Below are 52,007 nucleotides of genomic sequence, written 5' to 3' on the forward strand. Positions count from 1 at the left end.
GAGGGCGGCGAGGCCGGCGGAGCGGCCGGGGCCGCCGGGCCGAACGGGGCGGCCGGGGCGGGCGGCGCCGGGGGGTTCGGCGGATCGGGCGGGGCCATGTCGCCGAACTTGCCGTCCGGGCGGCGCGGCGCCTCGATCGGCGGAGGGTCCCGGCGGGCGAGCCCGAGGAAGCCTCCGACGAACAGCAGGATCAGCCCGAAGAGGATCGAGCCGGCCGGGATGTAGCCGCGCACCAGGTCGATCTTCAGGGCGTTGCCGTCGGCCAGTTCGACCAGGCTCTTCTGGTCCTTGTCGACGGTGATGAGGTCGGCCTGGGCGACGATCATGCTGCCCTTGCCGTCCGGTGTCCGGACGGTGCTGCGGATGTTCTGGCGGTGCTTGACCGGGATGCCGGTGCGCGGGTCCACCCAGACGGTGTTGTACGCCTCGGTGTAGCGGTCCACCTTCTGGTTGCCGGCGTCGTCGGGCAGGCCCAGCATCCGCGGGGGCAGCTTGGTGTCGAGCGCGGCCGTCTTGGTCAACGGGATCGTCTGGGTGAACCGGTACGCGGTGAGCCCCTGGACCTTCTCGACGGCGTTGAACTGCATCGGCGCCGCCTGCTTGGTCGTCATGTCGAAGAACGGATAGTCGCGCTTCCGCACGTTCGCGAGCGGGAACAGCAGCCCGTACCCGGACATCCGGACGCTGTTGTCACCGTCCACGTTGGCACCGCAGCAGTTGACCAGCGCGCTCGTCCGCCGGTCGAACGCGATGCGGTAGCCCTGGATCTGGACGGGCTTGTCCGGCTTGGCCTCGTCGTAGATGTTGGTCGTGGAGTCCCAGACCGCGATGTCGTCGTTGCCCTCGTTGGCGCGGACGTCACCGCGGACGGTGTTCTTGGCGAGCAGGGTCACGCCGGTCTTGAACTTCAGGTCGGCCTGGTCGAAGTAGGTGGAGTCCTTCGATTCCAGCAGGGTCACCTGGTAGCGGTTCAGCGGTGCGACGACCACCTGGTCGGCCACGTAGAAGCGGACCAGCGGCGCGAGTGTCAGGAAGAAGGCACCCAGGCCGATCAGGACCAGGCCGACCGGTCGCCGCATGAACACCTCCGGGGGCTGCCGTCGCACTCAACGGCCGAGGGGCCGGGTCCGGCATGTCCGGGTTACCCTACAGTACCCGTGAAACCGACCGTCCAATAAGACTAGCGATCCCGCGGTGAGCGCCGTGGAAGGCGCTCCGGACACCGGCCGTGTCCGGCCGCCCGGCCGAATGCCTCCCCCCGTGCGCGCGTACCGGCCGGTAAGCTCCCCGTTACCCCGGCGTCCCGACACAGTGAGGTGGCCCTTGGCCTCGGCTGCACGCGGTCAGGACGGGCTGTCTCCCGTCCCCCGGCACTGTGCGACGCTGGCGCGGTCGGTGCGGCTGCTGGCCGCGTTCCGGCGCGAGCGGAGCGAGCCGGAGTACTTCTACAGCCTGATGGCCCGTGACACCGTCGCGCTGCTCGGCTCGTACACCGGCCTGCGGGGCGCGGCCGTCATCGACGTGGGGACGGGGTTCGGGTTCTTTGCGCGCGCGCTGACCGCGGCCGGGGCGCGCTGCACCGGCATCGACCACGACCTCGGTGAGTTGACGGCGCACAACGTCCGTGAACCGAACCGGCTTGTCGCAAGCGCGCTCGCCCTTCCGTTCCGGACGGGGTCCGCGGACGTGTGCTTCTCGTCCAACGTGCTGGAGCACGTGCCCGACCCGTGGCGGATGGCCGACGAGATGGTCCGCGTGACGAGACCCGGCGGGACGGTCTTCCTGTCGTTCACCAACTGGCTGTCCCCGTGGGGCGGCCACGAGACCTCGCCGTGGCACTACCTCGGCGGTGACCGGGCCGCCCGGCTCTACGAGCGCCGGAACGGACGCCCGCCGAAGAACCGGTACGGCCACAACCTGCACCCCGTCTCGGTGTCGTCGGCGCTGGCATGGGCCAGAGGGCACAAGGACGTGCAGGTCCTGGACGCTTTGCCCCGCTACCATCCGCGCTGGGCGGAGGGCATCGTCCGCGTTCCGGGCCTACGGGAGATCGCCACCTGGAACCTCGTTCTCGTCCTGCGGAAGAACGGCTCGTGAGGCCCGCCACGCGGACCGCCCGGCCGGCACCGCCACCGATCTCCGGCCATCAGGACACGATCGACGGCCTGCGGGCGGTGGCCGCGCTCGCCGTCCTCGTCTTCCACGTCGCCAGCGCGGCCGGGTCCATCGTCAACCCGGACGGCCCGCGATGGCTGTTCAACGGCGGCCAGGTGGGCGTGCCCATCTTCTTCACGCTGTCGGGGCTGCTGCTCTACCGTCCGTGGGCCGCGACCGTCCTGGACGGGCGACCCGCCCCGCGCACCGTCGAATACCTGCGCAAGAGGGCGTTCCGCATCGTGCCCGCCTACTGGGCCGTGATCGTCGTCTACATGGCCACGGCGGGGCGAGACCACATCGGCGACCCCGTCACGTGGGTCTCCCTGCTCACGCTCACCCAGACCTATCTGCCCGACCCGTGGTGGAACGGCCCCCTGGGGCCCGCGGAACTCGGGCAGTTCTGGAGCCTCGTGGTGGAGGTCTCCTGGTACGTCACGCTGCCGTTCACCGCGGCCGTCCTCGCCTGGTACGCGCGCCGGGCGCAGACCCACGACGCCGGTGTCCGCGCCAAACGGCTGCTGACCGGCATCGGCGTGTACGCGTCACTGTCGTTCCTCTGGACGGCCACCATGTTCGTCCCGGACCGGCACTCCCATCTGGGGCTGTGGCTTCCGCGGTACTTCGTCTGGTTCGCGATCGGGATGGCGCTCGCGGTCGTGACGGTGTGGGCGCGGCTGGACGAGCGGCGCCCGGTGGCGGCGCTGTGCCGGGCCGTGTCGGACTCGTGGGCGGCGTGCTGGGTCGCGGCGGCGGCGCTGTACGTCGTCGCGGCGACACCCGCCGCGGGCCCGCTCAGCCTGCAGACGCCGGACGCGTTCTGGACGTCCGCCCTGCACCTCGTCGTATTCGGCCTGTGCGCGGCGGCGCTGGTCGCGCCGGTCGCGCTCGCCCCGGCCGGGCAGCCCGCGCTCGGCGCGATCCTCGGCAACCGGGTGATGCGGTTCCTCGGCCGGATCTCCTACGGCGTGTTCCTGTGGCAGTTGCTGATCATCGTCTCCTGGTACGACGCGACGGGCCGGGGTTTCCAGGGGGACGTGGCGACGGATCTGCCGCTGATGGCCGCGGCGTCCATCGCAGCGGGGACCCTGACCCACTACCTGGTGGAGTGGCCGGTGGGGCGGCTGACCCGGCGCCGGGACCGGTCCCGGCCGGCCCCTGCCCGGGCGCCGTCCAGCTGAGCGGGATCCGCCCGCCGGACTCGCCGCCGCCGGGCGGTTTCGGCCGCCACAGTTCGACGGCGATGCGCCCGACGGCGACGAGCCCGAGCAGTTGGGGCGCGATGTCGCCGAGCGGGCCGGACGGTTCGGCGGGGTTGTCGAGCAGGTCGAGCCACATCGCGGCGGCGAGGCAGCCGGTACCGGCGAGCAGCGCGATCGCCGCCGGCCACGGGGAGGCGAGCGCGCGCGGGACGGCGGAGCGGCGGGTGCGCGCCCAGCCGCACAGGGCCGCGACGGCGAGCGTGACGGCGACGCCGGGAAGGCCGGCGATCCAGCCGCCGAGCGCGGCGGCGAGCCCGATGGCCGCCCACGCCGGCCAGCCCGTCCCGGCGGTCAGCGCGCGCGGGGCCGGGCGCCGCCCGCCGGACCGGGCCGGCCAGAGCGCGGCGAGCAGCAGGACGAGGAGCAGGAGGAGGCCGGTGACGACGGCGATCCGCTGGGCCCGGTCGGGCGTGTAGGTCAGCTCGACGGCGCCGCTCGTGCCCGCGGGGACGAGCCAGCCCTGCTTCCATCCGTCCAGCCGGACGGGCCGCAGAACGGTGCCGCCGGCGGTCGCGCGCCACCCGGTGTTGAAGTTCTCGTTCACGGTGAGGAATGAGGCGGTGGCGGCGTCCACCTCCAGCCTGCGGGAGCCGGACCCCCAGTCGATGACCCTGACCTGCCGCGGCGGCGGCCGTCCGGTGGCGTCCGCCCCGAGCTTGGTCCCGACCGTCACCGTGTCGATCCGGTAGGCGTCGAGCGGGACGGAGGTCAGGTGGTTCTGCCCCTCGGTGAGCACGGCCTGCTTGCAGGCGGCGAACCGCAGGGGGCGACCGGCGAGCAGGTCGCCGAGGGTGCCGGTCACCTTGGTCTGGATCGTCCCGCCCTGCCCGCTCCCTGTCCGCACGGCATCTGCCTGACCGGTGCCGGTCAGGTCACCGCCGGACGGGTTCGCGGACGCCGCGACCCGGAGCTTCGGCCCGAAGCCGCACGGCAGTTCCAGCGGGTACGCCCGCACGTCCGGGAACGGTTTCACGCCGGGGACGGTCAGCTCGGCGAGCTGCACCGGCTGGGGCCGGCCGTCCCGGAGGAAGGTGATCGTCAGCCGGTCGGTCGTCATCAGGGCGAACGACAGCCTGCCCTCGCCGTCCGTCAGCCCCTCGCGGGTCCGGCCGTTCCCGCCCCGGACGCGCAGCCGGATCGGGCCGGACGCGCCGGGCGGACGCGTGACCGTCACCGTGGACACCCGCTTGCGGCCCTTCCAGCGGACGGTGTACGCGGGCGCCTCGTCCTTCTCCGCCGCGATCCAGGACGTCGCCGGGTCGCCGTCGAAGCCGGATCTGGGCTGGTCCGCCGGGTGGCCGGACAGCGTGGAGCTGGCGGCGACGAGCGGCTGGCGGCGGGCGGCGGTGTACCGGTCGATGAGCCGCCGGTCGGTGAGGACGGCCGTCCCGGTGACGGGCGCCTTGCCGGTCACCGCCGAGGTGAACGTCCGGTCGAAGCCCGTACCCTCCTCGTCGCCGGAGCCGAGGGACGGCGAGCACACCCACCGCCGGCTGCCCTTCATGCATTCGTCCGCCGCGCCCGGCGCCCGGCTCATCACGTACGTGGCCGGCCCGCCGATTCCCGGCGGCGCGGGCATCGTGTAGGTGCGTGCCGGTTTCACGCCGCCGATGGACACCTCCGCGATCGCCGCGCGCGCGAACGCGGGAACGACCGGCTCGGCGGAGAGCCCGGTGATGCGCAGCCGCAGCCAGCGCGCCGGCCCGTCCGGTGCCCGCAGCGCCTGCGGGTTCGCGCTCTGCCGGACGTCCTGCTCCACCCTCCCGTTCTCGGTCTCGACGGCGACACGCGACACCGGCGGCCCGAGGGCGGGGTCCGGCGCGAACGTGGCGGTCAGGTTCCGGACGTCGCGGGCCCGGTCGAAGTCGACGCGGAGCCACTGCCCGACCGGCCCGCTCCAGCCGCCCGTCTGCCACGCGGTCAGCCGGTCGCCGTCGAGCGCGGCCCACGGGACCGCCTCCGGTTCGCGGGCCTGCGGGATCGCGTCGTCACCGGCCGCCGACGCGGACGCCGTGACGTCCCGGACCCCGCCGCCGTAGGTCACGTGCGTGGTGTACCGCTTCCAGCCCTTGTCCAGGACGTCGGTGGCCTCGCCCCGGTGGGCGGCGGACATCGTCGGCGACGTCTGGTGCAGCTCACCGAAGTTGCGGCGCAGCAGCCGGGGCGAGTCGGTCACGACCGGGGTGCCCTTGAGGTCGGCGGCGTCGTCGTCGAGCAGGACGGGACCGTCCGGCAGCGCCTTGTCGTCGGCCATGGCGAGCAGCGACTCCGGCCCCCCGTACACGCGGACGGGGTTCGACGCGCCGGCGAGGTTCACGACGTCGGCGGCGCCCTCGACCTCGTAGACCTCCAGTGGCGGGTACTTCTGGTCGACCGCCGACACGGCGTCGTCGTTGTCGCCGCCGACGGGCCCGCCGAACGATGCGACCCTGCGCAGGCCGGGTGAGGCGTCCATGGCCTGGTGGAGGCGGGCGGGCCAGGCGCCGCGCAGCGTCTCCCGCCGCAGGTCATTGCGGACCAGGACGTACCGGACGCCCATCCGGCCGAGGAAGCCGCCCAGCCCCGGCGATCCCTGCCCGGAGCGCACCTGCTGGTCGATCGCGTCCAGCGCCCGCGTGTAGCCGGGCGACCCGGCCGGGACGAGCTGCCGGACCCCCCACCGCGCCACCAGCAGCGGCTGGACGATGTCGTCCATCGGACGGCCCCACAGGTACTCGCCGAACGGCGCCCCCGGAATGGCGAGCACGCCCTGCCGGCCCGCGCGGGCGTTGAGCCAGGACGCCGCGTCCCGCCAGTACTTCGGCACCTGCGTGAAGTCGCCGGGCCCGGTGAGGCCGTGCGAGACGGCGGTGAGCCCGATGCCGCCGAGCGCGACGGCGGCGGCGACCGGCAGGCTGAGCAGCGCCCTCGGGGTGAGCTTGAACGCCGGCCCGGCTCCGTCGCCCAGCCCGCGCACCCGGGCGTCCTGGGCGTGCCGGGCGGCGGCGACGAGCACGTGGGCGAGGCCGAGCGCGAGCGGCAGCCGGACGACCGCGTCGAACTTGTGCAGGTTGCGCAGCGGCGCGAGCGGGCCGTCCAGCAGGTCGCGGAGCTGGGCCGCGAACGGGCCCGGGATGTCGCTGATATGGCCCATCGACAGGATCGTCACCCCGGCCAGCAGCGTGAGCAGCAGGAACGTCCGTTCCGGCAGCAGCCGGCTCAGCAGCCCGGCGAGGCCGAGGGCCGCGACGACACCGGTGCAGATGATCGGGACGGGGCTGAGCGAGAGGCCGTGCCCGACCGGCCACCAGACCTGCCCGTCCACGATCAGGTAGTTGACCCAGCGCTCGGCGCCGCGCAGCACGTTGATCAGGCCGGTCGGCCCGGTCGTCGTGTCGGCCTTCTCGGTGTAGGTCAGCCAGGAGAACCCGTACGTGCCGGTGAGCAGCAGCGGGACCAGCCACCAGGCCGTCGCCGCGCCCGCGCCCGCCGACCACCACGCGAGCATCCGGGCGCGGAACGACCCGCGCGGCCTCGTCACGATGTACAGCAGCGGGACGACGAGGACGGCGGCGGTGGCGGTCGCGTTGATGCCGCCGCAGCAGGCGATCGCGAGCCCCGACCGGGCCGCGGCCCGCAGCCGTCCGCCCTCCCCGGACGCCGCGGCGACCAGCGGCAGCACGATCCACGGCAGCATCGCGACCGGCAGGTACTCCGCGGAGATCTGCCCGAGCGTGGCCAGCCCGTTCGGGGCGAGCGCGTACGCCATCGCGGCGAACAGCCGCGGGCCCGGGCCGCCGATGCCGAGCCGCCCGGCCAGCCGCCACATGCCGGTGCACGCCAGGCACATCAGCAGCGCCAGCCAGAACCGCTGGGTGATCCAGGCGGGCATCCCGAGGACGTCGCCGAGCGCGAAGAACGGGCCCATCGGGAACAGGTAGCCGACGGCCTGGTTCTGCAGCTGGCCGAACTGCTCGGGGTCCCACAGGTGGAGGGCGCGGCCGAGGAACCCGAGCGGGTTCACCGCCATGTCGATCTTGGTGTCGGCGAGGATGGCGCCGGGCCGGGTGCCGAACGCGAGCGCGGTCAGCGCCAGGCAGCCCGCGAGGACGCGCAGCCTCTCCCGCAGCCGCTCGGCGGCGTCCGGGCCGTCCGGCCCCTGGACGGGCGGACGGGACGCGCCGGCGCGGGGCGGATCCGCCTCTCCCACGGCCATGCTCGCCCTCTGCCCCTCTCTGTGCTCCCCCGGCGTCAGCCTGGGTGCTCGTCACCGTACCCGCGTCCGCCGGGGGCCCGGACGCCGGTGTTCCCGGCGCCCGCGCCCCGGACGGCGGCGGTCACGAGGCCGCGCATCCGGCCTGCGGTGCGCGCCCAGTCGAAGCCTGCCGCCCACCTCTGACATTCCGTGGCGAACCGATCGCGCACCGTGCGGTCGGCCAGCTCCTTGAGGGCGCGTTCGACCACGCCGGCCTGGTCATCGCCCTCATGGACGAGCCATCCGGTGGTCCCGTCGCGGACGGCGTCGCGCAGGCCGTCCACGTCGTGGGCGACGGTCGGGACGCCGAGCGCGGCGGCCTCGATCACGCTGAGGCCCCACCCCTCCCCCTGCGACGTGCTGAGATGCAGGTCGGCGCGGGCGACCAGCGCGGCCTTGACGTTTTCGGGGACATAGCCGTGCGCGATGACGACGCCGTCCAGGCCCCGCGCGCCGATCGCGGTTTTCAGCGCGGGCGCCTCCGGCCCGTCCCCGATGATGTGGAGCTTGAGCCCAGGGCGGGTCGCGGTGAGGCTCTGCGCGAGGTCGAGGAGCAGGTGGAGACGCTTGTGCGGGACGAGACGGGTCACGCACACCAGGTCGGGGTCTCCGCGAGGCTCCGCGACCACGCCATCGGGTTCGGCGACGGACGATCCGTTGTGAACGACATGGGCGGGCCCCGTCCACCCCAGCCGTTCCCTGACGGCGCGCAACGTGGACGGCGAGACGACCACGAACGCGTGCCGCCGATACGTCCAGCGGCTCACCGGCCCCTCCAGGACTTGCCCGACCCAAGCCAGCCACCTGGGAAAGTACAAGTCGAACTGGGCGTCGTGCACATGGTGGACGACGCAGAACACCGGTACTCGCCGGGGCAGCACCCAAGGCGTGAAGAACGGGATGCCGTTCTGGCAGTCGATGACGGCATCGAACCGCAGGCGGCGCCCCAGCATCCACAGCAGCACCAACGGGTAGACGGTGAACCGGCCACCGAGACGGACGAATTCCACGTCCTCGACCCGTTCCCTGCGCTTCTGCCCGGGGGCCCTGCACGTCACGTAGTGGACGCGGGCCCCCTCACCAGCGAACCTGCGCGCCAGCTCCCAGGCGTAGCGTTCGGCACCTCCGGCGGCGGGATGCCAGGGATCCCGCCAGTTGACTACCGCCAGCCGCAGATCCGCGCTCATCCCGACTTGGCGCTCGGCGCCCGCTCCGGGAGAGCGACGGGCACCGGGCGCGGCTCACGCAGCATCGTCCGGACGGGCACGACGGGGGTGATCGGCGTCGCCGGCACGCGGAAACCGGCGCGCGCGCGGATCCGAGCGAGGTCCAGCATGCATTCCAATGAATGACGCGTCACGGAGAACGTCGAGCCCGGACGGTCGCGCCAGACCACCGGGATGGCCGTCACGGACGCCCCTCGCCGTACGCAGTGGGCCAGAAGCTCGACGTCGAACGAGAAACCGGCGGTGCGCAGTTCCCCGGCGGCGGCCCGTCCGAGCGGCCCGTCGAAGAACTTGAATCCGCACTGGGTGTCCTGGATGCCGCCTACGAGGTCGCGGACGATCCGGTTGAACGTGATGGCCCCGAGCCGCCTGACCGGCAGCGCGTACCCCTGGACCACCGACCGGCGGTGGCGCCTTGACCCGACCACGACCGGGCGGCCCTCGCTCAGCAGGGCGATGGCTTCGTCCAGCGCGGCAAGGTCCGTTGCCATATCGGCGTCCATGAATCCGACATACGGGGCGCGCGTCTCCAGCAGTCCGGCCCGGACCGCCGCCCCCTTGCCCCTGCGTTCGCAGTGCACCAGCCGCACCGGCACCGGACCGCCCCAGGAGCGGACGATGCCGGCCGTCCCGTCGGTGCTGGCGTTGTCGACGACGATGATCTCCGCCCGCAGCGGGAGGCCGGCCAGCTTCGCACACAGCAGATGCAGTCCCGCCGGAAGCCGGTCGGCCTCGTTGTGGGCGGGAACGATGATCTCCAGGAGGGCGGTGCCGTCATGCCAGGTCCCCATCAGGGCCTACACGTCACCGGGAGCCGTAGTTGTACAGCGGCTTGATGACGGGGTCCTTCTGGGAGGCGTTCGCGAGCTGGACCGCGCCGAACGACGCTCCGGTGGCCAGCAGGGCGCCGACCAGTGCGGCGATGGCGATGCGCATCAGGGGGTCCTTCGTCGGTCATCGGGGCGGCGGGGTTTGATACTGCCGAGTAATGAAAGGCTCAGAGTAGTACCTGGGGCCGGGATTGACCAGAAAACGAGCAGGCTCGCAATGCCCCACCCGACCACCACGGGCGCCACCGGCACGCCGTCCCCGGCGGCGGACGCGGCTCCGCCGATCCGGTAGACGACGAGGTCGGGTCCTCTCAGCATCTCCGCCACCTCGCCCTCCGGCCGAATCGAACCGGTATCCGCGTCGACCACGACATACCGGATGCCCTCGGCACGGAGCATCGCGGCCGGCGGTGCCCCGGTCTTCGCGGCCGGCGCGAGCCTGACGGACCTCGGATCCTCGGGCGGGACGGTCGTCTCCCCCACCGTGACCGCGTCGTCCACGATGACGCGCCGATGCAGATAGCGCGGCAGCGGATCGAGCACCCGCCGCCCGTGGTTCCACGGGTAGCTCCGGTACGAGGCCCACGGCAGAACCAGCACGTCACCCTGCTCAGGGTCACCGTTGATGATCTGCCGCGCGCGCGCCCAGTCGTCCGGGTAGCGGACGGCCCGCAGTTCACCCGCCGCCCCCCAGGCCAGCGTCGGCAGCAGGAGCACCGGCGCGGCCATCGCTCCCGCGGCCACGCCCGGCCACCGCGCCTCGGCGGCCCGGTCGGCGGCCAAGCCGAGCCCGGCGGCGACCACGACGGCCAGCGGCGCCACATACTGCTGCCCGTCCCGCACCACGGCGAACCCGCCCCACAGGCCGATGGCCCCTTCGAGGACGGGAGCGGCCACCGCCCCCAGGCCCGCGATCGCGAACCCGGCGATCCCGGCGACCGCCGCGCCCCGCCACCAGGGGAGCCCCCGCCCCCACTTCCCATAGGCAACGAGCGCACCCACCACGACGATCAGCCAGATGGCCGCGGTGACCGGCGCCCCATATCCGCTGGGCACCGTCTCCCCGTTCCACACCCCGCCGAGCAGAAGCAGGCTCCCCGCCGCCCCGAACGGTGTATCCGCCCGAGCCGCGAACAGCCCGACGGCCGTCCCCTCCCCGGGCACCCCGCCCGCCCGCGACACCCCCGGCACCAGCCAGGGGAGGCTCAACGCCCCCACGACCCCGGCAACGCGAAGGCCACCGCGGGGACGGCCGCTCACCAGGGCGACCGTCAGGGCCGCTATGGCGGTGACCGTCAAGGCCGCGAAGCCGCCGATGGCGGCGGGGAGGAGGGTCCGGGTCAGGCGGCGGGTGCCGCCGGGTTCGTCCGTGCGAGCGGCGGCAGCCACGACCCAGGGCAGGGCCGCGTAGCCGAGGAGGAGCGCCCATTGGCCCAGAAGGAGCCGTTCGGCGACGAAGGGGTTCCAGGCGTAGCAGACGCCGGCGGCGAGGCGGGGCAGGAGGCGGCGGGACGGCACCAGGGACGCCGCCGATGTGCACGCCATGACGAATATCGCCAGAAGGACGAGCTTCTGCACGATGTCCGCCGGGACGGCGGCGGCGAGGGCGGTGACGAACGCGTCGCTCGGGACGTGCCGGGGGACGACCCCCGTCAGCCCGAACGTCATGGACGTGAACGCGGGGTCCGGCACGAACACCATGTCGTACGACAGGACGAACCCGGGCGCGAGCCCCGGCCCGAGTGCCGCAAGCCCGAGCCCCAGCCCGGTCAGTGCGGCCACCAGGTGCCGCGTCCGCTCCCCCATGTGAGCCTGGACGCTACCCCACCGGCTCTGGGTCGCGCGGCAGCCCGAGGATGCGCTCACCGATCACATTGAGGTTGACCTCCGTGGTGCCTCCGCCGATGGTCATGGCGCGGGACGCCAGGAGGTAGCGGGTCCAGCGGGCGCGCAGGTCGTCCCGCCGGCCGCCGGTCAGCGCGCCGTCCTCGCCGAGGAGCGTGAACCCGAACTCGGTGACCTGCTGGCCGTGCTCCATCGCCACCAGTTTCCGGACGTTGGCGGTGGCGCCCGGGTCCGTGCCGGAGAGCTGCTTGAGCGTGGCGCGGAGGCCGAGGAGGTTGAACGAGTGCTCGTCGCAGGCGAGGCGCCCGAGTCCGTCGCGGACGACCGGGTCGCCGTCCAGGCCCAGTGCGGCGGCGAGGTCGAGCAGCTTGGGCAGGTCGCCGCCGAGCTGGAAGGTGCTGGTCAGGCCGACGCGCTCGTTGGCGAGCGTGGTGCGGGCGACGCGCCAGCCGGCGCCCACGGGGCCGACGACGAGGTCGTCCGGGACGAACACCCCGTCCAGGAACACCTCGTTGAAGACGGCGTCACCGGTGCATTCGCGCAGCGGGCGGATCTCGATGCCGGGCGCGGCCATGTCCACGAGGAAGTAGCTGATCCCGTCGTGTTTGGGCCGGTCGGGGTCGGTGCGGGCGATGCAGATGCCCCACTGGGCCTCGCGGGCGAGGGACGTCCAGATCTTCTGCCCGGTGAGCGTCCAACCGCCCTCGGCGCGTTCGGCGCGCGTCCGCAGCCCGGCGAGGTCGGAGCCCGCGCCCGGCTCGGAGAACAGCTGGCACCAGATGATCTCGCCGCGCAGCGTCGGCGGCAGGAACCGCTCCCGCTGCTCCGGCGTCCCGTACTGGACCAGCGACGGGACGACCCATCCGGCGATCATCAGCGGCACCGGGCGCACCTTCGCCGCCGCCAGTTCCTGCTGGATGACGAGCTGCTCCAGCGGCCCGGCGCCGCGTCCCCACGGCTTCGGCAGGTGCGGCGTCACCCAGCCGCCCTCCGCCATCGCCGCCCGCTGGTCGAGGGGCTCCATCGCGGCCAGTTCGGCGACGCGGGCGCGGATCTCCGCGCGGATCGGCGCGGCGTCTTCGGCCAGTTCGACGCTCATCGGCCGCCGGACGCCGCGCACCGCCAGCGCGGCGACGTCGGCCAGGTGCTTGCCGGCTCGCCCTAGAAGCGCCCGGAGCGTCAGCGCCCGCCGGTAGATGAGGTGGGCATCGTGCTCATAGGTGTAGCCGATTCCCCCATGGATCTGGATGTTGCCCTCAGCGCAGGCGACCGCGGCGTCCGCTGCCAGTACCGCGGCGACTCCCACCGCGTAGGCACGCTGTTCTTCTGGTTCGGCCAGCGCGCGCGCCGCGTCCCATACGGCGGCCCTGGCGCGCTCGACGGCGATGAGCATCCGGGCGCACTTGTGCTTGACGCCTTGGAACTGGCCGATCGGGCGTCCGAACTGCTCCCGCAGCTTGGCATAGGCCACGGCGTCGTCCAGGGCACGTCCCGCGACACCACATGCCTCGGCACCGAGCAGGACGGTGGCGAGGGCCTGCGCGTCCGCTCCGCTCAGGAAGCGGTCGACGGTCACGCCCTCGACGGTGACCGATCCCACCGGACGCGTGATGTCGAGCGACTCCAGCGGCCCCACGGTGACGTCATCCCGGTCAAGGACGACCCAGCGGTCACCGGCCGGGAGCACGAACAGATCGGCCAGCGGGGCGCCCAGCACAGGTCGAAGCGTGCCGGAGACCGCCGAGCCGTCCACCTCCAGGCTGCCCGACAGCGCCACCGCCGCGGTCCGCGAACCGTCGGCCAGGCCGGTCACCTCGGCCCCGCACGCGTGCAGGACCGCGGACGCCAGGACGGTCGGCGTGTACGGGCCGGGGGCGAGCACCCGGCCGAGTTCCTCCAGCGCGACGGCCTGCTCCAAAAGCCCGAAGCCCTGCCCGCCCGCGTCCTCGGGCAGGTGCAGGCCGGGCAGTCCCTGGGCGGCGAGCGCGGGCCAGAAACCGGCGTCCGCCGCACGTGCGACCCGCGGCGCGATGTTCCGCTCCGCGAACCCGCGTACCGACGCCGCCAGCGCCTCGTGCTCCTCGGTCAGCCCGATCGCCATGGCCACCCCTCTCCTCGGACGTGGCCACACCCTATTAGAACGTCGTTCGGTCTGTCAGGGGGCGACCTTCAGCCCGCCGAGAAACTCGTTCACATCCGGCAGCCGCTGCTTGTGCGTGTTCGGCATCGACGCGAACACCACCGCCGGCGTCTTGCGGCCGGTGTCGATCACGGCGGTCGCGACGACCTCGCCCGTGGCCCGCACGCCGCTGCGCTGGTAAGTCAGGTACGAGGCGATCACCCAGCCCTCGTGCCCGTCCACGCGCAGCTCCTGCGACGCCAGCGGCGCCGTCTTGTGCGGGAACGCGTAGTACTGGGCCTCATATCCCTGCGCGACCAGGCCCGCGACGTTCTTCACGCTCTTCGGCCCCTGGTAGGCGCTCATCATGCCCGGGTGCAGCGTCCCGGTGAGCAACTGGCCGTACCAGAGCTGCCCGGCGTGCCGCTCCGTCACCAGGATCTGCTGCCCGGACCATCCCGGCGTGCCGAGCCTGTTCTTCTTCGTCGGCACCTGCCAGGGAGCCGCCAGCCGCGGATATGACAGCCCGGAGTGCGCGTCGTTCACCCGTCCGAGCACCTTGCTCGGCTTCCCGGCGAACTTCGCGAGCGGCTTGTCCGGCGGCAGGTCCGCCTGCGCCGCCTCCGACTGCTCCGCCGCGGCCCGCTTGTCGGCGTTGCCGACCGGCTCCGCGGGCTCGTCGCCGCCCTTCAGCAGGTAGACGGCACCGGCCGCGATCAGCGCGGCCACCAGCAGCCCGATCCCGCCGAACAGCACGAGCCCGGACCGGCCGCCGCCCTCGTCCAGCATGTCCCGCGACGGCCTCGGCGACCCGCCGAGCTTGGCGTCGGCGGACGCCTCGTCCGCCATCCACTCCGGCATCTGCCAGTTGCCGCTGCTCGGCTTGCCCGGCTTGGCGGGCTGCCCCGCCCCGGTCGGGACGGCCGGCACGTAGTTGTCCTGGTCACCCGAGTCCTGGTCGCCCGGCCCCTCCTCGAAGAGCGACCCCTCCCACTGAGGTGCCTCCTCCTCCGGGACGGGCGCGACCTTGACGTCGTCGGAGTCGCGCCCCGCGGGCTCCGCCGCCTCGCCCCGCGCACCGCGCGGCCCCTCGTCCGCATCGGGGTCCGCGGGCATGAAGCCCTCCGGCGCCTGGGGCTCGCGGAAGGCCGCCTGCGGTCCGGTCGCGCTCTCTGCGCCGGATTCCTGCCGGGGCTCGTCCCACGGCTCGCTCTCGCTCATCTCGGTCCAGCGCACACCGCGCTCCCCCTGATCGGACATGCGGCACACGTTACGCGAAGATCAGGAGTGGGAATCCGACCCACAATCACGCTCAGGACACATCTTTCTCACACCTCAATGACGCTTTGCCGCACCATCGTCACCATGCGCCACCAATGGGTCGTCTGCCAGGCGTTCTCTGGCCAGGAGCGTGGCTCCCGCCACCGCACCCGGCATGGCGAGCACCGCGCCCAGCGGAATGAGGAACACCACAAAAGTCGCGGCGCCGAACCCGACGACGAGCGGCCGGTCGGCCTTCAGCCGCGTGAACCGCTCCCTGCGCAGGATCCCGCGCCGCTCCAGCGCGATCGAGGTCAGCTCGCCCGCGAGGAAGTAGCCCGACACCAGCGCCGCGATCACCGGGACGACCGTCTGCCCCACCACGGGCAGGAACCCGCACGCGAAGAACACGACCGCGAACACCAGCGCGACGGCTCCGACGATCAGCGTGTCCTTGACCGCCCGCCCGATCTGGACGAGCAGCGGGACGTCCGGCTCCGCCGGCGCACCCCCCTGCGACTCCTCCACCCGGACCGCGATCGCCTCGTAGAACGGGTCCCCGACCAGCAGCGTCACCGCGGTGAACGTGATCACGGCCAGGAACAGCGCGGACCCGTAGAGCGCGAGACCCGCGACGACCCGCGCGGACGTCCGGGCCGCGTCCGGCCAGCCGTCGGCGAACCCCGTCACCCACCCGGCCAGGTCGTCGAGCTGGAACGCGAGGAAGATCAGCGCCGCCGTGTACCCGGCCAGCACGACCAGCGCCGGGATCAGCCCGAACAGCCACTGGGCCGGATGCCGCGCCATCCAGCCGATGCCGCGCATCAGATAGCCGGCGCCGCCGAACAGGTCCTTGAGCGCGGAGGGTTTCGGGGGCGGCTGCGGCGGGTTCCCCGTACCGGGCGGGATGTGCTGTGGGTTCACGCGCCCAGACCCTATAGGGCAGGCAGCCCCACAAGGCGGGCGGAACAGTCCCAAACCGCCCGCTGTAGCTCGGGATTCTTCAGCGCCCCCGCCGTCGGCAGCAGCCCGGCGCCCGGCGTCGAACTGTAGAAGCCGCCGCTTCGTCCCTCGAACTCCTCGTCCAGGGCAAGCCGCAGCGCCATGCGCGCCCCTTGCGCCGGCGTCCGCAGCACCGGGGTGCGGGCCAGCAGCGCCGCGGCCCGTCCGCTCCCCGGCACGTCCCTGAACAACCCCGTCGCGACGGCGCCCGGGCACATCGCGTTGACCGTGACCCCGCTGCCCTCCATCCGCCTCGCCAGTTCCTGCGCGAACAGAATGTTGAGCAGCTTGGACCGCCCGTACACGCGCAGCGACCCCGCCGGGCCGTAGGACCCCGGCTCGGCCAGCCGTTCCACCTCGAACCGGTCCGCCTGCCGGTGCGCCTCGGACGCCACGACCACCACCCGCGACGGCGCGCCCTTCTCCAGCAGCCCCAGCAGCAGGTTCGTCAGCAGGAACGGCCCCAGATGGTTCGTCGCGATCATGCGGTCATAGCCGTCCGCGCTGACCTTGGCCCGCAGCAGATGCACGCCCGCGTTGTCGACGAGCACGTCCAGCTGGTCGAACCGCTCCTCCAGCGAGGCCGCGACCCGGCGGACGTCCATCAGCACCGACAGGTCCCCGATGAACGTCTCGACCCGCGCGCCGGGCACGTCCCGCGTGAGTTCCTCGACGGTGGCGGCGCCCCGCATCTCGTTCCGGCAGACGATCCCCACCAGGAACCCCGCCCGCGCCAGCCCCCGCGCGATCTCCTTGCCGATCCCGGACGTCCCCCCGGTGACAATCGCGATCTTCCCCATCCCTCCACCGAACCACCCCCCACCCCTCCGGGCAAGGCGCCCCCGCGCTCACCCGCCCCCCGCGAGCATCCGCCGGAGCGACACCCACAGCACCAGCAGCAGCCGCCGCCACTCGGGCATGAGCAGTTCCATCAGGACGTCGTCGCGGACGTCCCGGCGATCCCGGCGGGCGTCCGCCCACCCGCGGACCAGGTCCACCAGCAGGGACCGGTGCGCCGGATCGCCGCCGGCCGCCGTCGCGAACAGCCGGACGATCCCCGGCCGCAGCCCCGGTCGCGCGACGGCCGTGTCCAGCCACAGCCCGGCCACATCGAGGAATGCGTCGCCGACGGTCGCCTTCCCGGTCTCGGCCGCGACCGCGACGCACCACGCGGGCGCGCACACCGCGGGCCGGACCGCGGCGGGGCCGGTCAGCGTCACCGCGAGCCCGTCGGCGTCCCGTTCGGCGGCCAGGCGCAGGAACAGCGACGTCGCCAGTTCCGCCCGGGGCATCGCCTCACCGTACGGACGGCCGTCGGCGTTGCCCGCCCAGGCCAGCGCCGCGCCGAGCACCGCGCCGCGATGGTGGCGCGCCATCTCCAGCGCGGCCTCCAGCGCCACCGGGCGCAGCCGCTCGCCGCCACCTCGCGCGAAGTAGCCGATCCAGTCCAGCACGTCCCGCGGATACGGCCCGCCGTGCGCGGGCCCGCCCGGCAGCAGGTCGAGCAGCAGCCACAGCCCCGCCTGCGCCCGCCGGAGCCCGTCCTGCTCCGCTCTCAGCCGCGGGGCCGTCCGGCACCACTCCGCGGCGGCGGCGGCGACCTCCCGCGGATGGATCCCGGCCAGTGCGCGCGCGACGTCCAGCACCTCGTCCCGCACCTGCTCGTTGCCGTGGGTCACCAGGTGCTTCAGCCGGGTCAGCGCGATCGTCACGTGGGTCTCGCCGAGCACCTCGCAGACCCGCGCCACCGTCAGCTTCAGCGTCTGCGGCGCATACCGGAGCCTGGACCACTCGTAGAGCATTCTGCGCACCCGGCCCCCGACCAGCGGGTGCAGGCAGGTTCGCGCCAGTGCGACGTAGGCCAGGTCGGCCTCCCCGTTCCCGGCCCACGCCTCGGCCATCCGCACGATCTTCTCCACCGCCCCGTGCTCGGCGGCGAGGTCGGCGAACACCTCGACGAGCTTGCGCCGCAGCCCCGGATCGAGGACCACGACGCCGTCGGTGGGCAGCGACGACAGCCACGACAGCAGATCGCCCCGGGCGAGCGGGTAGTCGTCCCAGACGTGCCGCAGCACCGAGGCCGCGTACCCGGGCCGGCGGAACACGAGCCGGCCGTCCTCCCGCTCCGCGCCCAGCAGGCCGAGCAGCCCCGGGGACGGGCACCACACCAGGCCGCCGCCCTCGATCCTGATCCCCAGCTCCCGGGCCAGCGAGAGCGCGGCGCCGTAGACGCTGGTCTCATCGGCCGGCGCGATCGTCGCGGCCGCGATGAACAGGCTCTGATCCCGCAGTTCCCGGTGCTCGGTGAACCAGCCGCGCAGTTCCTCCTTCCAGCCGAGGTAGGCCCGCTCGACCTCGCGCGGGATACCGATCTCCGTGACGAGGTCGGCGAGGCGGCGGGCGTCTCCCGGCGACGCCTCCTTCAGCAGCTCCACGGCACGCGGCCAGTCCGGCCAGTGCGTACCGCCGAGACCGAGCCGCTCCAGCCGGCGCCGGTAGACGGCGTCCGCGGGCGGCGGCTGCACCCGGATCGCCGGGAGGAACCCGGCGAACCGGCGCTGCTCCGCCTCGGTGCCCACGACCAGGAGGAAGCCCCCGGACGTGCGGACCGCCTCCAGGCAGGACCGCAGCCGCGACTCCTCCTCGTCGGCCGCGCGGATCAGGTAACCGTGCTCCGCTCCCGAGATCTCCTCCACATCGTCCTCGCCGGTGGAGAACAGGCGGATCGGCAGGCGCGGCCGCAGCTCCCGCAGTGCCGCGATCGCCGTGGTCGTGACACCGGCGCCCGCGGGCCCGGCGAGCGCCACGATACGGTCGCGCTGGAGGACGTTCATGATCACGTCGTGGTTGCGGGCGGGCACGTAGCCCGCCGCGCGGTCGTCGATCTCACCGCGGGACAGGACCATCGACGGACGGGCGCGCACGAAGCTGAGCTGGTTGAGGACCAGGTCGCGGGAGACCGTGTTGCCGAACGCGTTCTGGGAGCCGTCCCCGGTGATCGTGACGTCGTCGATCGCCGTCATCACCCCTCCTGCCGGAAGTCGCCGCCGACGGTGTTGCCGAACGCGTTCCGGGAGCCGTCTCCGCTGATCGTGATGCCGCTGATGGACGTCCCGGGCACCGGAGGCGGAGGCCCCTCGCCGTCTTTCGCCACCACCCCGGCACCGTCCCCCCGCCCCTTCCCGGAGGGAACCGGCACGTAGAGGTAGGCGGGCTTGTCGTAGCTCTTCACCTGGACCTTCACCTCGGTGAACTGGCTCTCCCTGAGACCGCTCCGCCCGCCCGCCACATAGGCGGTGAACAGCTCCGAGGACAGCAGCAGGGCCGCGAAGGTCACCTCGGGATCGCTCTGCTCAAGGGCGTCGCGCAGCGGCCGGCTGTCGAGAAGCCGGCAGGCGTCGATGACGGCCGTGGAGATGCCGGGCGCGTCGGGGCGTTCGTCGTCCACCAGCCCCACGTGCAGCGCGACCCGCAGCCGGAGCCGCAGCCCCCGCGCCCGCAGCCGCGGGGCGCTCTCGGCCAGCGCGTCCTGGAGGCACCGTGGGAAGGGGTCGATGAGCGCGGGCACCGCCTTGTGCGGGAGGACGGCGAGGACACCGTCCCCGGTGCTCTCCATGAATCGGACGTTCTCCCAGGTGTCACCGAGACCGCCGGCCGCGCAGGCCGCCGCGAGGACGCGCCGGATCTCCAGGTGGACGTCGGTCAAGTCGGCATCACGGTGGGCGCTGAACTTCTCGGCATCGACGACGAGAACGGCGCGGAACTCTTCCATGGGCCACAACCCTGGAGGATGACCGCGCCACGGCACTGTCAGATATCAGACAGATCCGCGGCCCGATGCGGCCAATGCGCGCAGCCGGGGAGGGTCGGTGATCACCGTACGCCCGCGCTCCGTCGAGACGACGCCCAGCTCACGAAGGTGCGCCAGCTCGGCCGCGACGACACCGCGGGACAGGCCGACGGCCTGGCCGATCTCCAGCTGACCGAGCCCCACGTCCAGCGGGCCGTCTCCGCCCGGCACGGCGAGCCGCAGCAGCGCCCGGACGACGCGGGGCCCGGCGGGCAGCGCCGCCGTCTCGGCTCGCCACGCCTCCCCCTCACGCAGCCGCCGCATCGCGCGCCGCAGCAGTTCCGTCTCCGCCCCGGACGAACGCAGCAGCGCGCGGAAACGGTCCGCGGCCAGCACCCGGGTGACGCACGCATCGACCGCGATGACCGTCGCGGACCGGTCCTCGCCGCCCAGCACCGCGATCTCGCCGAGAAGTTCCCCCGGCCCGCGCACGGCGAGGAGCAGCACCTCACCGTCCGGAAGAGTGAGCAGCGCCTTCACCCTGCCCGCCATCAGGAGAAGGACGTACTGCGGCGGATCGCCCTGGCGCAGCAGGACGTCGCCCGCGCGGAACCGCCGCTCCACACCTGCCGCGACGAGCGGCTCCCACGTCCGCACCGAGACACCGACGGGATCCGGGATCACCCGCCCATCATGCTCCCCACCCACCGCCTGGCACAAAACTGAAACGCGTTCTACCATCTCGGCCATGAGGTTCACCTACGCCGAGGCCATGACCGACCCGTCGTTCTACGCGCCGCTGGCCAGGGCCGCCGAGGACGCCGGGTACGCGAGCATGTCCATCGCCGACTCGCTCGTCTACCCGAAGGAGTCGGACTCGGCCTACCCCTACACCCAGGACGGCGGCCGGGAGTTCCTTGAGGACAAGCCCTTCATCGAGCCCTTCACCCTGATCGCGGCCCTGGGCGCGGTGACCGCCAGGATCCGCTTCACGCCGTTCGTCCTCAAACTCCCCGTACGCCCGCCCGTCCTGGTCGCAAAGCAGGCGACCTCCGTCGCGGCCCTGACCAACGGCAGGCTCGGCCTCGGCGTCGGCATCAGCCCCTGGCCCGAGGACTTCCAGGTGATGGGCGTCCCGTGGGAACGGCGCGGCAAGCGCATGGACGAGGCGATCGACATCGTCCGCGGCCTCAGCACCGGCGAGTACTTCGAGTTCCACGGCGAGTTCTTCGACGTCCCGGCCATCAAGATGACCCCGGCACACCCCTTCCCGATCCTCGTCGGCGGGCACAGCGAGCCGGCCCTGCGCCGCGCCGTCGTCCGCGGGGACGGCTGGATGCACGCCGGCGGCGGCGATCTGGACGCACTCCTGACCAGGCTGAACAACATCCGGGAGCAGGAAGGCAAGGCCGCCGCCCCCTTCGAGGTCCACGTGATCTCCATGGACGCCTACACACCCGACGGCGTGAAGCGCCTGGCGGACAAAGGCGTCACCGACGTGATCGTCGGCTTCCGGACGCCCTACGCCAAGGGCCCCGACACCGAACCCCTCGCCAAGAAAATCGAGCACCTGGAGCGCTTCGCCGAGACGGTGATCGCCAAGGCCCAGTAAACGAGAACACGTTACAATTTGCCTCATGGACGCGATCAGCTGGAACGCTCCCGACGCGGACCATCCGGCCCGCCGTGCCGCCCGAGCCTCCATGACCGCCGTGGCCGAAGGCCGCAAGGACGACTGGCTGAACCTCTTCACCGAGGACGCCCTGGTGGAGGACCCTGTGGGCCCGTCCTTCCTGGACCCCTCCGGCAACGGTCACCGGGGCCCGGAAGCCATCGGGGCCTTCTGGGACGGCTTCATCTCCACCATCGCCGGCTTCCACTTCACGATCGCCGGCTCCTTCGCCAACGGCCCCTGCTGCGCGAACGTAACGACGATCACCACGACCACCCCCGACGGCTCCACCATGACGATCGACTGCGTCCTGATCTACACGGTGAACGAAGAGGGCCGAATCACCTCCCTGAGAGCCCACTGGGAACCCGACCGGGCCCTGAAGACCCTCACACCCCCACCGCACGGTGAACCACAGGCCCAGCCGGGAGGGAATGCGGCGAACACGACGAAAGAGTGACGGCCCGCGCTCCCCGCCGAGTGCGATGCCGGCCACCGAGAGGCGCCGTTTTTGTGATCACAAGAACACATAACGCGATCATCCCCGGGTACGGTCCGCCCTCTTGGGAGGAGATGAGGTGATCAGAACAGCCGAGGTCCTGGCGGTGCTCGCCGCAGCCCTCGGGTGCCTCACCGTCCTCGCGATCCCGCACGTCCACCGCCCCGCAGACGCCTCGCCGACCATCCCGGCCGTCTCCTTTCCCGCGGGACGGCCCGCCTGAGAGCGTCTGCGTCGCAGGACCCACGGAAGGAAGCGACTCATGAGTTCTCTCGGCCTGCAAGGCAAGTCGGCCATCGTCACCGGGGGCGCCAGCGGCATCGGCGGCGCCATCACGAAACTGTTCGTCGCACGCGGCGCCCGGGTCGTCGTCGTCGACCTGCAGCAGGAGGCCGGGGAGGCGCTCGCCCGCGAACTGGGCGACGCCGTGGTCTTCCTGCCCGGCGACGTCTCGGACCGGGCCATCGCCGACCTCGCCGTCGCGACGGCCGTCGAACACTTCGGGACGCTCGACGTCCTGGTGAACAACGCGAGCGCGTCGCGCCAGAAGCCGTTCGAGGAGCAGACGGACGACGACTGGAGCCTCGCCATGGACACCAGCCTGTACGCCACCCGCAACTTCATGCTCGCCGCTCTCCCGGAACTGAGGAAGACGGGCAACGCGTCGGTCATCAACTTCGGCTCCGGCGCCGGGCTCGACGGCCAGCCCAACCAGGCGTCCTACGCGGCGGCGAAGGAGGCCATCCGCGGCCTGAGCCGAGTCGTGGCCAACGAGTGGGCACCGCTCAACATCCGCGTCAACGTGGTCTGCCCCATGGCCCTGACGGCCGGCGTGGTCCAGTGGGCCGAGGCACGCCCCGAACAGTACGCGCAGTCCGCCGCCAAGGTACCCCTGGGCCGCTTCGGCGACCCCGATCGGGACGTCGCCCCGATCGTCGCCTTCCTCGCGAGTGACGACGCCCAGTACATGACCGGACAGACCCTCATGGCCGACGGCGGAGCAATCAAGCTTCGCTAACGCATCCCTCCGGGATCGGCCACCCATCCACACATGAAAAAGGAGCGACCACCCGCACATCTCGCGGACAGCCACTCCTAGACGTTCCTCACAACCGCACCCCGCACCAACCCGCACGGTGACGACAAGCCCAGCCGGGAGGGGGCGTGGGGGCGGAGCCCCCACACCGGGGGTCTGGGGGTCGCCCCCCAGGCAAGCACGGCGAAGGAGTGGTGTGCCCACGCTTTCCGTGGGCACACCACTCCCAACTCCGAGTGGAGGTGGCGGGAATCGAACCCGCGTCCTTCGGTGATGGGTCAGGGCTTCTCCGGGTGCAGCCTGCTTGGCGTTTTCTCAGTCCCGGCGCTCACGCAGGCGTGTCGCCGACGGGCTCAGTCGCTGTTCGGTTTCCCTACAGGCCCCGCGACCGGGCTTGCAGGTGGAGTCTCCTTACGATGCCAGGCCCCGGGTCGGAGACGCTCCCGGGCTGACAGAGTTCGCTCCTCGCTCAGGCGGCGAGGGCGAACTCGGACTGCTTCTTGTTGGCAGTTATTGGTTTGCTGTCACAGGATTTACGAGGTCACGACAGCAACCCTCGACCCGCTTCCCCTGGCTCGAACGACCGAAGTCGAAGCCGGTCACCCCCATGTTCAGTTGTCAAAGCGGGCGTCCAGGACGTCCGCACGATGACGTTACAAGAATAACGCGTGGAGGGGCAACGTAATTCCCGTCTGCACGCGTGAACCCCGGTGGGCGCGTGCAATGTCGCGCCCACCGGGGTCGACCGGCAGGGTCGGGCCGGTCCGGACGGCAGAGCCTCCCCCGAGACGAGGCTCTGGTCTCATCACGGCGACTGAGTCCCGCAACCCCCCAAGCGGGTGGCTCAGTCACCCGTAAAGACGCCGGGGAGCGGCGGGTTGGTTGCGCTCCGGCCGTAAAGAGCTGACAAAGCCGGGTCAGGCGTGGCCGGTCAGGAACCGGGCGGCGAGTTTGGCGGTGTTGACGGGGCCTTCGACGGCGATGGCGAAGGCACGGTCGCCGCTGGAGCCGACGAACCAGGAGACGGGCTTCTTGCCGTTGCCGCCTTCCACGAGGGCGGCGACGCCGACGACGTCGCCGGAGACGCGGGCGGCGTGGGCGTTGCCTTGGGTGGCGGTGCGGGTGAGGACCTTCTTGAGGCTCGCGATGGATTCGGGCGGCAGGCTCAGCGGCGGGGGCGTCTGGCCGGGCGCGGTGACGTCCTTGAGGACGTACGGGGGCCGCCAGGTGCCGCTCTGCGCGGCGGCGGCCACCAGGGCCATGGTGAGGGGGCTCACCTCGACCTTTCCTTCGCCGACCATGGCGGCGGCCTTCTCGCCGTCGTCGCCGGGAGCGGGTACCGACCCGGTGAAGGCGGGGATGGACAGCCCCCAGTCCTTGCCGATCCCGAACTGCGCCGCCTGGCGGACGAGTGCCTGCCCGTCCAGCTTGCCTCCCAGCTGCGCGAGGGTCGTCTTGCAGGACCCGGCGAACGCGTTGGCGAAGCTGGTTTCCCCGCGGGCCTGGCTGGTGAACGTCTTGCCGCCGACGGTGACGCTGGCGGGGCAGGTCGTCTCGGTGGCCTGGTTCATCCCCCCTTGGGAGAACAGCGCCTCCGCGGACACGATCCCGAACGTCATGCCGGGCTGGTAGCGGCCCTCGAACGCGCGGTTCTCGCCGTTCGTCCCACGGTTGGACACGGCGAGCACCTGGCCGGTGCTCGGCTGCACCACCACCATCGACGCCGGATACTGCAGTCCCTGGAGTGCGAAGTCGGTGCGCCTCTGGTAGGCGGGGTCGAGGGTGGTCTGGACGTCCTGCGGCGGCTGGCCCGGCCAGGACCGCAGCTCCTCGCTGTTCGCGCCGGACTCGTCCTGCGCCACGACGCGGACGGTGGGCGTGCCGGCGAGGCGGCGCTGCTGGAGCAGCTGGATGCCGCTGACGCCGATCGTGTCGCCCGGCTGGTAGGGCGCGCCGACCTGCTGCAGCCGGTCGGCGGTGGCGGGACCGAGATGGCCGATCAGCTCGGGCGCGTACGCGGGCGCGATCGGCGCCTTGATCTCGTCGAACCGCAGCCCGGGAATGGCGCTGAGCCGCCGGAGGAGCGCGTTGTGCGTGGGCACCTGGAGGGTGAGCAGCGGCAGGAACGTCTGCGGCGGGGCGGACCGGACGCGGCCGAGGAGGCGTTCGGAGTCCAGCCGGCGGCCGCCGTCCATCTTGGTCTGCTTGGAGAGCTCCTCCAGCGTCTTCTCCGGGTCGGAGAGCTGCCCGGGGTACACGCCGACGTTGTAGGCGCGGACCTCGCTCAGCACGGGGCGCCCCTGCGCGTCGGTGATCGGGGCGCGCTTGGGCACCTCGGTCACGACGGCGAGCCGCTGTCCCGGCTTCAGCTTCGTGTTGATGATGGTCTGGTTCCAGACGATCTTCCACGTGCCGCCGACGCGCCGCAGGTGCATCAGCCCGGGATACTCCCACGGCTGGCCGTTCTCACCGAGGTCGATCTTGACGGTGAAGCGCGCGTCGGCCTCGTCGCCCTTCTTGACGATCTGGTCGACGTCGCTGCCCTCCACCTCGGTGCCGAGGGACAGCCGCAGCGACGCGGCGTCGAGTTGCTGGCGGACGCGGCTGAGGGCGTCGGCGACCCGCACCCTGTCCGCGCCGACCGTCCCGCGGGCGGCGGCCTTGTAGTTGCCGACCTGCCAGGCGATCAGGAAGTCGCGGACGGCGGGCATCGCCGACTGCTCGGCCCAGCATCCCGTGGTCATGGTCCCGACCAGGGCGGCGCAGGCGGTCATCGCCACCGCCCGGCGCGGCGTCCCGTGCGGCCCCCGCCTCCGGCCTCGGTTCGTCATCGACACCCTTCACCGTCTCCTGAACCGGGCCGCCGCCGCCTTCTGCATCTCCCGCTCGGCTTCCCGCTTGGCGATGGCCTGGCGCTTGTCGTAGGACTTCTTACCACGGGCGAGGCCGATCTCGACCTTGGCCTTCCCGTCCTTGAAGTACAGGGAGAGCGGGATCAGCGTCCAGCCGGGTTCCTCCGACTTCGCGATGATCTTCTGAATCTCGCGCTTGTGCAACAGCAGCTTGCGGCGCCGGCGGGGCGCGTGGTTCGTCCAGGTGCCCTGCGCGTACTCGGGGATGTGGATGTTCTCCAGCCACACCTCGCCGTCCCTCACGTGCGCATAGCCGTCGGCGAGGGATGCGCGTCCGGCGCGCAGCGCCTTCACCTCGGTGCCCATGAGCACCATGCCCGCCTCCCACGTGTCGTCGATGTGGTAGTCGTAGCGGGCTCGCTTGTTCTGGGCGATGAGCCTGCGCCCAGCGTCCTTCTTCCCTGTGTCCTTCTTGCGCCCGGTGTCCCGTGCCACGTCACTCAGTCCTTGTCCGGCCGTCGTCAGTCTGTGCCCGGCATCGTCGCGTGCAGGCCGTGCAGCACCGTCCGGGCGCGCCGCTCGGCCACGTCGGGCGGCCGGTCGGCCGACACCGCCACGTCGGGCTCGATCCCGACCCCGTCAAGGTCGCGGCCGCCGGGGGTGCGATAGCGGCCGACGGTCAGTTCGATGACGGACCCGTCGGCGAGCGTGATCGGTTCCTGGACCGAGCCCTTGCCGTACGTACGCGATCCTACGATCACCGCGCGGTCGCGGTCGCGCAGGGAGCCCGCGACGATCTCCGCGGCACTGGCGGTGCCGGCGTCGACGAGCACCACCAGCGGGGTCTTCGCGTCGCCGGGCGCGCTGACCGTGCGCCGCTGGACGGGCCTGCCGCGCGGCTCGTACGTCACGACGGGGCCGCCGGGCAGGAACGCCGACGCCGTCTCGACCGCCTCGTCCAGCAGCCCGCCGGGATTGCCGCGCAGGTCGAGCAGGACGCCGCCGGTGGGCCGCCCGGACGGCGTCCGCCCGGTCACGGCGTCGCGGACGTCCCGTCCCGTCCCGCGGGTGAAGGCGCCGACGCGGATGAGGCACGCGTGCTCCGGAAGATCGGTCACCGTGACATTTCCTCCAGGAACCGGTGCGCGGACGAGATGGAACCGTTTGGTTCGACGGTCGCGCCGCACGGTTAGTTCGACGGTGTCGCGCGGACGTCCGCGTAGCGCCTCGGCGACCCGCGAGATGTCCCAGCCGTCCACGGACGTGGTCCCTACGGCGGTGACGACGTCCCCGGCCCGGACGCCGGCGCGCGCGGCGGGCGTGTCCGGCTGGACGCTGGCGACCAGCACGCGGGAGCCGCCGTCGCCGCCGAGCCACAGCCCGACACCGCTGTACCGTCCGGTCAGGCGCCCCTCGGCGTCGTCGAACTCGCGGGCCGAGTAGTAGTGCGCCCACCTGTCGCCGAGGCCGCGCAGCATGCCCTCGATGGCGGCGCGGTCGAGTTCGCCGCGGTCGACCGGCGTCGCGGCGCGCCCGCGGATCTGCGCGGCGGCCTCGTCCAGCACCGAGCCGCCGCCCGCGACGGCCGTGTGCCGCTGCGAGCCCGAGCCGCTCACGACGCCGGCGCCGTACGCGCAGACGATCGCCGCCGCGACGGCGGTCCCGCGCAGCGCGTGCCCCGGCCGCCTCCTCAGCGGCGGCACGGACCGGAACATGCGGCAAGTGTAGGGCCGCCGGACGGACCGGTTCCGGCGTCTCGCCCTCGCCCGGACGGCATCAGATCTTCAGGTATCTGCGCAATGTCAGGAACGACGAGGCGGCACAGAGCAGGACACCGAAGGAGATCGACACGATGATGACGGCGATCACCTTGCCCCAGCCGAGCTGGCTGACGAGCTGGACGTCCCCCGCCAATCTGTCGACCAGCAGTTTCTTGCTGAACACCAGCAGGATGGAGGCGAACAGGCCGCCGATCAGGCCCGCGATGGCGCCTTCCAGGATGAACGGCATCTGGATGTAGGTGTTGGACGCGCCGACCAGCCGCATGATGCCGGTCTCCCGGCGCCGGTTGAACGCCGACAGCCGGACGGTGTTGCCGACCAGCATCACCGCCGCGATCACCTGGATCAGCGCGATCGTCAGCGCGGCCACCTGCAGGCCGTTCAGGATCCGGAAGAACCGCTTCAGGATCTCCTGCTCGTTGATGACCGTGTCGACGCCGGGCTGGAGCATCGCCTGCGCGACCGCCTTGTACTCCTCCGGGTTCTTCAGCTTGACCCGGAACGAGTCGGGGATGTCGCCCTCACGGGTGCTCTCCACGAAGCCGGGCGAGCCGGAGAAGCGGTCCTTGAACCGCTCGTACGCCTGCTGCTTGTTCTCGTACTCGACGTGGGAGACCTGGGGCATCTTGTCCAGGGTCGCCTTGAGCGTCTGCCGCTGCTGGTCGGTGACGTCCTGCTTCTGGCAGCTGGGGTTGGAGCTCGTCTTGGTGCACAGGAAGACCGAGACCTCGATCTTGTCGTACCAGTAGCTCTTGGAGGCGTCGACCTGCTGTCGCAGGAGCAGCCCGGTGCCGAAGAGCGCCATGGCGATGGCGACGGTGATGACGAGGGAAATCGTCATCGTCATGTTCCGGCGGAGACCGATCCAGATCTCCTGGAGAACGAACTGTACGCGCATGCCTCGCTGTCCTTGATCGCCTTGGGTCCGCCCCCGGCTCCGGGCGGCCTCGTGGGGAAACACGGCCCGATGCGGGCGGCCCCCGCCTCCGGGCCCTCGCGCGCCCCGGCGGGAATCGATGGTTCAGATGGTCAGTACGCCTGGCCGTACACGCCGCGGGACTGGTCGCGGACGATCCTGCCGTCCTCCAGTTCGACGACGCGCTTGCGGAACGCGTCGACGATAGCGGCATCGTGGGTGGCCATGACGACGGTGGTGCCGGTCCGGTTGATGCGGTCGAGCACCTTCATGATGCCGATCGAGGTGGCGGGGTCGATGTTCCCCGTGGGCTCGTCCGCCAGCAGGATCATCGGCCGGTTGACGAACGCCCGCGCGATCGCGACGCGCTGCTGCTCGCCGCCGGACAGCTCGTCCGGCATCCGGTGGGCCTTGCCCTCCAGGCCGACGAGGTCGATGACCTCCGGGACGACCTTGCCGATGAAGCGCCGCGGCTTGCCGATCACCTCAAGGGCGAACGCGACGTTCTCGAAGACGTTCTTGTTGGGCAGGAGGCGGAAGTCCTGGAAGACGCAGCCGATCCTGCGGCGCAGGTGCGGCACCTTCCAGTTGCTCAGCTTGCTCAGGTCCTTGCCCGCCACGTGCACGTGACCCTGGGAAGGACGCTCCTCCTTCAGGACGAGGCGCAGGAAGGTCGACTTACCGGAGCCGGACGGGCCCACCAGGAACAGGAACTCGCCCTTCTCGATGGCGACGTTCACATGCTGCAGGGCGGGCCGGTTCTGGCTCGGGTAGACCTTGGTGACGTTGTCGAAATGGATCACGGCTGCATCACGGCGGTTCGCTGTAGGGGTTGGGAAGCGGCCCGGCCCGCGGCCACGGACGCATCCGTGAGCACTTGCCTGCGCCGCCCGGCTTCACGACCGGGTGGGACGCGGAGCCTTCGAGCAGTGTAGAGGGGACGGGGAACTACCTCGTCCCACTCGGCGCGGTAGGGGCGTTCGGGGGCATCACTCGGCTCGACCTGTGTGTTCGTTCCGATCAGTGCCATGTGAACCGTCTCCCGACGTCCGGCCGTTTCGTACCTTCCGGCTCCCGGACTTGCCGGAACGACCATACAGTCCGGCTACGCTGGATGACGGCGAAAGATACCTAATAAGTGACGGACACCGTAGAAGCGGACGCTTCCTCGCACGGACCCACGTGCCGACCACGGAGATTGGGGCCCCCGACATGAGCTGCGAACATCTGATCTGCGCTCGGTGCTCGAACCCGGTGGTCGAGGGGCGCTGCCCCACCTGCCGGGAGGCCCGGTCCGAGCTGCACCGGCACGGCCCGGTCGTCCCTCCGGCGCTGGTCCTCGCGGCGCTCGTCGCCCTGCTGTTCGTCGCCCTCGTGCTGCGCCGCGTCTACGGCTAGCGACAACGCCGGCCGGCCAGGGCCTCGTGAACGTCAGGGCTTCTTGAGCGGCGGTGTGGCGGCCTTCGTGACGGCGCCCTCATCGGCGATCATGTGCGCCTTCGGCTGCGGTTCGCCCTGCTTCGCCTTCGGCGGGTCGAACGCGGCGAAGTGCAGGGTCGCGGTCGTGTCGACCTCGTTGCCCTCCACCGTCCCGTCCAGCAGGTGCTCGGCGTCCTCGGGGATCTCCGGCTCGGGGGTGCCGGGGTCCTTGGCGATGAGCGAGGTGTTGCGGAACAGCGAGTAGACGACCAGCCCGCCGCCGCCCTTCGCCCGCAGCCCGAAGTAGGGGAACGGCGTCGCCGTGTAGACCACCTGAAGCGTGAGGTCCTTCTTCTTCGCCTTCTTCTTCTCGCGCCTGGCGTCCTGGTAGAAGCCGGTCGTCACGGCGTTGGACTTCATCACCTTGGCGGCGACGCTGCCGTCGCCCTCCGCCGCGATCGTCGCCTGGATGCCGCCGACGTCGCGGGGACGGATCAGGACGGACGGGTCGTTCGTGCTCAACGCGGTCGCGTACCCGTCGGCGTCGATCGCGACCTTCGGCTCCTTGGTCTTCTCCTGAAGGAACGTCGCGAGCGTGAGCTTCCAGTGGTCGGAGCGCCCGCGCAAGATGAACGCCATCAGCGCCCTGCGTTCGCTCTTGGGCTTGCCCAGAACGGAACGGTCGACGGACACCACGAACCACTGCGGGTAGGCGGCGTCCTTCAACCTCGGCACGTACAGCTCGGGTTTGCCGTAGACAAAACGCCGCACGGGGTCGCCGTCGTAGGCGGCCTTGCGGAACTCGGCGGCGGTGAGCTGGGACTGGCCGTCGGACGTCCACGTCAACGCGAGCCGCTCGTCGCCGGCGGCGCGGGCCACGTCCTCGTCGGTGACATAGGTCTGGAACGCGCGCGCCGCGACGTCCGGGGTCAGCGGCACCAGCGCCGGCGGGGACGTCTGGGGCACGGCGACGGTGGGCCGCGCCTCCGTCTCGCCCTCGGCGCAGCCCGCGACCGTGAGCGCCAGGATGAGCGGCACCCCGGCCGCGATCACCCGCAGGAACCTGTGCAAGACCCGTCCCCCGGACCGAACTCCGTGCCGGCCGTCGTCGGCCGACCTCCTCGGCCCGTGATTCTGCCACCGACATGATATTGGTCCCGCCCCCGGGCGGCGCCCGCGACGCGGTGAGCACTGCCGGGACGACGATAGGCTCGGACCGTGGCAGGCATCGAACCCGAAGAGCAGCTCAAGGAGCTCGGCGCGACACTGACCGGCATCGAGCAGGTGCTGGACCTCGACAGCATGCGGCGCGACATCGCCGAGCTGCGCGAGCAGTCCGCCGACCCTGACCTGTGGAGCGACCAGGAGCGCGCCCAGTCGGTGACGCGCCGGCTGTCGCACCTCGAAAGCGAGCTGGGCAGGGTGGAGGGCCTGCGGCAGCGGCTCGACGACGTCGCCACGCTGTACGAGCTGGCCCAGGAGATGGACGACGCCGACACGCGCACGGAGGCCGACGGCGAGCTCGCTTCGCTGCACAAGGCCGTCCAGCAGCTCGAAGTGCGCACGCTCATGTCGGGCGAGTACGACGCCCGGGAGGCGCTGGTCACCATCAACGCGCAGGCCGGCGGGGTGGACGCGGCCGACTGGGCCGAGCAGCTCCAGCGGATGTACCTGCGCTGGGCCGAGCGGCACGGCTACCCCACGGAGGTCTACGAGACGTCCTACGCCGAAGAGGCCGGCATCAAGTCGACGACGTTCACGGTGAAGGCCCCCTACGCGTACGGGACGCTGCGCGGCGAGCACGGGACGCACCGGCTGGTGCGGATCTCCCCGTTCGACAACCAGGGCCGCCGGCAGACGTCGTTCGCGGGCCTGGACATCGTTCCCGTGGTGGAGCAGAGCGACCACGTCGACATCGACGAGAACGACCTGCGGGTGGACGTCTACCGGTCGTCCGGTCCGGGCGGGCAGGGCGTCAACACCACCGACTCGGCGGTGCGGATCACGCACATCCCGACCGGGATCGTGGTGTCCTGCCAGAACGAGCGCAGCCAGTTGCAGAACAAGGCCACGGCGATGAACGTCCTGCAGGCCAAGCTGCTGGAGCGCAAGCGGCAGGAGGACGCGGACAAGCTCTCCGAGCTGCGCGGCGACACCACCACGAGCTGGGGCACGCAGATCCGCAACTACGTGCTGCACCCGTACCAGATCGTGAAGGACCTGCGCACCGGCGTCGAGGCCGGCAACCCGTCCGCGGTCCTGGACGGTGAGATCGACGAGTTCATCGAGGCCGAGATCCGCTGGATGCGCCAGCAGGAGCAGGAGCCGGCCTGATCCGGCTGCCGCCGGGAAGGACGAAGGCGTACTTCACCCCGAAACGGGCAGGTTGGGTGAGCGAACCGCGACGGCGGGTACCGCAGACCGTGGCCGTCCACGGTCCTTGATCTCGCCGGGTGCCGGGTGGTCCCGCTCCTCTGACCGCTGCAGCAGAATCGACCCGGCATCCGGCGACCTACCCCTCCGCACTGCCTCTCTCCGCACTGCCTCGGGCGGCCGCTGAAAAGCGTGCCGCCCGCCCCGGAGCGGGGCGGGCGGCACGGCATGACACGTCCTAGCCTTCGCTGGAAGGCAGGGAACTGGTGGTCACCAGGGTGCGGATCGCGCCCAGGGCGACCGAAAGGGTGGCCAGGTCGAAGCTGTCGCTCTCCCAGATCTCACTCAGGGTCTGCTGCGCGCGCTGGACGGCCGTCTTGTTCTTCTCCGCCCAGTGGATCAGGCGTTCCTCCGGCTGAGCACCCGGTTCGCTGGTGATGAGGACGTCCCGGGTGAGGGCGGAGTGCGCCGCGTACAGGTCGTCGCGGAGCGCGGAGCGGGCCATCGAGCGCCACTTGTCGTCACGCGGCAGCGAGATGATGCGTTCCCGCAGCCGGGACAGCTGGAGACGGTCCGCGAGGTCGAAGTAGACCTCGGCGACCTCCTCCACCGGACGTCCCGTGTCGTGCGCGACGCCGACCAGGTCGAACGTGGAGTAGGCGGGGACGAACGCGGCGCACTGCTCGGCCAGCTCGCTCGGCACCCCCAGTTCGGCGAAGCCGTCACGGCGCTGCTCGAACGCGGCGAGGTCCAGCCCGGCCAGCAGCTTCGGCACCTGCGCGCCGAGCGTCACGGCGCCGCCGCTGAAGAAGTCGATGCTCTCCCGGATGTCGAACGGGGGACGCCGGTTGTGCAGCAGCCAGCGGGCGCCGCGCTCGGTCAGCTTGCGCGCCTCCAGCAGCATCGCGATCTGCGTGGACTCCGTCACCTGGTGGGAGAGACCCTCCACCGCCCGCCAGAACCGCGGCATCTCGAACACGTCGCGCGCGACCAGGTAGGCGCGGGCGATGTCGGACGAGGACGCGCCGGTCTCCTCGTTCATCCGGAACACGAACGTGGAGCCGCTGGCGTTGACCACGTCGTTCACCACCGCCGTCGTGATGATCTCGCGGCGGAGCGGGTGCCGGTCCATGTGCGGGCGGAACCGCTCGCGCAGCGGCGTCGGGAAGTAGTCGACCAGCCACGACTCCAGGTAGGGGTCGTCGGGGAGGTCCGACGTGACGATCTCGGCGTCCAGGGCGAGCTTGGCGTAGGCGAGCAGGACGGAGAACTCGGGGCCGGTCAGCCCGAGCCCGGACTGCCGCCGTTCCGCGAGCGCCTTGTCGTCCGGCAGGAACTCCAGGCGCCGCTTCAACCGGCCGTCGCGTTCCAGCTTGCGCATGTACCGGGCGTGGACGTGCAGCATCGCAGGCGCCTGCGCGCGGGCCGCGGCGAGCACCGCGTTCTGCGCGTAGTTGTCGCGCAGGACGAGCCGGGCCACCTCGTCGGTCATCTCGTAGAGCAGGCCGTCGCGCTGCTTGCCGGTCAGCTCGCCGTCCCGCACCACCTGGTCGAGCAGGATCTTGATGTTGACCTCGTGGTCGGAGGTGTCGACACCGGCGGAGTTGTCGATGAAGTCGGTGTTGATGATCCCGCCGCCGCGTGCGAACTCGATGCGGCCGAGCTGGGTCACGCCGAGGTTGCCGCCCTCGCCGACGACCTTGCAGCGCAGCTCGGAGCCGTCCACCCGGACCGGGTCGTTGGCCTTGTCGCCGACGTCGGCGTTGTTCTCGATGAACGACTTGACGTAGGTGCCGATGCCGCCGTTCCACAGCAGGTCGACGGGCGCCTTGAGGATGGCCCGGATCAGCTCGTACGGGGTGAGCGTCTTCACCCCGTCCCCGATGCCGAGCGCCTCCCGGATCTGCGGGGTGATCTGGATCGACTTGACGGTGCGCGGGAAGACGCCGCCGCCCTTGGAGATCAGCGCGGTGTCGTAGTCGGCCCAGCTGCTGCGCGGCAGCTCGAACAGGCGGCGGCGTTCGGCGAACGAGGCGGCCGCGTCGGGGTCGGGGTCGATGAAGATGTGCCGGTGGTCGAACGCGGCGACGAGCCGGATGTGCTCCGACAGGAGCATCCCGTTGCCGAACACGTCCCCGGACATGTCGCCGATGCCGACGACCGTGAAGTCCTCGTTCTGGACGTCGACGCCGAGCGAGCGGAAGTGGTACTTGACCGACTCCCAGGCGCCGCGTGCGGTGATGCCCATCGCCTTGTGGTCGTAGCCGACGGACCCGCCGGAGGCGAACGCGTCGCCGAGCCAGAATCCGTACTCGGCGGCGACGCCGTTGGCGATGTCGGAGAACGTCGCGGTGCCCTTGTCGGCCGCGACGACCATGTAGGTGTCGTCGCCGTCGTGGCGGACGACGTTCGGCGGCGGGACGACCTTGCCGTCCACGAGGTTGTCGGTGAGGTCGAGCAGGCCGGAGATGAAGTCCTTGTAGCAGGCGATTCCGGCCCGCTGCCACGCCTCGCGGTCGACGGACGGGTCGGGTAGCTGCTTGCCGACGAAGCCGCCCTTCGCGCCGGCCGGGACGATGACGGTGTTCTTCACCGCCTGCGCCTTGACCAGGCCGAGGATCTCGGTGCGGAAGTCCTCGCGCCGGTCGGACCAGCGGAGCCCGCCGCGCGCCACCGACCCGAACCGCAGGTGCACGCCCTCGACCTTCGGCGAGTACACGAAGACCTCGTACACGGGCTTCGGCTGCGGCAGGTCGGGGATGCGTTCCGGGGCGAACTTCATCGCCAGGTACGGCTTGCCCTGGTAGTGGTTCGTGCGCAGGGTCGCCTGGACCAGCGCCAGGTAGGCGCGGAGTATGCGGTCCTCGTCGAGGCTGGCGACGTCGTCGAGCTTGCCCTGGATCTCCTCGGTGATCCCGGCGCTACGCTCCTCCTCGCCACCCTGGATGGACGGGTCGAGGCGGCTCTCCCACAGCCGGATCATCAGCCGGGTGAGGGCCGCGTTGCGCAGCAGCACCTGCTCGATGTACCGCTTGGAGAACGTCGTGCCGATCTGCCGCAGGTACAGGGCGTAGGCGCGCAGGATCATCGCCTCGCGCCAGTTGAGGCCGACGTGCAGGACGAGCGCGTTGAACCCGTCGTTCTCGATCTCGCCGCGCCACAGCGCCATGAACGCGTCCTGGAAGAGGTCCTTGATGGCCTCTTCGGGGACGTCCTCCGGCGGGACGTACCGCAGCCCGAGATCGTAGATCCAGAACCGGCGCTCGTCGTTGGCGCGGATCTCGTACGGGCGCTCGTCGACCACCTCGACGCCCATGTTCTGCAGCAGCGGCAGGACGCGCGACAGCGAGATCGGATCGCCCAGCCGGTAGATCTTCAGCCGCCGCTCGCCGGGCTCGGCGCTGTACGGCTCGTACAGGTTGATCGAGGTGTCCTCGCCGCCGGACAGCTCGTCGAGGCGGCGCAGGTCGGCGACCGCGGTGCGGGCCGGGAAGTCGGCCTTGTACCCCTCCGGGAACGCCTCCCCGAACACGCCGCCGAGCGTCCGGGACCGTTCCTCCCCGCACTGCTCGACGATCGCCTCGGCGAGGTCGTCCTCCCAGGAGCGGGTGGCGTTCGCGAGCCGGTCCTCCAGCTCGGACACGTCCACGTCCGGTAGCGGACGGCCGCGCTCGCCGCGGACGACGACGTGCAGCCGGGCCAGTATCGACTCGGTGACGTTCGCGCTGTAGTCGACGCTGACGCCCTCGAACGCCTCCTTCAGCAGCCCCTGGATGCGCAGCCGGACCTTGGTGGTGTAGCGGTCGCGCGGCAGGTAGACCATGCACGACATGTAGCGTCCGTACAGGTCCTTGCGGAGGAACAGCTTCAGCTGGCGGCGCTCGCGCAGCCGCAGCACGCCGAGCGAGATCTTCAGCAGGTCGTCCACCGAGATCTGGAACAGCTCGTCGCGCGGGTAGCTCTCCAGGATCTCGATGAGGTCCTGGCCGTCGTAGCTGTCGGGGGTGAAGCCGGCGCGCTCCAGCACCTCCTCCAGCTTGCGCTTCAGGACGGGCACGTGCGCGATCGAGGCGCTGTAGGCGACGTGCGTGAACAGGCCGAGGAACCGGCGCTCGCCGATGACCTCGCCGGACTCGTCGAACTTCTTCACCCCGATGTAGTCGAGGTAGAGGGGGCGGTGGACGGTGGAGCGGGAGTTCGCCTTCGTGAGCACCAGCAGGTGCTTCTCCGTCGCCCGCTCGCGGACCTCCGGCGGCAGCGCGGCGAAGCTGTCGGACTCGCGCTTGTCGCTGCGCAGGATGCCGAGGCCGGTGCCCGGTTCGGGACGCAGCGCGGCACCGTCGTCGATCAGCGTGTAGTCCCGGTAGCCGAGGAACGTGAAGTGCCCGTCGGCCAGCCAGTCGAGCAGCTCGACGCCTTCGGCGAGCTCCTTGTCCGGCAGCGGCGGCCGATGCTCCCGGATCGCGGCGGCGATCTCACCGGCGCGAGCGCGCATCTTCGGCTCGTCCTCCACGGCGACCCTGACGTCCTGCAGAACGCGCACGAGGTCCTTCTCCAGCGCTTCCAGGACGGCCTTGTCGCTGGTGCGGTCCACCTCGATGTGGATCCAGGACTCGTCGACGTCGGTGCCGCTGTCGAGCTTGTGGCGGAACGCCTTCAGGTGGCCCGCGACGTCGCGGTCCACACCGAGCAGCGGGTGGACGATCATGTGCGTGGTCAGCTGGTGCCGGGTCAGCTCCGCCGTCACCGAGTCGACCAGGAACGGCATGTCGTCGGTCACGACCTGCACGACCGTGTGGCCGGGGTCCCAGCCGTACTCCTCCAGCGTGGGGGTGAAGACGCGCACCTTCGGGCGTCCCTGCGGCCGCTCCTCGCCGAGCGCCCGGTGCGCCATCGCGGGGCCGCAGATGTCCGCCGGGCTCCGGGCCAGCAGGTCCTCGTGGGCGACCTGCCGGTAGTACAGGCGGAGGTAGTCGAAGACCTCCGCCGTGTCCCCGCCGCGGGCCCCCGGACGCTGTGCGCACGTCTCAGCGGCCCGCCTGAGCAGGTCGTCCTTCGCTTGATCGAGCATGCCGCTCATGCAACAACTCCCTTGAGACCTTCGCCACCTCTTTGTGGCGCCGCTCACTGCACGACCTTAGCCGGGGAATACCGCAAAGCGGCCCCGCTCTACGGAGCCGTAAACGTGGCCTGCGCCACCCTGTCAGCCGGTGCCGCCGCCGGCGCCCCCGCTCCCCGTGCCGGAGCCGGGCGGCGGGTTGGACGGGTCGGGCGGCGGGTTGGACGGGTCGGGCGGGGTGTCACTGGGCTTCGTCGTCGGCTTCGTGGTCGCCGGATCGGTCGGAACGCCGGTGGGCGTGGGCGTGCCGGACGGCGACGGGCTCTCGGTGGGCGTGGGCGTGCCGGACGGGGCCGGCCCGCGGGAGGGGGCGGTGGTCTGCTGCACGGGCCGGTGCGTCGTCGGCCGCGCCGTGCTCGGCTCGACGCTCAACGCGGGCGACGCGCTCGGGTCGCTGACCTTCTGGCCGGCCTTGCCCTTGTCGCCGGGGCTGAGCACCAGCACGGACGAGACCACCACGATCGCGACGAACAGCGCGGCGGCTCCGGCCAGCAGCGCGGACCGTCCGGACCCGGCGAGGGTGCGCCGCAGGCCGCCACCGCCGGCGCCGCCCGCGACGAGATCGCGGGGCAGCGTGGTGTCGGCGCCCCATCCGGCCGGTGCGGCCGGCCCGTCGCCCCCCGGGTCGGTGCCGTCCGGGGCCGCGCTGTGGAAGGCCGCCGCCGCCGCGGGCGCCTCCGGGTCCCGGAAGACGGCCTCGTCGGCCGGGTCGGCGGCATCGTCGAAGACGGGGTCGTCGCCGAACACGGGGTCGGGGTCGAAGACGTCCTCGCCCTCGGCGGCCTCGGCGGCCAGCACGGACCCGGCGGCCAGCATCGCGGTCTCGTCGGTGGCGCCGGACCGGGCGGCGGGACGTCCGGCCGCCTCCTCGTGCCCGAGCAGCCGCATCAGCACCTGCCGCGCGCCGGGCCGCCGCTCCGGGTCCTTCTCCAGGCAGTCGAGCACCAGTTCGCGCAGCGCGCCGTCGAGGTCGCCGAGGTCCGGCTCCTCGTGCAGGATCCGGTTGATCACCGCGGGGATGGTGTCCTGCCCGAACGGGGCCTGCCCGGTCGCCGCGAACACCAGTGTCGCGGCCCAGCAGAACACGTCCGCGGGCGTGCCGACCTCGTCGCCGCTGATCTGCTCGGGCGCCATGTAGGACGGGGTGCCGATCACCCGGCTGGTGAGCGTGGTGGCGCCGCTGATCGCGCGGGCGACGCCGAAGTCGATGACGCGCGGGCCGTCCGGGCCGATCAGCACGTTGTGCGGCTTGAAGTCACGGTGGACGATCTTCGCCTGGTGGATCGCCGCGAGGGCCGTCGCGGTGCCGACCGCGAGCCGGTCCAGCGCCGCGCCGCCGAGCGGGCCGTCCGCCTGGACCTGCTGGTTCAGCGACGGTCCGGGCACGTACTCGCTGACGATGTAGGGGCGGTCGCCGGTCGCGTCCGCGTCGATCACCTGGGCCGTGCAGAACGGCGCGACCTGCTTGGCGACCTCCAGCTCCCGCAGGAACCGGGCGAGCGCCTTGTCGTCCGACGTCAGCTCGGCGTGCAGCAGCTTGATCGCGACCTGCCGGCCGTCCTCGGCCACGCCGAGGAACACCGTGCCCTGCCCGCCCTCGCCCACCCGGCCGATCAGGGCGTACGACCCCAGCCGATCCGGGTCACCGGACCGCAGCGCCCCAACCTCCATGCGTGGAACCGTCCCTCTCTCGATCGACGGGCCGTGCCCCCCAGCCCGGATCACCCCTTCGAGTATGTGACGCCCGAAACCCGAGGGAAGTTCACCCGATCCTGCGACTCTACGACGCGATCTAGCAGGAGAACTACCCTAATACCAGCGCTTCTCACAGCGGTACGGCCGAGTAGGGTGTCGCCGAAGAGGAACTGACCGCATGGCAACGTCCGGCGGACGCCGCGCCCGCACCGGACGCCGCGCCCGCACCCGCTGATCTTTCCGCGTTCTCGGTACGATGAGGCCATCTTCACCCTTACGATGTCACGATCCGTTGCCAACAGGGAGCCCAGTGTCATGGCCGTTGCAGCCGTTGCGCATTACACGCTGTCGGACACTCCTTATGCCCTGTGGGTCCGGGGAGAACTCGCCGACGAGATCAACCTCCCGAACGACGGCAGCCGGGTCGAGGTCATCGGAGGAGAGATCGTCGTGTCACCCGCTCCCGCCTTCCGCCACAATCGCGTGGCAAAGGCCATTGACCGTGCAATGTACGCGGCAGAGACGGCCGATCCGGGGTTCCGCTGGGAAAGCGTGCAGACGAACGAACTCAATCTGGTACCGGTCAGAGACGGCTGCGTGCCCGACCTCATCATCATGGACAAGCAGGTCGCCGAGAGGGTCGACGATGAGGATCGCAGGCATGTGCTGCCCCACGAGGTAGAGGCGGTCGTTGAGATCACCTCACCGTCGAACGCCGGTTACGACCGCCCCCCGCGGCTTGTGCAGGCGCCCGGCACCAAGTGGAGTGCCTACGCTCAGTCGGGCATCCCGTTCTACCTGCTCGTCGACCGTGACCCGCAGATGCCCGGAGTCACCCTCTACGGTGAGCCGGACGTCCAGGCGGGAACGTACGAACCGCTCCACACGTGGAAGTTCGGCGAGATCATCCGGCTTCCGGAGCCGCTCGGCTTCGAGATCGACACCGAGCGGTGGAAGCCCTGGACGGAGTAGCTCCTACGGGGTGAAGTGGGGGAGGACCTCCGGGTTGGCCATGGAGTCGCGGTTGGCGGCCTTGTCGACCGGGGTGCCCTGGAGGATCCTGCGGACGGGGACCTCCAGCTTCTTGCCGGACAGGGTGCGGGGGATGCCGGGGACGGCGGTGATCTCGTCCGGGACGTGCCGGGGCGACAGCGCGGAGCGCAGTTCGCGCCGCAGGCTCCGCACCAGGTCGTCGGTGAGGGACACGCCCTCGGCGAGCTGGACGTAGAGGAGCAGCCGGCCTTCCTCGCCGAGCCGGCCGGTGTCGATGACGAGGCTGTCGGTGATCTCGTCGAACGCCTCGACGACGCGGTAGAAGTCGGACGTGCCCATGCGGACGCCGCCGCGGTTCAGGGTGGAGTCGGAGCGGCCGTAGATGACGCAGCCGCCGTCCGGGAGGATCTTGATCCAGTCACCGTGCCGCCACACGCCCGGATACATGTCGAAGTAGGAGTCCCGGTAGCGTTCGCCGTTCTCGTCGTTCCAGAAGAACACCGGCATGGACGGCATGGGCTCGGTGATGACCAGCTCGCCGACCTCGTCCACGACCGGCTTGCCGTCCTCGCCGAACGCCTCGACCTTGGCGCCGAGGCCGCGGCACTGGATGACGCCGGCGCGCAGCGGGAGCAGCGGCGACGGGCCGACGAAGCCGGTGCACAGGTCGGTGCCGCCGGAGAAGGAACCGAGCAGCAGGTCCTTGCCGACCGTGTCGTACACCCACGCGAAGCCTTCGGGCGGGAGCGGCGAGCCCGTGGAGCCGATGCCGCGCAGCCCGGACAGGTCGACTTCCTCGCCGGGGCGGCGGCCCTCCTTGGCCGAGGCCATGATGTAGGGCGCGCCCACGCCCATGTAGGTGACGCCGTTGTCGGCGGCGAGCCCCCATAGGTCGAGTGGGGCGCCGTCGTACATGACGATGGTGGAGCCCACCAGGAGGCCGCCGATGAGGTAGTTCCACATCATCCAGCCGGTGGTGGTGAACCAGAAGAACACGTCCTCGGGGCCGAGGTCCTGGTGGAAGGACAGGGCCTTGAGGTGTTCCAGGACCACGCCGCCGTGGCCGTGGACGATCGGCTTGGGAAGGCCCGTGGTGCCGGACGAGTAGACGACCCACAGCGGATGGTCGAACGGGACGTCCTCGAACTCCAGCGTGTCGCGGCCGGGACGGGGCAGGTCGGCGTAGTGCACCCCCACGCGCAGGCCCTCGGGGGTCGCGGCCGGGTCGAGGTAGGGGATCAGGACCGTGGCGGCCAGGCTCGGCAGCGCGGCCTCGATCTCGCCGACGATCCCGCGGCGGTCGAACCGCTTGCCGTTGTAGGCGTAGCCGTCCACGGCGATCAGGACCTTCGGCTCGATCTGCGCGAACCGGTCGATCACCGAGGAGGACCCGAAGTCGGGAGAGCACGACGACCAGATCGCGCCGAGCGACGCCGTCGCCAGGAAGCAGATCAGCGCCTCGGGGATGTTCGGGATGTAGGCGGCGACCCGGTCGCCCTTGCCCACGCCCAGGTCGGCCAGGCCCGCGCGGACCTCCGCCACGTGCAGCGCCAGCTCCCGGTAGGTCAGCACCCGGTGCCCGCCCGCCTCCGACCGGAAGACCACCGCCGTCTCGTCGGGTGTCTCCCGCGCCCTGCGCAGCGCGTTCGCCGCGTAGTTGAGGGTCGCGCCCGGGAACCACTTCAGGCCGTCCACCGGCATGGGGCCGCCCGTCCGGACGGGGCCGTCGCCGCGCTCGCCGACGACCTCGAAGTACGACCAGATCGCGTCCCAGAACGCGTCGACCTCCGTGACCGACCAGCGCCACAGGTCGTCATAGGACTCCGTGAGGACGCCGCGGTCCCGCAGCCATCGGGCGAAGCGGGTCACCCGCGCCTTGGCGACGACCTCCTGCGACGGCTCCCACAGCGCCGAACCTTCGGAAACCTCACGGGCCATCTCTCTCCCTCCCCGCCGCGCCACGGTGCGCGGCCATCCCAATATCGGCCCCGCTCCGCGTACCGCGCAACCTGCCCGATCCGCCCGCGGCTACGCGCCGGAGCACCGCCCCACCCCAGGTCAAAGCCCTGCCGGCGGGCGACCTCGCGCGCCCGCGCCTCGCCCTGCCCGCTCATCCCCGGCGCCCGGCGGTCACATCCGGGTGAGGTCGGCCACGGCGGCCACCACGGCGTTCGTGTCGGCGAGGGTGGCGAGGACGGTGCCGGCGCCGGCGGCGCGGAGTTCGGCCTCGGTGGCGCTGCCGGTGGCGACGGCGATGATCGGGGAGCCGGCGATGCGGGCCGCCTGGACGTCGCGGGGCGAGTCGGCGATGTAGACGGCCGCGGACTCGGGGTAGGCGGTGCCGTGGCGTTCGCCGGCGCGGCCGCGGGCCAGTTCGAGGAGGGCGGCCTTGCTGTAAACGCCGTTCTCGTAGCCGCCCGCGTCGAGGTCGAGGGGGTCGGCGAGGCCCAGCTCGGTCACCTTCAGCACGGCGTTCGGCTGCACCGAGCCGGTGAGGACGGACTGGACGACGCCCGGGACGTGCGCGAGCGCCCGTACCGCCTCGCGGGCGCCGGCGAGGACCCGGCCGTGGGCGCGCAGGTCGGCGCGGCGGGCCGCGAACGCCTCGGTGAGCGCTTTCACGAAGGCGGGCAGGTGGTCGTCGGTGGTGACGACGTCGTTGAACGCGAGGGTCTCGAAGATGATCTCGGACTCGGTGCGGCCGGGGGTCGGGGCGAGCCGGACGAGCGGCCGTCCGATGGTCCGCTGGAACGCCTCGGCGTAGGCGTCCCGGGTGACCCGCCCGACGTCGACCAGCGTGTGATCGATGTTCCACAGCACCAGGCGGTTCAGCGTCGACATCCCGTTCCCATGCGCGGTCGGAGGGGCGTGGGCGGGCACCGGTCCCGGTACCCGCGGCGGTCAAGCGAGCCTATCGTCCGGCCTGCCGCCCACGACCGCAACCGTCCGCGCGGGAGTGCGTCAGGGACCCATGTGGGGGTAGCGGTAGTCGGTCGGCGGGACGAAGGTCTCCTTGATGGAACGGGCGCTCGTCCAGCGGGTGAGGTTGAAGACGGAGCCGGCCTTGTCGTTGGTGCCGGACGCGCGGGCCCCGCCGAACGGCTGCTGGCCGACGATCGAACCGGTCGGCTTGTCATTGATGTAGAAGTTGCCGGCGGCGAAGCGGAGCCGGTCGGTCGCCTCGGCGATGGCGGCGCGGTCGTCGGCGATGATCGCGCCGGTGAGGCCGTATTCGGACACGCTCTCCATCTGGGTGAGGACGGCGTGGTAGTCGCCGTCGTCGTAGACGTGCACGCCGAGGATCGGGCCGAAGTACTCGGTCGTGAAGATCTCGTCGGCCGGGTCGGACGACTCCAGGACCGTGGGCCGGACGAAGTAGCCGCGCGAGTCGTCCAGTTCGCCGCCCACCAGGATCTTCATGGTGTCGATGCCGCGGGCGCGTTCGATCGCGCGGCGGTGCTTGGCGAACGCGCGGGCGTCGATGACGGCGCCCATGAAGGCCGACAGGTCCTCGGCGACGTTGCCCATGGTGAGGGACTCGGCCTCGGCGCAGAACTCGTCGCGCATCCCGTCCCAGACCGAACGCGGTATGTAGGCGCGGGACGCGGCGGAGCACTTCTGCCCCTGGTATTCGAAGGCGCCGCGGACGAGGGCCGTCTTCAGCACGGCCGGGTCGGCGGACGGGTGCGCGACGACGAAGTCCTTGCCGCCGGTCTCGCCGACGATCCGCGGATGGCCCCGGTAGCCGGTGATGTTCTCGCCGATCGCCCGCCAGAGGGTCTGGAACGTGCCGACGGACCCGGTGAAGTGCAGGCCGGCGAGGTCGCGATGGCGCAGCGCCACGCCGGAGACGGCCCGGCCGTTCCCGGTGACCATGTTGATCACGCCGGGCGGGAGGCCGGCGGCCTCCAGCAGCCGCATCGTGAAGTGCGCGGCGAGCTGCTGCGTCGGGGACGGTTTCCAGACCACGACGTTGCCCATCAGCGCGGGCGAGGTCGGCAGGTTCCCGGCGATCGCGGTGAAGTTGAACGGGGTGATGGCGAGGACGAACCCCTCCAGCGGACGGTACTCCATCCGGTTCCACACGCCCGGCGGCGACAGCGGCTGCTGCTCGTGGATCTGCCGCGCGTAGCCGGCGTTGAACCGCCAGAAGTCGATCAGCTCGCAGGCGGCGTCGATCTCGGCCTGCTGCACCGACTTGGACTGGCCGAGGATCGTCGCGGCGTTCAGCGTGGCCCGCCACGGCCCGGCGAGCAGTTCGGCGGCGCGCAGGAAGATCGCGGCGCGGTCCTCGAACGCCATGGCGCGCCACGCGGGCGCCGCCTCCCGCGCCGAGGCGATGGCCTCGGTCACGTCCGCCTCGGTGGCCTCGCCCATGCGGCCGAGGACGTGCGCGTGGTTGTGCGGCTCCACGACGTCGATCGGCGTGCCGGCGCCCATGCGCCGCTCGCCGCCGAGCGTCATCGTCAGCTCGGTCTGCGCCCCGCCGAGCTCCTTGATCCTGGCCTCCAGCGCGGCGCGCTCGCCGCTGCCCGGCGCATACCCCTTCACCGGCTCGTTCGCCGGTACCGGCACGGTGGTGACGGCGTCCATCTGGCGACTCCCTGCGATCCGACGGCGTTGTCGACGTGCCGAAGGACCTACCCGCCCACCCGCGAGCGAAATACCGGCCGCGCCGGCGTCATTGTGGGAGGCGACCCCACACCCTCGGCCAGGGCACTGGGCTAATCGAGCAGATGCGGGAGTTCCTGGGTGGCGTACCAGAGGAGTTCGTGGCCCTCGGCGCCGTCCACGGTGAAGCGGGCGTCCTCGTCGCCGGCGTCGGCGGCGGTGAGGGCGGCCACGGCGGCGGTGATGTCGGGGACGGCGGCGATGTCGTCCACGTGGCCGGAGGCGATCTTCTTCCAGGGGACGGGGGCGGACAGTTCGACCAGGGAACGGTCGCCGTTCGCGGGGCCGGCGGCACCGCGGGGCCGGCCGGCCGCGGCGTCGGGCACCTCGGCGGCGAGCACGACCCGGCGGCGCGGGGCGGACGGGTCGGCGGCGAGCAGCCGGAGCGAGGCGCGGGCGGCGGCGGACATCGCCGCGTACTCCAGCTCCTCCAGGTCGCCGCTCGCGTACCACTCGCGGAGCGCGGGCGTGACCGCGTGGGCGGCGAGCGGCGCGGGGCCGATCTCCCCCGCGGCGTGGACGCCGGCGAGGAGCGTGAGCGTGGACGGCAGGTAGACGCGCATGACGGTCAGCAGTCTGCCAGACCGTCAGGGCAGCAGGGCGAGGTCTCGCAGTTCGGCGATGGTGGTGTCGGGATCGGTGTGGTGGATGCCGCGGATGCCGAGTGCCTCGGCGGCGCGGATGTTGTGCTCGATGTCGTCGATGAACACGCATTCGGCGGCGTCCAGGCCGAGCAGGCCGAGGGCGTGCCGGAAGATCTGCTCGTCGGGCTTGCGCATGCCGACCTCGGCGGAGATCACGACGGCGTCGAAGAGGTCGGCGAACAGGTCGTGCGGGTACTCGTTGCCCCACGAGTTGGACAGCAGCGCGGTGCGGTTCCCGGCGGCGCGGACGGAGCGGAGCGCGTCGTACATCGGCTCGACGGGGGTGAACGCGCCGAACATGCGGGCGATGAGCCCGGTGGCCTCGACGGTGCCGCCGTCGACGGTGAGCAGTTCGGCGGCGAGGAGACGTTCGAACTCCCCGGTGGAGAGCGAGCCGTCCTCCAGCCCGTGGATCGGGTTCGTCCCGGCGCCGTCGTAGGCCTCCTTCACCCAGGCGCGCATCACGTTCTTGTAGTGCTCGGCATCGATGCGGTCGGCGGCGAGCCAGACGGCGATGGCGTCGGCGAGCGGGGAGGTGAGGACGCCGCCCCAGTCGGTGATGACGGCTTTCACGGGTCGTTCGGAGGGCACCCCCCGATGGTAGGCGATCCCGCCCAGATCAACCGAATCCCATTCTGCGTACACGTGGGTCCGCGCCATGCGGATCTTCGACGGCCCGGGCGAGGTGCACGTGCGCACCGTCGCCCGCGGGGAACTGCGCCGCTACGAGAACTGACCGGCGCCGTGGCTCGCACGGCGCGGACCCCCCATCGGCCGGCGTCTCCCCCCGCCGGTCCGTCCCTTCCGGTGCGCCGGCCGCCCGCCGTCGCCCCCCGATTTCACCTGCACGGTCCTTTCAGGCGGACCTCAGCCTCTGCAGTGCCTCGCGGACGCCGCCGTCCGCCTCCTCCAGCACCGTCGTCGCCCGTGCCGCGGGCACCTCGCCGAGCAGCGAGACCAGCGCGACGCGCGTGTTCCCCCCCGCCTCGGCCAGCGCGTTCTCGCAGGTACGGGCGTCCATCCCCGTCGCCTCGGTGAGAATGCGCACCAGCCGGGCGCGCAGCTTGGAGTTCAGCGCGTTCACGCTGATCATCAGGTTGGAGTAGGTGCGCCCCATCCTGATCATCAGCGTGGTGGAGAAGGAGTTGAGCACGAGCTTGGTCGCCGTGCCCGCCTTCATCCGGGTGGAGCCGCTGATCACCTCGGGCCCGGTGGCGAGCCCGATGTGCACCTCCACCTCGTCCCCGTACGGCGTGTGCGGGTTGCAGCTGATCAGCGCCGTGCGCGCCCCGACCGCGGCGGAGGCGCGCAGCGCCCCCACCACGTACGGGGTGCGGCCGCTCGCCGCGATGCCGACGGCGATGTCGCCCGGCCGGACGTCGCGGGCGTCCCGGCGGCCGAGGTCGGTGTCGTCCTCGACGCCCGAGACCGCCTGGGACAGCGCGCCCGGCCCGCCGGCGTGGTGGGCCACCACCCGGCCCCAGATGCCGAACGTCGGCGGCAGCTCGGCGGCGTCGATCACCGCGAGCCGGCCGGACGTGCCGGCACCGAAGTAGTGCACGCGGCCCCCTGCGCGCAGGGAGTCGACGGCGAGGTCCACCAGCCGGGCGATCTCGGGCAGGACGGCGGCCACGACCGTCGGCACGGTCGCGTCCTCTGTGTTGATCAGGCGCAGCACCTCCATGGTCGGCAGCATGTCGACATCGAGGGTCCGGGGGTTCCGGCCCTCCGTGGGGAGCTCGCAATCGATCACCGACGCCTCCGGTCGGGTCGCACGGTCCGTCCGCGGACCGCCTCGTACGTGGCTTCCAGGGCCTTGCGGGTCGGCCCGTAGGTGCGCTGCGCCACTCCGACGAAGACGCAGTCGACCACCGTGAGCTGCGCCAGCCGGCTGGCGGTGGCGCCGGAGCGGAAGGTCGTCTCCCGCGCGGCCGTCGTCAGGATCAGGTCCGCCACCTCCGCTATCGGGGACTTGGGGAAGTTGGTGAGCGCCACGGTCGTGGCGCCCCTGGTCTTCGCGACCTCCAGCGCGTCGATGGTCTCCACCGTCGCGCCGGTGTGCGAGATGCCGATCGCCACGTCGCCGATCCCGAGGACGGCGGCGCTGGTCAGCATGATGTGCGCGTCCGACCAGGCCGAGCAGACCCGGCCGATGCGGTGCAGCTTCTGCTGGAAGTCGGCCGCGACGAACGCGCTGGCGCCGACGCCGTAGACGTCGACCCGGTCCGCGGCGACGACCGCGTCCACGACCTGTTCGAGCATCTTGATGTCGAGCTGGGAGGCGGTCTCCTCCACGGCGCGGGCGTCGGCGAACGTCACCTTCTCGACGATCTGCTCAAGGGAGTCGTCGGGGCTGATGTCGCTGCCGATGATCCGTCCGCCGGCGGCGCTCTGGGCGCGTCCCGCCTCGGTGGCGAGGGTCAGCCGCAGCTCCGGGTACCCGTGGAACCCGATCGCGCGGCAGAACCTGATGACGGTGGTCTCGGACGTGCCGCAGGTCTGGGCGAGCTCGGTGATGGTGGAGTTGGCGACCCCCTCGGGGTCTTCGATGACGCGTTGCGCGACTCGTCGCTCGGCGGGGGGCAGCGAGGGAAGCAGGGAGCGGACCCGCACCACGGTGCTCAGCGGTGTGGCGTCCCTGCCGGGCGCCGCCTCCTCCGGCGGCGCTCCGGGATCCCCCGTGATCCCCCGCTCAAGGCCCTGTTCGGGGCCGATGGGTTTCCTCATGGAGGAAATTTTCTTACGTGCAGGATGTCCCGTCAACGGTAGAAAAGGCTACGGTCGCCCATGTGTTGACCCATTTGGCCGGTCCTTACGTGGTCGGTATCGACGCGGGTGGCACGAAAACCCGCTGCGTCGTGCTGACGCTAGGGGGCGCCCTGGCCGGTTCCGGCACCGGCCCCGGGGCCAACCCCAACTCCGGAGGCGACACCGCGGGGGCGCTGACCACCGCCCTGCGGGAGGCGCTCGGGGACCTGGACCGTACCCACATCCTCACCGGCGTGTTCGGCATCGCCGGTGCCGGCTCCGCCGGCCGGCCCGCCGCCGTCACCGCGGCGCGGCAGGCCTGGCAGGCCGTCGGCCTGCGCGGCTCGCCCGCGGTGGTGACCGATATCGCGGTGGCGTTCGCCGCCGGAACCAGCGAGCCCAAGGGCATCGTGGTGTTCTCCGGCACGGGCGCCGGCGCGGCGGTCATCAGCGACGGGACGATCGTGCAGCGCGCGGACGGCTACGGCTGGCTCGTCGGGGACGAGGGTTCGGCGGTGTGGCTGGGGAAGGAGGCCGTCCGCGCGGCGCTCGCCGCCTACGACGGCCGCGGCTCCCCGACCCTGCTCACCGATTCGGTCCCCCGGGCGCTGCTCGGCGCCACCGTGGTCGCGGAGATGGACGCGGAACGGCGAAGACCCCGCCGCCCGGGGGCGCTGGCCATGGCCGGCGCCCCTTCGTCGTCACCGGGCACCTCCGTGCTGCCGCAGGCCGCTTCGCTCACCTCCGGTGGGGCGCCCCCGAGCGGGGGCGGGACGGGTACCGCCGTGCTGCTCCCCGACGCCCCCTGTCCCCCATCCGGCGGCGGTCCGCCCGGCCACGCCGGGCATACCGGGCCGCCGGGCTCGCTGGGGCCGCCGGGCCACCCGGTGGCCCCCGATCCACCGGGGCATCCCGGACTGCCCGGGGCACCGCCGAATCCCCGGCTCGCCCAAGCGATCATCAAGGAGGTGTACGGCCGCCCGCCCGCGGCCCTCGGCCGGCTCGGCCCGGTGGTCGCCGCCGCCGCGGCCGCCGGCGATCCGGTGGCCAGGCGCATCACCGAGGAGGCCGCGCAGTGGCTGCTGCGCGACGTCGACGCGGTGCGCCCGGCCCTGCCCGACCCCGGCGCACCGGTCGTGATGCACGGCTCGGTGCTCCGTGAAGGCCCCGTCGCCGAGGCCGTCCGCAGCGGGCTGCGCGACCGCTTCGCCGAGGCGCCGCGCCGCGCCGGCGACGGAGCCGTCGGCGCGGCCGGGATGGCGCTGCGCCGTCTCGGCCACCCCCTGCCCGGCTGAGCCGTTCCGCCCGCGCGGAAGGCGACCCGGAACCCGGCCCGGCCGTCCATGGCCCGGCCGACCGGACGGCATCACGGCCGTCCAGTGCATCGCGATGGACCCCACAGGATCCGCAACGCCTGCGAGTCCGGGGTCCATCGTGATCAGTGTGACCACGGTGACACCAGAGCCACCCGAGATCGAGTCGACAGCGGACGGGGGAGCGGCTACCGTCGCGGGCGTCCGATGCGACCGAGGAACCGAGACCACGTCGGGGGGCCTGGTCAGGTGCGTGCTTCACGTCCCCTCGCGCTCGCGGCGGCGGCCCTGCTGGCCTGCGGGGTCGCGGGCTGCGGCGGTGGGAGCGGCAAGAGCGGGCGGACGCCGTCCGCCGAGTCCGCCGCGCCCGGCTCACCGACCGCCCGGACGGCCGCGCCGGACGCGTGGATTCCCGGCCGCGTCGCGAAGATGAGCGTGGAGGAGAAGGTCGGCCAGCTGTTCGTGCCCGCCTTCTCCGGCCCCGCCGACGCCCTCGCGAAGATCCGCGGGTATCACGTCGGCGGGCTGATCTACTTCCCGGAGAACTTCGGCTCCCCCGCCCGGACGGCGGCGCAGTCGAACGCGCTGCAGAAGGCGTCGAAGATCCCGCTGCTGCTCGGGGTGGACGAGGAGCAGGGCATCGTGTCGCGCACGCCGTTCATCACCCGGTTCCCCGGCAACATGGCGCTCGGCGCGACCCGCGATCCGGCGGACGCGCGCGCCGCCGCCCGCGTCACCGGCACCGAGCTGCGCGCGGTCGGCATCAACCTCGACTACGCGCCGGACGCCGACGTGAACGTGAACCCGCGCAACCCGGTGATCGGGCTGCGCTCGTTCGGGTCCGACCCGGCCCTCGTGTCCACGATGGTGACCGGGGCCGTCGGCGGCTACCAGGAGGCCGGGGTCGCCGCCACCGCCAAGCACTTCCCCGGGCACGGCGACACCGCCGTCGACAGCCATACCGGCCTGCCGGTGATCGGGCACTCGCCGGCGCTCTGGAAGCGCCTGGACGCGCCCCCGTTCACGGCGGCGATCGCGGCGGGTGTCGACGTCATCATGACCGCCCACATCGTCGTCCCGAAACTCGACAGGTCGGGCGATCCGGCCACCCTGTCGAAGCCGGTGCTGACCGGGCTGCTGCGCGAGAGGCTCGGCTACCAGGGCGTGATCACGACGGACTCGCTGCAGATGGCGGGGGTGCGCGAGAAGTACGGCGACGCGGCCGTCCCGGTGCGGGCGATCAACGCGGGCGCCGACCAGCTGCTGATGCCGCCGAGCCTGCCGCGCGCCTTCAACGCGGTGGTGCGGGCCGTCCGATCCGGGAAGATCACGCAGAAGCGGCTGGACGAGTCGGTCACCCGCATCCTCCGGCTCAAGCAGCGGCGCGGCCTCTTCCAGGGGACGGCCGTCGACCCGGCCAAGGCGAGCGCGGCGGTCGGCGCGTCCGCGCACCGGGCCACGGCCCGGCAGGTCGCCGAGCACGCGGTCACGCTCGTCCGCAACAGGGGCGGGCTGCTGCCGCTCAGGGGCAGGAAGGTCGCCGTGTCCGGTCCGGGCAGCGCCAGGCTCCAGGCGGCCCTCCGCCGCCATGGCGTCGCGACCGCCTCCCCCGGCTCCGCGGACGTCACCGTGCTGACCACCGAGAACGCGGGAGCGGCGACGGCGTCCCGGGTCCGGGCGCTCGGCCCGAAACCGGTCGTGGTCGCCGCGCTCGGCCGTCCCTACGACCTGGGCGCGGCGGGCGGCGCGGCGGCGGCGCTCGCCACCTACTCCGCCGGCGCGGTCTCGATCGACGCGCTCGCCAAGGTGCTGAGCGGGGCGGTGAAGCCGACGGGCAGGCTGCCGGTACCGGCGGGCGGCAAACCGGCCGGATACGGACTCGGCTACCCGTGACCAGGGGTTTCGATGGACGCGGGAGACCGGTTCCTGGGAGGATCGGGCCGCCTTCTTCCCCCGGGGGTCTCCGTGCGCGTCCGTCCGTTCATCGCCGCCGCCCTGCTCGTGCTCCCGCTGCTGGGCGCCTGCGGCGGGCAGGACAAGGTCACGATGCCGCCGCTCACCCCGGAGCCCGGCGACTCGCAGCCGGCCGACCCCGTCGCGGCGGTGCCGGCGAAACAGACCTTCCCGGCGCGGTTCGTGCTCTACCGGTACCTGCGCGGCATCGCCGCCGGGAACGCCGGGGTCTGCGGCTACCTGACGCCCGCCTACCAGCGGGCGGTGTTCGGCGGGCCCGCCGCGTGCCGCGCCGGGTTCGTCCGGGCGCGCGCGAAGCTGCGCCCCCGGGACATCGCCGCACTGCGGGGCGTGACCGTCCCGTCCTGCGAGCCCGGGCCGGGCGGCGGCTACACGGTCCGCTTCGAGGACCTGGCCTGGAAGGGTGAGCCCGCCCGTCCGGGCGGTCTCCTCACGGCGAGCTTCACCCTCCGCGGATCCGGCGCCCACTGGCGGATCACGCTCTGACGGTCACAGGCCCAGGGCCGCCAGGCCGGGGAGATGCGCGCGGGCCGCCTCCCGTGCCCGCCCGGCCGTGCGGGCCTCGCGGGCGGCGGCGGCC

Annotated in this window: 39 protein-coding genes, 1 other RNA gene and 1 pseudogene; 12 read left to right on the forward strand and 29 right to left on the reverse strand. The window is 72.1% G+C overall.

What is annotated here, in order from left to right:
• Window positions 1–1,079, reverse strand: a 1,079-nt coding sequence (locus tag AF1_RS13450; protein ID WP_067797579.1) for a DUF3068 domain-containing protein, incomplete at its 3' end; no start/stop codon positions are given.
• Window positions 1,080–1,323: 244 nt separating this feature from the next.
• On the opposite strand from AF1_RS13450, the gene AF1_RS13455 reads away from it, so the two are divergent.
• On the forward strand, window positions 1,324–2,097 hold the full coding sequence (locus tag AF1_RS13455) for a class I SAM-dependent methyltransferase (RefSeq protein WP_242608608.1): 774 nt from the start codon (window positions 1,324–1,326) through the stop codon (window positions 2,095–2,097).
• On the forward strand, window positions 2,094–3,335 hold the full coding sequence (locus AF1_RS36320; protein ID WP_067797582.1) for an acyltransferase family protein: 1,242 nt from the start codon (window positions 2,094–2,096) through the stop codon (window positions 3,333–3,335). Before AF1_RS13455 ends, AF1_RS36320 begins: the two co-directional genes overlap by 4 nt.
• Before the next feature lie 1,114 nt (window positions 3,336–4,449).
• Here the strand turns inward: AF1_RS36320 and AF1_RS36325 are convergent.
• The 12 genes and pseudogenes from AF1_RS36325 to AF1_RS13510 form a co-directional block, all read right to left on the reverse strand.
• Window positions 4,450–7,611 (reverse strand): annotated as a pseudogene (locus AF1_RS36325) (alpha-(1->3)-arabinofuranosyltransferase domain-containing protein); the annotation flags it as partial.
• Between the two features lie 35 nt (window positions 7,612–7,646).
• Window positions 7,647–8,837 (reverse strand): glycosyltransferase family 4 protein, encoded by a 1,191-nt coding sequence (locus AF1_RS13465; RefSeq protein ID WP_084262856.1) that lies wholly within the window; start codon window positions 8,835–8,837, stop codon window positions 7,647–7,649.
• Window positions 8,834–9,667 carry a glycosyltransferase gene (locus AF1_RS13470; RefSeq protein WP_067797585.1) on the reverse strand — a complete coding sequence of 278 codons (834 nt, stop codon included), beginning with the start codon at window positions 9,665–9,667 and terminating at the stop codon, window positions 8,834–8,836. Before AF1_RS13470 ends, AF1_RS13465 begins: the two co-directional genes overlap by 4 nt.
• A 13-nt stretch (window positions 9,668–9,680) precedes the next feature.
• Window positions 9,681–9,812, reverse strand: a complete 132-nt coding sequence (locus tag AF1_RS36330) for a hypothetical protein (protein ID WP_255218801.1) — start codon at window positions 9,810–9,812, stop codon at window positions 9,681–9,683.
• Window positions 9,812–11,512: a hypothetical protein gene (locus AF1_RS13475; protein ID WP_067797673.1), complete on the reverse strand. Its 1,701-nt coding sequence runs from the start codon at window positions 11,510–11,512 to the stop codon at window positions 9,812–9,814. Before AF1_RS13475 ends, AF1_RS36330 begins: the two co-directional genes overlap by 1 nt.
• Before the next feature lie 13 nt (window positions 11,513–11,525).
• Complete coding sequence (locus AF1_RS13480) at window positions 11,526–13,652, reverse strand: acyl-CoA dehydrogenase (protein WP_067797588.1); 2,127 nt, start codon at window positions 13,650–13,652, stop codon at window positions 11,526–11,528.
• A 54-nt stretch (window positions 13,653–13,706) separates the two neighbouring features.
• Window positions 13,707–14,930 carry a flagellar basal body-associated FliL family protein gene (locus tag AF1_RS13485; protein WP_067797591.1) on the reverse strand — a complete coding sequence of 408 codons (1,224 nt, stop codon included), beginning with the start codon at window positions 14,928–14,930 and terminating at the stop codon, window positions 13,707–13,709.
• Window positions 14,931–15,005: 75 nt separating this feature from the next.
• Window positions 15,006–15,854 (reverse strand): EI24 domain-containing protein, encoded by an 849-nt coding sequence (locus AF1_RS13490; RefSeq protein ID WP_242608609.1) that lies wholly within the window; start codon window positions 15,852–15,854, stop codon window positions 15,006–15,008.
• 11 nt (window positions 15,855–15,865) lie between these two features.
• Window positions 15,866–16,732, reverse strand: coding sequence for an SDR family NAD(P)-dependent oxidoreductase (locus tag AF1_RS36810; RefSeq protein WP_067797594.1), 867 nt, complete (start codon window positions 16,730–16,732; stop codon window positions 15,866–15,868).
• Window positions 16,733–16,780: 48 nt separating this feature from the next.
• A complete protein-coding gene (locus AF1_RS13500) occupies window positions 16,781–18,955 on the reverse strand; it encodes a hypothetical protein (RefSeq protein ID WP_067797597.1) in 2,175 nt (724 codons plus the stop codon).
• Window positions 18,955–19,704 (reverse strand): hypothetical protein, encoded by a 750-nt coding sequence (locus tag AF1_RS13505; RefSeq protein ID WP_067797601.1) that lies wholly within the window; start codon window positions 19,702–19,704, stop codon window positions 18,955–18,957. The genes AF1_RS13500 and AF1_RS13505 overlap by 1 nt, the downstream gene beginning before the upstream one ends.
• A gap of 45 nt (window positions 19,705–19,749) precedes the next feature.
• Window positions 19,750–20,406, reverse strand: coding sequence for a Crp/Fnr family transcriptional regulator (locus AF1_RS13510; RefSeq protein ID WP_242608610.1), 657 nt, complete (start codon window positions 20,404–20,406; stop codon window positions 19,750–19,752).
• Between the two features lie 64 nt (window positions 20,407–20,470).
• On the opposite strand from AF1_RS13510, the gene AF1_RS13515 reads away from it, so the two are divergent.
• The 4 genes from AF1_RS13515 (at window position 20,471) to AF1_RS13525 (ending at window position 22,911) form a co-directional block, all read left to right on the forward strand.
• Entirely contained in the window at window positions 20,471–21,334 is an 864-nt protein-coding gene (locus AF1_RS13515) for a TIGR03619 family F420-dependent LLM class oxidoreductase (protein ID WP_067797604.1), read from the forward strand.
• A gap of 25 nt (window positions 21,335–21,359) precedes the next feature.
• The gene (locus tag AF1_RS13520) at window positions 21,360–21,854 is read left to right on the forward strand and encodes a nuclear transport factor 2 family protein (RefSeq protein WP_067797607.1); all 495 of its coding nucleotides are present in this window, start codon (window positions 21,360–21,362) and stop codon (window positions 21,852–21,854) included.
• 118 nt (window positions 21,855–21,972) lie between these two features.
• A complete protein-coding gene (locus AF1_RS34325; RefSeq protein ID WP_157419184.1) occupies window positions 21,973–22,116 on the forward strand; it encodes a hypothetical protein in 144 nt (47 codons plus the stop codon).
• 39 nt (window positions 22,117–22,155) lie between these two features.
• Window positions 22,156–22,911, forward strand: a complete 756-nt coding sequence (locus AF1_RS13525) for an SDR family NAD(P)-dependent oxidoreductase (protein WP_067797610.1) — start codon at window positions 22,156–22,158, stop codon at window positions 22,909–22,911.
• A 252-nt stretch (window positions 22,912–23,163) separates the two neighbouring features.
• On the opposite strand, the gene ssrA is transcribed toward AF1_RS13525, so the two are convergent.
• The 6 genes from ssrA to ftsE form a co-directional block, all read right to left on the reverse strand.
• Window positions 23,164–23,536, reverse strand: a transfer-messenger RNA (tmRNA) gene (gene ssrA, locus AF1_RS13530).
• Between the two features lie 310 nt (window positions 23,537–23,846).
• Window positions 23,847–25,760 (reverse strand): penicillin-binding transpeptidase domain-containing protein, encoded by a 1,914-nt coding sequence (locus AF1_RS13535; RefSeq protein ID WP_242608611.1) that lies wholly within the window; start codon window positions 25,758–25,760, stop codon window positions 23,847–23,849.
• A 9-nt stretch (window positions 25,761–25,769) separates the two neighbouring features.
• Window positions 25,770–26,276: an SsrA-binding protein SmpB gene (gene smpB, locus AF1_RS13540; protein ID WP_067797613.1), complete on the reverse strand. Its 507-nt coding sequence runs from the start codon at window positions 26,274–26,276 to the stop codon at window positions 25,770–25,772.
• Window positions 26,277–26,302: 26 nt separating this feature from the next.
• Window positions 26,303–27,496 (reverse strand): S41 family peptidase, encoded by a 1,194-nt coding sequence (locus tag AF1_RS13545; protein WP_067797617.1) that lies wholly within the window; start codon window positions 27,494–27,496, stop codon window positions 26,303–26,305.
• Window positions 27,497–27,557: 61 nt separating this feature from the next.
• Window positions 27,558–28,460: a permease-like cell division protein FtsX gene (ftsX, locus tag AF1_RS13550; protein ID WP_067797620.1), complete on the reverse strand. Its 903-nt coding sequence runs from the start codon at window positions 28,458–28,460 to the stop codon at window positions 27,558–27,560.
• Window positions 28,461–28,591: 131 nt separating this feature from the next.
• Entirely contained in the window at window positions 28,592–29,281 is a 690-nt protein-coding gene (ftsE, locus tag AF1_RS13555) for a cell division ATP-binding protein FtsE (RefSeq protein WP_067797622.1), read from the reverse strand.
• A gap of 409 nt (window positions 29,282–29,690) precedes the next feature.
• Here ftsE and AF1_RS13560 point away from each other — a divergent pair, with 409 nt between their 5' ends.
• A complete protein-coding gene (locus AF1_RS13560) occupies window positions 29,691–29,876 on the forward strand; it encodes a hypothetical protein (protein ID WP_067797625.1) in 186 nt (61 codons plus the stop codon).
• A gap of 33 nt (window positions 29,877–29,909) precedes the next feature.
• Here AF1_RS13560 and AF1_RS13565 read toward each other — a convergent pair whose 3' ends face one another.
• Window positions 29,910–30,968, reverse strand: a complete 1,059-nt coding sequence (locus AF1_RS13565; protein WP_067797629.1) for a hypothetical protein — start codon at window positions 30,966–30,968, stop codon at window positions 29,910–29,912.
• Window positions 30,969–31,115: 147 nt separating this feature from the next.
• Between AF1_RS13565 and prfB the strand changes: the two genes are divergently transcribed.
• The gene (prfB, locus tag AF1_RS13570; protein ID WP_067797632.1) at window positions 31,116–32,231 is read left to right on the forward strand and encodes a peptide chain release factor 2; all 1,116 of its coding nucleotides are present in this window, start codon (window positions 31,116–31,118) and stop codon (window positions 32,229–32,231) included.
• 277 nt (window positions 32,232–32,508) lie between these two features.
• Here the strand turns inward: prfB and AF1_RS13575 are convergent, their stop codons facing one another.
• Together AF1_RS13575 and AF1_RS13580 are read right to left on the reverse strand one after the other, a co-directional pair.
• The gene (locus AF1_RS13575) at window positions 32,509–37,350 is read right to left on the reverse strand and encodes an NAD-glutamate dehydrogenase (RefSeq protein WP_067797635.1); all 4,842 of its coding nucleotides are present in this window, start codon (window positions 37,348–37,350) and stop codon (window positions 32,509–32,511) included.
• A gap of 123 nt (window positions 37,351–37,473) precedes the next feature.
• Window positions 37,474–39,060: a serine/threonine-protein kinase gene (locus AF1_RS13580; RefSeq protein WP_067797637.1), complete on the reverse strand. Its 1,587-nt coding sequence runs from the start codon at window positions 39,058–39,060 to the stop codon at window positions 37,474–37,476.
• 339 nt (window positions 39,061–39,399) lie between these two features.
• Here AF1_RS13580 and AF1_RS13585 point away from each other — a divergent pair, with 339 nt between their 5' ends.
• Window positions 39,400–40,056: a Uma2 family endonuclease gene (locus tag AF1_RS13585; protein WP_165488317.1), complete on the forward strand. Its 657-nt coding sequence runs from the start codon at window positions 39,400–39,402 to the stop codon at window positions 40,054–40,056.
• A 3-nt stretch (window positions 40,057–40,059) separates the two neighbouring features.
• Here AF1_RS13585 and AF1_RS13590 read toward each other — a convergent pair whose 3' ends face one another.
• From AF1_RS13590 to AF1_RS13620, 7 genes are all read right to left on the reverse strand, one after another.
• Window positions 40,060–42,015, reverse strand: a complete 1,956-nt coding sequence (locus tag AF1_RS13590) for an acetoacetate--CoA ligase (protein ID WP_067797643.1) — start codon at window positions 42,013–42,015, stop codon at window positions 40,060–40,062.
• A 192-nt stretch (window positions 42,016–42,207) separates the two neighbouring features.
• The gene (locus AF1_RS13595) at window positions 42,208–42,918 is read right to left on the reverse strand and encodes an HAD family hydrolase (RefSeq protein WP_067797646.1); all 711 of its coding nucleotides are present in this window, start codon (window positions 42,916–42,918) and stop codon (window positions 42,208–42,210) included.
• Between the two features lie 120 nt (window positions 42,919–43,038).
• On the reverse strand, window positions 43,039–44,670 hold the full coding sequence (gene pruA, locus AF1_RS13600) for an L-glutamate gamma-semialdehyde dehydrogenase (protein ID WP_067797649.1): 1,632 nt from the start codon (window positions 44,668–44,670) through the stop codon (window positions 43,039–43,041).
• A gap of 131 nt (window positions 44,671–44,801) precedes the next feature.
• Window positions 44,802–45,311, reverse strand: a complete 510-nt coding sequence (locus tag AF1_RS13605; protein ID WP_067797652.1) for a DUF6912 family protein — start codon at window positions 45,309–45,311, stop codon at window positions 44,802–44,804.
• A gap of 24 nt (window positions 45,312–45,335) precedes the next feature.
• Window positions 45,336–45,983 carry an HAD family hydrolase gene (locus tag AF1_RS13610; protein ID WP_242608612.1) on the reverse strand — a complete coding sequence of 216 codons (648 nt, stop codon included), beginning with the start codon at window positions 45,981–45,983 and terminating at the stop codon, window positions 45,336–45,338.
• A 265-nt stretch (window positions 45,984–46,248) separates the two neighbouring features.
• A complete protein-coding gene (locus AF1_RS13615; RefSeq protein ID WP_242608620.1) occupies window positions 46,249–47,088 on the reverse strand; it encodes an N-acetylmuramic acid 6-phosphate etherase in 840 nt (279 codons plus the stop codon).
• Window positions 47,089–47,141: 53 nt separating this feature from the next.
• The gene (locus AF1_RS13620; RefSeq protein ID WP_084262860.1) at window positions 47,142–48,119 is read right to left on the reverse strand and encodes a MurR/RpiR family transcriptional regulator; all 978 of its coding nucleotides are present in this window, start codon (window positions 48,117–48,119) and stop codon (window positions 47,142–47,144) included.
• A 62-nt stretch (window positions 48,120–48,181) separates the two neighbouring features.
• Here AF1_RS13620 and AF1_RS13625 point away from each other — a divergent pair, with 62 nt between their 5' ends.
• From AF1_RS13625 to AF1_RS13635, 3 genes are all read left to right on the forward strand, one after another.
• The gene (locus AF1_RS13625) at window positions 48,182–49,435 is read left to right on the forward strand and encodes an N-acetylglucosamine kinase (protein WP_242608613.1); all 1,254 of its coding nucleotides are present in this window, start codon (window positions 48,182–48,184) and stop codon (window positions 49,433–49,435) included.
• A gap of 267 nt (window positions 49,436–49,702) precedes the next feature.
• Window positions 49,703–51,346: a glycoside hydrolase family 3 protein gene (locus AF1_RS13630; protein WP_067797664.1), complete on the forward strand. Its 1,644-nt coding sequence runs from the start codon at window positions 49,703–49,705 to the stop codon at window positions 51,344–51,346.
• Between the two features lie 72 nt (window positions 51,347–51,418).
• Entirely contained in the window at window positions 51,419–51,913 is a 495-nt protein-coding gene (locus tag AF1_RS13635) for a hypothetical protein (RefSeq protein WP_067797667.1), read from the forward strand.
• The last annotated feature ends 94 nt before the right edge of the window (window positions 51,914–52,007 follow it).

Source organism: Actinomadura formosensis NBRC 14204 (assembly GCF_001552155.1).
In the GTDB taxonomy this organism is placed as follows: Bacteria; Actinomycetota; Actinomycetes; order Streptosporangiales; family Streptosporangiaceae; genus Spirillospora; species Spirillospora formosensis.

What these genes read in the sequence shown, in the direction of transcription:
- AF1_RS13465 (WP_084262856.1), bottom strand. Translation starts at nt 8,837, where the DNA reads ATGAGCGCGGATCTGCGGCTGGCGGTAGTCAACTGGCGGGATCCCTGG.
- AF1_RS13470 (WP_067797585.1), bottom strand. Translation starts at nt 9,667, where the DNA reads ATGGGGACCTGGCATGACGGCACCGCCCTCCTGGAGATCATCGTTCCC.
- AF1_RS36330 (WP_255218801.1), bottom strand. Translation starts at nt 9,812, where the DNA reads ATGCGCATCGCCATCGCCGCACTGGTCGGCGCCCTGCTGGCCACCGGA.
- AF1_RS13475 (WP_067797673.1), bottom strand. Translation starts at nt 11,512, where the DNA reads ATGGGGGAGCGGACGCGGCACCTGGTGGCCGCACTGACCGGGCTGGGG.
- AF1_RS13480 (WP_067797588.1), bottom strand. Translation starts at nt 13,652, where the DNA reads ATGGCGATCGGGCTGACCGAGGAGCACGAGGCGCTGGCGGCGTCGGTA.
- AF1_RS13485 (WP_067797591.1), bottom strand. Translation starts at nt 14,930, where the DNA reads ATGTCCGATCAGGGGGAGCGCGGTGTGCGCTGGACCGAGATGAGCGAG.
- AF1_RS36810 (WP_067797594.1), bottom strand. Translation starts at nt 16,732, where the DNA reads ATGGGGAAGATCGCGATTGTCACCGGGGGGACGTCCGGGATCGGCAAG.
- AF1_RS13500 (WP_067797597.1), bottom strand. Translation starts at nt 18,955, where the DNA reads ATGACGGCGATCGACGACGTCACGATCACCGGGGACGGCTCCCAGAAC.
- AF1_RS13505 (WP_067797601.1), bottom strand. Translation starts at nt 19,704, where the DNA reads ATGGAAGAGTTCCGCGCCGTTCTCGTCGTCGATGCCGAGAAGTTCAGC.
- AF1_RS13515 (WP_067797604.1), top strand. Translation starts at nt 20,471, where the DNA reads ATGAGGTTCACCTACGCCGAGGCCATGACCGACCCGTCGTTCTACGCG.
- AF1_RS13520 (WP_067797607.1), top strand. Translation starts at nt 21,360, where the DNA reads ATGGACGCGATCAGCTGGAACGCTCCCGACGCGGACCATCCGGCCCGC.
- AF1_RS13525 (WP_067797610.1), top strand. Translation starts at nt 22,156, where the DNA reads ATGAGTTCTCTCGGCCTGCAAGGCAAGTCGGCCATCGTCACCGGGGGC.
- AF1_RS13535 (WP_242608611.1), bottom strand. Translation starts at nt 25,760, where the DNA reads ATGACGAACCGAGGCCGGAGGCGGGGGCCGCACGGGACGCCGCGCCGG.
- AF1_RS13545 (WP_067797617.1), bottom strand. Translation starts at nt 27,496, where the DNA reads ATGTTCCGGTCCGTGCCGCCGCTGAGGAGGCGGCCGGGGCACGCGCTG.
- ftsX (WP_067797620.1), bottom strand. Translation starts at nt 28,460, where the DNA reads ATGCGCGTACAGTTCGTTCTCCAGGAGATCTGGATCGGTCTCCGCCGG.
- AF1_RS13560 (WP_067797625.1), top strand. Translation starts at nt 29,691, where the DNA reads ATGAGCTGCGAACATCTGATCTGCGCTCGGTGCTCGAACCCGGTGGTC.
- AF1_RS13575 (WP_067797635.1), bottom strand. Translation starts at nt 37,350, where the DNA reads ATGAGCGGCATGCTCGATCAAGCGAAGGACGACCTGCTCAGGCGGGCC.
- AF1_RS13580 (WP_067797637.1), bottom strand. Translation starts at nt 39,060, where the DNA reads ATGGAGGTTGGGGCGCTGCGGTCCGGTGACCCGGATCGGCTGGGGTCG.
- AF1_RS13585 (WP_165488317.1), top strand. Translation starts at nt 39,400, where the DNA reads ATGGCCGTTGCAGCCGTTGCGCATTACACGCTGTCGGACACTCCTTAT.
- AF1_RS13590 (WP_067797643.1), bottom strand. Translation starts at nt 42,015, where the DNA reads ATGGCCCGTGAGGTTTCCGAAGGTTCGGCGCTGTGGGAGCCGTCGCAG.
- AF1_RS13595 (WP_067797646.1), bottom strand. Translation starts at nt 42,918, where the DNA reads ATGTCGACGCTGAACCGCCTGGTGCTGTGGAACATCGATCACACGCTG.
- pruA (WP_067797649.1), bottom strand. Translation starts at nt 44,670, where the DNA reads ATGGACGCCGTCACCACCGTGCCGGTACCGGCGAACGAGCCGGTGAAG.
- AF1_RS13605 (WP_067797652.1), bottom strand. Translation starts at nt 45,311, where the DNA reads ATGCGCGTCTACCTGCCGTCCACGCTCACGCTCCTCGCCGGCGTCCAC.
- AF1_RS13615 (WP_242608620.1), bottom strand. Translation starts at nt 47,088, where the DNA reads ATGCTGCCGACCATGGAGGTGCTGCGCCTGATCAACACAGAGGACGCG.
- AF1_RS13620 (WP_084262860.1), bottom strand. Translation starts at nt 48,119, where the DNA reads ATGAGGAAACCCATCGGCCCCGAACAGGGCCTTGAGCGGGGGATCACG.